Source organism: Lederbergia graminis (assembly GCF_042655485.1).
Taxonomy (GTDB): domain Bacteria; phylum Bacillota; class Bacilli; order Bacillales; family Bacillaceae_C; genus Lederbergia; species Lederbergia graminis.
Genome location: NZ_JBHSMC010000029.1, coordinates 115,344 through 173,014 on the forward strand (window position 1 = coordinate 115,344; position 57,671 = coordinate 173,014).

Sequence of the window (57,671 nt, forward strand, 5' to 3'; positions counted from 1 at the left end):
ACATTTTAAAAATCCACTATCAGCTTGTTCTATTTCCGGTTCTATACCTGTTAATGCAATGATTGCATTAACACTACCGAAGGCAACAGCTGATGCACCTGCACAAACGATGTCCTGTCCTTTATCTGCAAAATTAGCATGTCCATCCATCGTGAATGAAGTAATCTTTCCATCAGGACGTTTGTTAATTTCAATTTGAATCATTGTCAATCCGCCTTACGCGTTGATTTTTTCAACAACAACTTTAGTGTATGGTTGACGATGACCTTGTTTTTTGTGGTAGTTTTTCTTTGGCTTGTATTTGTAAACAACAATCTTCTTTTGACGACCTTGTTTTTCAACTTTAGCTGTGACAGTTGCACCTTCAACAAATGGGCTACCAACTTTCACATCTTCCCCACCAACGAAAAGAACTTTATCAAAAGTGAATGACTCACCTTCAGCTGCATTTAATTTCTCAACGTAGATAGTTTGGCCTTCTTCAACACGAATTTGTTTACCACCAGTTTCAATGATTGCGTACATATTATTGCACCTCCTTAATAGACTCAGACTCGCCATTGACAGGTGTTTGATATTCATCAAAACTTATGTACCTGGTATGTGCGGTTGTAGCACGGGTGCTACAGACTAACAAGAAAATACTATCATATATTAAACATGAATGTCAATGACTTTCGATAGAAAGCAAAAGGCAACTTGGACTGGGCATGTAAAAACAAAAAAGACGACGATGTCAACATATCCATTGTCGTCCATTTATTAATCATCGTAAACAAGATCCTTTAAGCGGGCATCTACTCTTTTTTCTGTAAAATAAGCATACAGAAGTTCATTTTCATCTAGTTTCCCTTGATGAGTTGGTCCAGCAACATATATTAAATGCTTACAGCCTCTTTTAAATTTCGTAAATACTTCATGCAAATATTCATCGCCTTTTGCATTTATTGTTTGTAATTGTGACACATATTCATGTTTACCATAATGTCTCTCCATTAAAAACCTCATAAAAGAGAATCTTAATTGTTTCCATGCAGTCCATAGGGATACGCTCAAATAAATCAATACTAACCAAACATTAATATTCCATGGAGAATATATGAAAATAAATAGATGTAACATACCTAATACAACTGCGGATACTACTAATGAGAGGCGATTCGCTTCTAAATACGTATTCCTAGTTGCAAAAAATAATTGAACTAATTTACCTCCATCAAGTGGCCAGATAGGTAGAAGATTAAAGATTAATATCATTACATTAAATTGTAAAATGACTTTTGCATAATCTGCTGTAACGACAGAAGCCATTACTAAGATTGGCAACAAAATCGCAATAATTAAATGTTGAAATGGCCCAGCTAATATGACCATTAGCTCTTCTCGCATACTCCTATTCCCGTGTTCATCCACTTCACAATAACCACCAAAAGGCAATATTAATATGCGCTTTATTTTCCAATCATAGTAATGAGCCATAAAAGCATGTCCAAGTTCATGCAAGAAAACAATGCAAAACAGGGCTAGTAGCTCCCAAAAATACCCAGTCATAATCGCTAACCCTGTGACTGCCCAAAAGAGGGGGTGAATGTTAATCTTTTTTATAAGATCTATATATTTATTCAAATTTCATCACCTGTATAGGATCAATAAAGGTATCATTTTGCTTAATGGCAAAATAAAACTCACCTTTTTGATTTTCATCACTTGCTGCTACATTTCCAACAATTTCACCTTCTTTTACATTTTGGTGCGTCTTTACAGATATGCTATCTAGTCTGCCATACCATGATTCACTGTGATCAGCATGTTGAATAATAACTGTTTTACCAATATCTTCTTTCACTCCTGCAAAAATAACATTACCACCACTCATTGCTTTTACATCAGCATCTTGTCCAGTTTCAATAATAATTCCTCTTCCATCCCCTGAAAAATCCTCTAATACTTTTCCTGAAACTGGTTGTGAGTAGTCGTGCATTTTATCGGGATTTTCTGTTTCCTTTTCAAATGGAGGTAGAAGTGCAAGTGGTTTTCCAAATTGACTCTCATACCAATTAGCCACAGTAGCAAATTGGAATTCTGTTTCCATTGTTTTCTGGACACTAGCTCTAAATTTATCAAACGTCGTAGAAGGTGATTTAAATATGATAGCAACTACTAATACAAGGATAGCTGAAATTAATATTTTCATAAGGAACACATCACGATTCCAAAGTGGATGGAATGAATCTTTAGGGTCAGACTCATACACAGATGTTTCTATTTCATCCTCGCTAAAAGGTGATGGATTTACAGTAGGTTTTACCGTCCTTCTACGGTTCTCCATATAATTTTTTCGGCGTTTGCTAATTTGTCGGCGAATCTCGTCAGCCCTTCGGCTCATACTCCCCCATCCTCCTTTAACTATTTCTACTAACCTATGACTCGTCCGATTTAATTATTCTTTTTGAGGTGACAAACCTAAAAGAAAAAAAGGTGCTCTCCAATAAGCCACAAAAAATTGACTTGTTGGAAGCACCCTTCAATAATGTTACTATTTGACTGCGATATACAGGGAAGTACTCGTGCAGGTATTTACACAGAACGTGGCACATATTAGACTGTCAGTGCTCGTTTTTCGAATTGTTTTTATGTACCTAAAAAACACTCAAAAAAAGACGATAGACAAACTCTACTTTATCAAGTTTGTCTATCGCCCATAAAAACTTTCCTGGAAGTTAATCCGTTAGGCTTTCGCACTGAATAGTTTTTTTAGTTTTGCAAAGAGACCATTGTTGGTGTCTTCTAATGCTTGGAGTGGTACTGATTCACCTAGAATTCGTCTTGCAATATTACGATATGCAATTGAAGCAGTACTATTAGGATTTAACGCAATTGGTTCACCTTGATTCGATGATTTAATTACCTCAACATCGTCTTGTACGATTCCGATTAAATCGATGGATAGATGTTGAGCAATTTCGTCAATATCTAATACATCTCCATCTTTCATCATTTGTGGACGTATGCGATTAATAATCAATTTTGGTGGTTCGACACCTTCTTCTTTTTCAAGCAATCCAATTATACGATCTGCATCTCTAACGGCAGAAATTTCTGGTGTTGTTACTACAATTGCCTTATCAGCACCTGCAACAGCATTTTTGTATCCTTGTTCAATACCTGCCGGACAATCAATTAATATATAATCATAGTCTTGTTTCATTTCATCCACAAGCTGCTTCATTTGTGGTGGAGAAACTGCTGTTTTATCGCTCGTTTGTGCAGCTGGGAGCAAGAATAATTTATCATCAAATCGCTTATCTTTTACTAATGCTTGATGTGGTTTGCAACGTCCTTCGACAACATCTACAAGATCATATATGATTCTATTCTCTAAACCTAGGACAACATCAAGATTTCGAAGACCGATATCTGTATCAATCAGACATACCTTTTTCCCTTGAAGGGCAAGTGCTGTTCCAAGGTTAGCGGATGTAGTTGTCTTTCCGACTCCACCTTTACCTGATGTTATTACAATCGCCTCACCCATAGATTTGTCCCCCTTTTAATCTATTAATATTTGGTCTAATATGTTTTAAAACTTGTAATCGATCAATAACAATTTGTTGCTTATTGTCTATGTAAGCACATTCCATTTGGTGATGTTCTTCCTGATTATACGAGTCTGGTGCTCGACTAATACAGTCAGAAATCCGTAATTGCGATGGAGTCATAAAAGAAGCAACAATGACGGCTTCACTCCTACCCGTAACTCCAGCATGGGCTATACCTTTTAGAGCACCCATGATAAAGATATTTCCACCAGCCTTTACGGTACCTCCTGGATTTACATCACCAACAAGTAACAAATCACCTGGTACTTCTAAAACTTGTCCCGATCTGACAATTGTAGCAACAGACGTAACTTCTTGCTCTGTAATTAAACGCTCTGCTTCCTCTTTTAAGATAACGTTACTTTCAATTTCCTCTACATGCAAATTTTTCTTTTGCATAATCAACTTTTTCAATTCTTCTTGCTGCGTTTCCGTCAAATGTCTATTACCTGCCAATATTCGCACAGAAATTACCGGACTATCCATATCTACTCCATGCAAATCAGCTAGTTTATCTGATAACTCTTTCCGTAATTCATCATAGGAGCAGTGATCATTTAATTGCAGTGAAAGACCACTTTTCGTCCCTTTAATCATTACATTTTGTCTGTTTTTCATGTGATCCGGGCAAAGCGGAGATTAATAGATTACTATCTCTCCTAATTTTTTGCCCTTATGTCTCCTTTCAACAACTACATCAATTACTATCTATTTTAACTAATATTTATGGATACGTCATCTTTAGCTCAATTCGACAAAGTGAGTGTATTTTCCTTTAAAATCGCTTTATTTTTATTCATTTAGTTCTTCTTTTACACTTTTTTGAAGCATCCGTGAGAAAGGATAGTAAATGATTAATAAGAAGATTAGATTTAACACGAGTGTAGGCCATAATCGCACTAATACGTAATCTTCTGGTTGCAGATTTATTTGCATAATGAGAACGTTAAATATGTAGACGATAATTTCCACTAACGTCAAACAAATAGTACTTATTACAAGGGTTGTTAATATATTTGCCTGTAAAAACTTTGATGTTTTGGCAGACAAATAAACAGCTATTGGAAACAATGTGAAGTAAATTCCAATGATCTCGGTGAAATATATATCAAATATTAACCCAAAAATAGCTGCATAGATTAACGAGCGATTTCGAAAATAAAAAATCCCCATTAAAATTAACATGACAAGTAAAAAATGTGGTGTTAACACTTTATCGATACCAAAAGATCCTGGTGGAAGGAAATACACAAAAACACTACCACTATAAAAACAAAATGCTAAAAGGAGAGGAAGAAATAATTTTTTCATCATTATTATTCCTCCTCCATTTTAACATTTTCCGTTTTCACAACGATAACATGTTCAAAACCATAAAAATCAGCTGCTGGTTCTACATATGCAGTCTGCGTCAATCCATAACGGTCCAGCTCAATTTCTTTAATCTTTCCGATATCCAATAATTTTGGAAATACCCCACCATATCCCGAAGTAATTACATTTTGACCAACCTCTATTTCTTGATCAATTGGGATATCTTTCATTAACAACAAATTATTTACTTGGTCATAGCCATTTATAAACCCATAAACAGGGGTTTCTCCTTGTATTTGAGCGGATACCTTATTTCTTGTGTTCGTAGAAGACAACAGTTCTACCGTTGCAGTCATTTCGGACGTACTTACTACTTTACCTATTAACCCTTTTGCAGTAATGACAGCCATATCATTTTGGACACCGCTTTTTTGCCCCTTATTAATAATTAGTCTATCATACCAACGATCAGGAGAACGATTAATAACGGTTGCTTGAATTGGTTCATAGTCACGAATATTATCCGTTTTATTTAATATTTCTCTTAGTTCTTCATTGTCTAACTTTAAATCTGCAATTTCTTTTTCAAGCTTGGCTAGACCTTCCAGCCTTGATTTTAGTTTTTTATTTTCCGTATATGTATTTTTTATATCTTCTATATTCTCAAAAAAACCGGCAATCCCCTGTGCTGGTTTCATAATTAGATATTGACCAAAACCAACAACATCTTTCACGAATTGTTCTGGCTTTGAAATATTTTCTTTATCTCTTAAAGAAAAGCCAATTAATGAAACGAGTATGATGATGCTGATAAGCAGTATAATTAAACGTTTGTTGAGAAAAAAATTCGGCATCAAAATCACCCCAAATAGAACAGCATAAGCGCCTAGTATGCTAATAGAAGTAGGGTCACTTCGTCTACTTTTCCTCCATAAATTTGAAATAAAAAGAGGTACGAATGGACTAGCGAAAAGACGCAAAGCTAAACATAAAATTTTAAAAAAGTGCAAGCGCCAGTATGATACCGGCGCATGACTTTATCGAGAATCTTTAACTTTATTTTTAAATAGATGAATATGGTCAAGTGCTTTACCAGTTCCAATAGCAACACAATCTAGTGGCTCGTCTGCAATTAAGACAGGCATATCCGTTTCTTGGCTTAACACTTTATCCATATTGTGAAGCAGAGCACCGCCTCCAGTTAACACAATCCCACGATCCATAATATCAGCTGATAATTCAGGTGGCGTTCTTTCTAATGTGTTTTTCACTGCATCGATAATGGCATACACCGTGTCATGTAGTGCACCAGAAATCTCTGCTGCAGTGATTTCGATTGTTTTTGGTAGGCCTGTTAATAAATCACGTCCACGAATTTCCATTGGGCCAATACCCTCTGTATCACTAGCAGAACCAATTTCCATTTTAATCGACTCTGCAGTACGATCTCCAATTAATAGATTATACGTTTTTCTAATGTAGGCAATAATAGATTCGTCCATATTATCACCTGCAGTACGAATAGACATACTCGTTACAATTCCACCTAATGATATAACAGCAACTTCTGTTGTACCACCACCAATATCGACAACCATACTTCCTGTAGGTTCCCAAACAGGTAGGTTTGCTCCAATCGCTGCTGCAAATGGTTCTTCAATTGGAAATGCCTCACGTGCACCCGCTTCACGTGTTGCATCAAGCACCGCCCTTTGTTCCACTGCAGTTATGCCTGATGGTACACACACCATGACATAAGGCTTCCCTCCAAGCCCTTTACCTTTTAGAGCATGCTTAATATAATATTTCATCATAGATGCAGTTGTTTCGTAATCAGCGATTACACCATCTTTCATTGGTCGCAATGCTACAATATTACCTGGTGTACGTCCAATCATATTTTTTGCATCATTACCAACAGCAACTATTTTTTTTGTATCAGTTTGTAAAGCAACTACGGAAGGCTCACGTAACACAATTCCCTTCCCTTTCACAAAAACAAGTGTATTTGCTGTACCTAAATCAATACCTAAGTCCTTTGATCCAAATCCAAACATGGTATGTATCTCCCTCTCTCATTTATGCCAACAGCCGGACATTATAATGTAAGGCCTCTATTTACTATTAACTAATACTATCATTAGAAATCATCAGCTTGTCCATATTTACCGAATACAACTTCAGTAAAAATTCATAAATATAATTATATCCTAATCTTTTTTAAAATCATAGTATCAGCAATAACCTTTTTCCTTAAGACTTATATATTTTTTATCACCTATAATTAAATGATCAAGCACTTCTATCCCAACTATTTTTCCACATTCCACTAATCTTTTTGTTACTTCTATATCTTCTCTTGAAGGCTCGGGGTCGTAGGGTAGGAACCATGCGCCTTGCTTTGTTTCCAAAGTAGGTTTCACAGCTCCCCCCTCAGAACCGTACATACACCTTTCAGCGTATACGGCTCGCCAGTTGATTAATCGGAATTTGCTTCTCATGGTGGTCATGATGGCACCTGTAACAAAGAACGAGTGTTTTTCTATTCCGTTCAATCATTTTCTTGTCCAAATATGTTAGGTGTTTTTTGTTCTTCAAGTCTTTTAATTTACGGACATGATGAACTTCCATTTGACCTTCTGTTGTACCACACGCTTCACATTTATTTGCTAATAATCGTTGTTCTAATTCAGTTCTCCCAGAATATTTCAATGTATTAACTAATACATCTGTATTAGGGGAGTCTATTTTTATTGCACCTTTGTGCTTAGGTAAATCTTTTAGTTTCACGAATTGATGAAATTTTTCATTACCTTTAGTATCTTTCCTAACCAAGCATAGTACTCCTTGTTTATGAGTTCTCATACTGGTGGCTACTTTCATAGAGGTGCTTCTTCGTTTATTAGCGATTGTTTTTATGAAACTACTTTCAGCCAAGTAAAAGAGCCTATCCAAATGATGATAATTATTAGCTAACTTATAGTAGTTTGCAATTCCTCGCAGCTCAGCATTGTAGGTGTGTAGGATTTCTAGTTCCGAATTGTAAATTAACTTCGCCCTATGTGTAATTTTAAAGTCGTCTAAATTTCCATATCCATATTTTATTGCAAATTCTTTTATTTTCTTTTCTGGAATTTCTAACTTAATCGCACCTGATAGAGTTCTCTTTTTTAATGGATGTTTTTGGTTTTTATATGTGACTCGTTTAACCTTAACCTCGTTCCATCTGTGAAATTGATACCCAAGAAAGGGAATAGGATTTTCTAGATGGGTAACAAGTGTCTTTTCGTCACTTAGTTCAAGCTGAAGTTCCTTTTTAAGAAAACATTTAATCGTTTCCTTCATTTTCATGGCACTCTGTCTCGAGCCAGCAATTCCAATCACAAAATCATCGGCATAGCGGACATATTTCATCCTTTGATAATTTTTATCCATAGGGTCAATAGAAGTAACTTGTATTTGTTTTACTTTAAGTTCCTGAATATTGAGGACTAGCTCCTTCCTACCTTGCCAATCACTATGTCCATTTCTTTCATCAAGTCTTTTAATCTTCCGTGATAGGGTGCTGATCTTTGACCGAATCTTGATATAATCCTTATTTCTAGCTCTAACCTGACCTTTATCAAATGCTTTCATTTGTTTTTCCATAAAGAGGTCAAACTCATGAAGATAGATATTTGCTAAGATAGGAGAAATGATTCCTCCTTGTGGTGTACCACTGTAGGTTTTATGGTATTTCCAATTATCCATTACACCACTCGTTAGTGCATTATGAATTAATAGCAGGAAACGACGGTCATTTATTTTCTTCGAGATAAGTTTTAATAGTACAGTATGGTCAATATGATCTAAAAAGCTTTTAATATCTCCTTCAATGCACCATGTTAGTCCTTTCCATGTGTTTTTGATTTGAGAAAGTGCCGTATGACAGCTTCTTCCCTCTCTAAAACCATGTGAGTTTTCAGAGAATCTTGGCTCATAAACATTTTCTAATATCATTCTCATAACTTCCTGTACTATCTTATCTTTGAAATTAGGAACTCCAAGCGGTCTCTTTTTACCATTTGACTTAGGAATATAAGCCCTTCTTACGGGTGCAAAACGGAATGTTCCAGCTCTTAATTGCTCTATGATGTCGTCTATTTTTTGTAAACTGAAACCATCTATTGTTTCATTAGATGATCCCTTTGTTAGATTCCCTGCATTCAGATATAGTTTAGCGTATGCTTTAATCCACAACTCTTTGTTATACATAAGACGATAACAATCCGTAATGATATTTCCTTTTTGAGAAGCATTCCTTATAACGTCTAACTGTCGAAATGGATTGGTTGCCATATTCATGACTCCTTTCTAGTTAACGTTAACATCAACCTGTCTCCCTTCCCCCTGCTAAACTCATTACAAGCAAACGTTGGGTACTATGGAGACTCCGTTACCATATGCAATTTTCATAGACCTTTGTCTAATAGCCTGAGGCACTTGCACTTAGGTAATCCCTGCATTATGACATAATTTTAGATACGTGATGGTTAGGTATCCCTTTCGACGGTTTCCTCTAGTTGAGGATTGAAGGACAAACCTTACTATGGACAGGGCTCAGGCGATACCCAGCAGACACTCCGAGGATATGTCTCCCATTTTGTCCTCATTGCCTGTTAGCTATCGTAGACAACGGCGCACCCATCGCTCATTCGTCTAGGATTCAAGCAGTATAGCTTTTACCATACATCACTTGGTCTGAAGAACTGACTCAGGCGTAGATAGCTTGCCTGTCTTTTCTCCTTTTTACATCATGCTCTGTTCCCTCTATGGGTTTCCCCTCATGGTAAGATGCTGACCATAGAACAATGTAAGGAGTTCTAGATTTCTATAGAAATCGCTAAAATTACGCACCTTGCAGGCGCACGCCGGATGGGTGATTATGGAAACAAATGATAGACGCTGCTGAACGTCGAAATGCTTCTTTGAAAATCTCACGAGGATGTACGATGGAGGCATTTAAACTACCAATAAAGATAGTTTGACGGTGAATTACTTGGTTTTTTGTATTTAAGTAAGCGCATACAAAATGTTCTTGCTTTAAAAAACGCATATCATTCATCACATAATTCGCACCATCTTCCGGACTTCGAATTACATAACGATCGTTAAACGTTATGTTACTTATTCTTCTTCCTAATTCCACAGCAGCCGCAATTTGCACTGCTTTTGCTGTTCCAATTCCTTTAATTTCCATTATTTCTTCTAAAGCTGCATCTTTTAGCCAATGTAGTCCGTCAAATTGAGTTAAAAGACGATTGGCTAATTGAATAACAGATTCTGATTTCGTCCCTGTTCTTAAAATAATTGCTAGCAATTCTTGATTTGACAAGCTTTCTGGCCCTTTGTGAATTAATCGTTCTCTTGGACGTTCATCGATTGGGAAATCCCGAATCATGAGTGAAGATTTTTTATTCAACCTTCCTTCTCCTCCTATAATATTATAAGTTAAATTTCTCTCTTAAGACGCGGGACAAGCGGGCAATAGGTAGGCCAACAACAGAGTAATAATCCCCTCTAATAGATTTAACTAATAATGCTCCTAGTCCTTGAATTCCGTAGGCACCAGCTTTATCAAAAGATTCTCCACTTTCGATATATTGCTCTATTTCTTCATCTGATAATAGCCAGAACTCCACATCTGTTTTTTCAAAAAACAATTCTTGTTTGGCATCATGAATGATTGCTACCCCTGTATAAACAGAGTGTGTTCGACCTGATAGCTGTTTTAACATGTCGCGAGCTTCACTTTCATTTTTCGGTTTTCCAAGTATTTGATCATCACAAACTACAACTGTATCACAGCCAACTACAACAGCATTTTCTTCTAGGTCCTTTACTATATTTGCTTTTCTCAATGCTAGAGTCATCACAATATCCTCTGGTGATACATAAGTAGAAATTGATTCATCAACATTTGGTGAAAGCGCTTTAAATGGAATATTTAACTTTTGAAGTAACTCTCTCCTACGTGGGGAATTCGAAGCTAGAATTAGCTGAGGCATATTTGATAGCCATCCTTTCGACATGATGATATTGGAGATACATACCATTATACTACCAAAGTAGACAAAAATAGTAAATAGGGTGGGACTAGACGTAGCTAGTCACTCACCCTTATAAAATAAATTCATATAATCTAATAATCCTTGTTGGGCATTAATTAGATTTTTTTGTGAATCAGAACTTGAAAATTCAGTTAATCCCTGCAGTGCATATACTAGTTTTGAATGGATACTATTAGCAACTTCACTTTCGAATATATCCTCTTTCATTTCAATACTACCACTTATTTCTTTCATGTTGGCAGCATTAGTCTTCCCTGAAATAGTCGCAGTAACAGATTCATTTGCTAGCTTTTTAAAAGTACTTGCTTCTGTAACAAATTGCTCTCCTTTTGATTGAGAAGCAAACGTAATATCCTTCGCTGGAATGGATAACTCTTTAGCCCATACTTCTATACCATTATCCTTTAATTGGCTCTCCCAAGATTTTGCTGTAGCCAAATCACCTGCTACACCAATAAATACGTAATGTTTCCCGTCCATTTCTATGATCGTTGTAGCTAAATCTTCTTTGCGAAAAGAATTAGCAGCTGCATCAGCAGCTTCTTTCGACGAAAATTGTCCACCTTGAAGAACCCCAATGGTTAAAGCTGGAATCGTTATTTCAACCGGTCCAGTCGTGGTCCCACCATTTTTTTCATCATCCTTATTAACAGATCCTGGATTTTCAACTTCATTTATCGCCACAATATCATCTTCTGATGCCATCATTTTTAAAAATAAAGTACCTAATATAAGTCCGACTACAATAGCGAGTATAATTGAAAATACTAGCTTCGAAATATCAGGATACATTTGCCGTCTCCATTTTTTCCCTATATTGTTTCTAGGAGATGGGACCGTAGCATTAACAATTTTATACTCTGGTATTTCTTTCGTATCGATTTCCGGCAATATCCACTCAAATTCTTCTTCATCTGCAGTATCTTCTGAAGTTGCAGCTGTCTCTTCTCTTACGGTTGTTCGCCAATCATGTATCCGGGTTTCTTCGGAAAATGGCTTTTCAACTCCATTCAATTTAATTTTAATTTGTGATGTTTGCTTCTCCTTTCCATCTTCCATTCTTCTACCTCCCGCCCTTGCAATTGCTTACATGCTATCATACAAGCAAAAAAAAAAGACAAGACTTTTGTCGTCTTGTCATAAAATGATTTCGTCAATTTTTTCAACAGGTAAATCATATTACTTAAATGGATCAGTTTTACTTGCAGGTGTAGGTACTTCAATAGTTGGTACTTCATCTTGCAAGTCAAATAATGTTGGTAAATAATACGCAGATACACTTAAATCCATCATGATATTCGATTCAGCTTCTGATTTGATGGACAAATGGTCGATTTTTATAATTCTTTGTAATGCTTCCAATTCCATGATAAATTTTTCAACTGCAGCATAGGATTGGGCACTTATGGATAAGGTTGTTGTTAATAATTCGATTCCATTTGGTAAATCAATTGGAGTTCCTTCAGATTCTTGTGCCGTTTCCCCATCTGTAAAACTCATTCCTGAAATATTTATATTAGAAGTCATTGCTGCCATCTCAAATTGGAGAATCAGTTGCTCTTGTAATGGTAATACAGGTATTTTCTGCTGTAAGTAAGTTGTAGCTCCAGTTGGTTCGCTCGTTTCATTTTGTTTTTCCTCTAATAAATTTAATCGTTTTTGTTCCATTTGTATTTCATTTTCTAATATTGTCACATCTAGATTAATTGGCTTATACACTTGAAAATAAAGATACGTAAATAATACGAAAGCTATGATGAGAATGCCACTAATGAGTAAGGTCTTTTTTGAGATGATTTTTTCCATCATTATTCCCTACCTGCCAATTGATTATCAAGTGTAATGGAGTAATAAGCTATATAGTTCGTCTTATCTTCTGCACCAGCGCTACTTACCTGATTTATTGTTTGCAGTGTTGCAGTAGTTACCCAAGTTGTGCGATTTAGCTCTGCTAAATAATAAGCTGCATGGCGTTGATTCGTAAATTCTATCTCTAAGCTGATCTCATCATTCACATAATCTATTGATTGAATATATCCATCTTGTGGCAATATGCTCGTAAAATGGTGAAGAATTGGAATAACAGACATACTATCTTCTTCCATCATTTCGATAACAGATTGTAGTTTTTCAACGGAAGCAAGTGATTCATCTGTCGCAACATTTTGCTCTATTTGTTCGATTTCTTGACGAATTTGCTGCAATTCTTCTGTTAATCTTTCCTTCGTTTGTTTCTGATGTTGTAGAAAAAACAGGAATAAGGCAAGAATAACGACTAAAATCAATACCATTACATAAGCGTACGTATGTCTTTCTTTTTTCTCTGGCTGTTGTAATAAGTTGATGTCAATACGCATCACAATGGCACCTCTTTCAATCCGAGACCAAGTGCTGTCGTATATCGGGCTGCAACTTCTTGTCCTGAAAAATTATTGTTTATTTCGGCTAATAATACTTCAATATGAACTTGAAGTCGATTTTCCAAATACTTCTGTATTTCTTCTAGGTTAGGATGATCACCTGAAATGAAATATTTATTAACTCTTGCATTCCCTTGATGCAGTGAATACGTATAAAAGCTCATAACCTTTTCTACTTCACTATAAATATCCTCTAATATGTATGATTCATCCAAAGCGCTACTCTGATCCATCATAATCTGGAAGTCATCATCTTGTTGTAATTCAACAGGACGCATAAAAATAGGAATATCATCATGAAAAATCGAAAGCGTTAATAGTTGTTCATCTAAATTTAATAACATGACATGGTCATCATCTTGAATAAGCTCTCCTAACTTACAAAGACGATACAACGATAATGGTCCAATATCAGCAACTATAGGCTGTAATTTCACTTCCTCCAGTATTTCTCGATAAGATTGGACCACTTCTACTGGCGATGCTACTAATAAAACATTTTGTTTCGTTTCTGTTTTCCCTAGTAGTACCGAGTCATAAGTGGGCTCAGAAAACGGTAAATGAATGGTTGTACCCATTTCTAAAAATAAATAGTTATTTAATTCATCTTCTTTTACATCTAGCGGTACTTGAATTTGGCGAATAATAATATGGGGATCCGGAATGATAAAGCGAATCTTCTTGTTTTTAATCTTCCATTTTTTCACACATTGAAGGAGCACTTCCTGTAAAGCAGGATAATCATGAATTTTTCCAGCTTTAATAATTCCTTTAGGAAGCGCTTGTTCATCTGCTTGTACAATTTCAAATTTACTACCAATAGCTAGTTCTACAAAACGAATGACTTGATCTGTAAAAACAAAATTTATTGTTTTTTGCTGTCTTTTAAAGAGTGATATTGCCATTCTATTTCGTCTCCCTTAAAAATTCACAAGTGAAAGATACCATGTGAATATTTCTTTATGGAAAAAATACGCAATGATAGTACCTATCGCGATAAATGGACCAAAAGGGATAGGTTTTTTTCTTTCAATTTTTCCAATCGCCATCCCAATAATACCAATAATCGCACCGATTAAATTCGCAAAGAAAAATGAAACGAATACTAGTTTTACACCTAGGACTAGTCCAAGAACGGTAAATAATTTAATATCACCGCCACCCATACCACCTTTTGAAATAATGGCTATTGCTAGTAGCATAATAAATGCAACAGCTGCTCCAGCCAGTGAATCCCACCAAGGAGAGAGCGGTTCGATGATTAGCTCTATGATAAATATCCCCGTAAATACAAGTAATACCTTATCTGGTATCAACATATATGTTAGATCTGAAACTGTAATGATAACAAGTAAGGAGATAAGGGTTAATGCAATCACTAACTCAAAACTCCAACCAATTTTTATGTATGCTAAAGCGAAGAGGAGGCCGGTTGTAAGTTCCATAATAGGATATATTGGCGAAATTCGTTTCCCACAGTTCTTACATTTCCCTAACTGTATGACATAAGCAACAACAGGCATAAGTTCCAAAAATGACAATGTCCGACCACAACTCGGACAAGCAGAACGTGGTCGGATAATCGATTGCTTCTTTGGGACTCTTAGCCCAACGACATTATAAAACGAACCGAATAAGAGTCCGTAAAGGAAGAATAGAATAGTCATGGTAATTAAGGGAGTGTTACATCCTTACGTGAGATTTCAAATGGATCTTTGTCTGAAATATATGGTGTTACTCCACCGTTAGTAAGGGTAACTGTATAAGTATATTTTCCATCCGCACCTTTTGTTACTGTTACTAGACTCTTAGTTTCATCATACCCTGTCTCTGTTGAAGGGTCTTTAACACTTTCTAAAAATCCATCATCAACTAGGGCACCTAAAGTAATGGTAGTAACATTATCACTTTCTGTATATTCTCCTGAAGTAATTGCAAATTTTGCTTGATTCACCATCTGCTGCGCATTCGCAATATGCGCATCCTTTTTCGAGTTATTGATTAATCCACCGATGCTTGGAATAGCAATAGCAGAGATGATTCCGAGAATAACGACAACCGCTAGTAACTCAACTAATGTTAAGCCTTTTTCATTTTTTAAAGCTTGTCTAATCTTTTTTACCATCAAACTTCCTCCTCATACCTTTGTATTAGTCCAAAAGTAATATACACCTTTATTATAGGCGATAGTCGAAAAATAAGCGACAAATTTCTCACGAAAAAATTGTTAAGATTTAGTAACTTTGTATATTATTAAATATATCAAACATCGGCACCATAATAGCTGTGACAATCGTTCCTACTAGACCCGCTAATAGCACAATCATGATTGGTTCAATGAGTGATTTTAAGCGGTCTGTAGCTGCTTCGACTTCCGCTTCATAGAAATCCGCCACATTCTCTAACATGACATCCAGTGATCCTGTTTCTTCTCCAATTGCAATCATTTGGGAGACGAGCGGGGGAAATGCCCAATGTTTTTTCATCGGTTCTGTTAATGACTTCCCTTGTTCTAATGATTGTCTAGATTCCTTAATCACTCTTGCAATTACTTCATTCTCTACTAGTTTCTCCAGCATTGTCAATGCTTGGAGAATTGGGACGGAACTCGAAAACATCGAGCTAAATGTTAAGGTAAATCTAGCTAATACACTTTTTTGAAAAATAGAACCAAATATAGGCATTCTTAATATGATTAGGTCTAGATAATACTTTGTTTCTGGCTTTTTACGCATCGTAAAGATGGTAAACCAGATTAACACAGGGATAAGCATTAATAAGTACCAAAACTTTCGAACGAAATTACTACTATTTAGGACAAATTGAGTGATAGCTGGTAGCTCTCCACCTACATCTGCAAACAAAGATACAAATGTAGGCACAACTCCTATTAATAGAAAAATGACTACAGCTATCGCAATGATACCAACAAAAATTGGGTAAGAAAAAGCAGAAATTACTTTCTGTCTAGTACGATGTTGCTTTTCATAATGAATACTTAATCGATTAAGTGTCTCATCTAATGTTCCTGAAATTTCTCCTGCATGTACCATATTAATAATTAAAGACTCAAAAATTTCTTCATGCTTCGCTAATGCTTTCGATAATGGATTTCCCGCTCGTATCTCCACTTCAACCTTTTGTAAAGCTTTTGCCAATGGTTTACTGTCCGTCTGCTCTGCTAGAATTTTCGTTGCCTCTACTACTGACACTCCAGCTGACAGAAGAGTTGAAAATTGCTTTAGAAAAATAACGAGATGTTGAAGTTTTACTGGGTTGCCAATTACAATATCTTTCGTAAATATATTTTCAGGTACTTCCTCGATTTCAATTACTCGAACGCCATCATGTCGGAGCTTTTCCATCGCCTCTCTTTTGGAATCGGCGTGTAGTATCCCATTCTTCGTCCCTGTCCTTGTGCGCCCACTATACTTAAAACGTGCCATTATTCAAATACCTGCTTTAGGAATGGAAGAGCAACCTCTCGAGAGATTTTTCCCGCGTTTAACAGTTCTTTTGTGCTGTTTTCTAAAAGTTGCATTCCTTCCAGTCGTGATGTTTGCATGATATTTGGAATTTGGTGTGCTTTTTCTGATCGAATCAAGTTTCCAACAGCTGGGACATTAAGCAATACTTCAAAAGCTGCAATGCGCCCTTTTCCGTCGACAGTTGGAAATAATCTTTGTGATATTACTGCTTCTAATACGGAGGAGAGCTGATAACGGATTTGATGCTGTTGATCCCCATTAAACACATCAATAATACGATTAACCGTTGAAACCGCACCAGAAGTATGTAAAGTACCTAATACTAAATGACCTGTTTCTGCAGCCGTAATCGCGGTTTGGATCGTTTCTAAATCTCTCATCTCTCCTACTAGTATAACATCAGGGTCTTGACGAAGCGCACTACGTAGTCCATTTGCAAAATTTAGTGTATCTAACCCAACCTCTCGTTGGTCAATAACACATAGTTGATGCTTATGCATATATTCAATCGGATCCTCAAGAGTGATAATATGTTTTCGCATCGTTTTATTCATGTAGTCAATCATAGAAGCTAAGGTTGTGGATTTTCCGCTTCCAGTTGGTCCTGTTACGAGGACTAGTCCTTGCGGCTTCTCTGCGATTTTTCTTACGATTGGTGGCAAATTTAATTGTTCCATTGAGGGAATTTCGGTTGGCACTACGCGAATTGCAAGGGCGGAACTGGAGCGTTGTCGAAACACATTCACACGAAATCTTGACACTCCTTGCAAACCGTATGAAAAATCTAATTCACCTTTCTCAATATAAACATTCCATAAGTGTTCTGGAATCATTTCTTGAGCAATCGCTTCCGATTGATCTTGTGTTATTCGATTTTCTCCAAATTTCTTTAACACTCCATTTATGCGCATGATTGGTGGAACTCCAACCGTTATATGTAAATCCGAAGCTTGAAGTTCAAATGCTTTTTGCAGTAAATATTGAATACTATTTTCGTCCATGTTTTCACCTACTCTAAATATGCAACTCGCAAAACTTCTTCTGTAGTAGTTATTCCTGCTTGCACCTTCATTAATCCATCATCTAGTAAGAATACGGTTTTTTGTTGCTCTGCTTGTTTCTTAAGTTCTGATAGATCTTGTTTATTCATGATGATTTTCTTCATTTCGTCTGTCATTACAAGAACTTCATGGATAGCAACTCTTCCCTTATAGCCTGTCATATTGCATGAAACACAACCTTCTCCACGCATGACATGGTCAATACGTAGTCCTCGTTTTTTAAATATGTCCATTTCTCTAGTTGTTGGTATGTCTTTTTGCGCACAATCTCTACAAACTTTGCGGACAAGCCTTTGCGAAACAATACCATTTAAAGAGGCAGCTATTAGAAATGGCTCTACCCCCATATCCATCAATCTTGTTACGGTACTAATGGAGTCGTTTGTATGGATGGTTGATAATACTAAATGCCCCGTCAAGGAAGCTCTAATTGCTATTTCCACTGTTTCATTATCACGTATTTCACCGACCATGATAATATTAGGATCTTGACGTAATATAGATCGTAGCCCAGAGGCAAACGTCAAACCTACAGTGGGGTTAACTTGTATTTGATTTATTCCTTCCAGTTGGTACTCGACCGGATCTTCAACAGTTATAATATTTACTTCTTCCTTATTTAACCGGTTTAATGCAGCATATAATGTGGAGGATTTCCCAGAACCTGTTGGACCGCTAATAAGAATAATTCCAGTAGGTTGTTCAATTAATTGTTTAAATCGTTGTAAATTTAATTCATTAAAGCCAATTCTATTTATATCGTTTAAAACATTTCTTAAATCAAGAATCCGTAAAACGATTTTTTCCCCATAGACAGTAGGTAAAGTTGAAACTCTTAAATCTATTGGTCGCAAATCTATATTTGTTCTAATTCTACCATCTTGGGGTATTCGGTATTCGGTAATATCCATATTTGCCATGATTTTAACTCGTGAGATTAGCATGTTTTGCATATTCTTTGGAACTTTACGTTCTACACGAAGTAATCCATCTACACGGTAGCGAATAACAACCTTCGATTCCTGTGGATCGATATGTATATCACTTGCTCTTTGTACGAGTGCATTCGTTAAAATCTGATTCACTAATCGAACAATTGGTGAATCATTATCGGTAATATTTTCTTGACCAGCCTGTATATTTACCTGCTCGGATTCAAATTCATCGAAGTCATCTTCATTGTCGTAATATTTATGGATTGCACGTAAAATATCTGCTTTTGTAGCAATAACGGTTTCTATATGAAAGCCAGTAGCAAGTCTGAGGTCTTCAATTAAATAAAAGTCCATCGGATCAGCCATTGCTACATATAATTTATCATCCTCTTTTTTTAACGGGACAATTAAATTCCGTTTCGCAGCATCTTTTGGGATTAATGAAAATAATGTCTCATCAAACGGATAACGGTACAGACTTATATGAGGTATCCCTAACTGAAACTCCAATGCCTCAATTAACTGTCGCTCGGTAATATATCCGAATTGTACTAATGCATCCCCAAGTTTTTGGTTTTCACTTTTTTCTTGTAATGCTTTTTCAAGCTGATTCGAAGTTATTAGTCCCGAACTGACAAGTAAATCCCCGAGCCGTTTTCTCATTTTCAATCAAACCCATCCTCTCAGCCATATTAATCGGTTCATTTAGCTTATGAACTAACTTCCATGATAGTTTTTATGGTATCAGTTCATCCTCTTAACAAATAACCAGGACAAAAGTCTAGTTTTTTCTACAGCTTAATTCAAATATAGCCATTATAATCTGAAATAATCAATAAATAACTATCGACAACCACAAAATAAAAAAGAGTGCTTTTTTAATGGCACTCTTGATTACGAATTAGATTAACGATAAATGGTTTCATTTCCGAAATGAAATATAGAGAACTTACAATCGCAAGTACTTCATCTTTTTCAAGTGACTCTATTAGTTGTTTGATTAATAACTTACTATTTGGATCAGCAGTTACATTTGGGTTATTACTTATTTCCTTCAGTTCCTCAGCAGTAGCAGCTCGTGGGAAGTCAAATTCAGTTACAAATATTTGTGCTTTTAATGTATTTAAAAGGGCAAACATCTCTGTTAAATCCTTATCTTTTAACGCAGCAAATACAATTTTAATATTATTGTAACTGTATCTAGCTTCCATAACCGAAACAAATGAGCGCATTCCTTCCGGATTATGTGCCCCATCCATAATGATAGTTGGATTGACTTGTAATATTTCAAACCTTCCTGGCCAATACGCTTGTAATAGCCCTTCTCTTATGTGCTGTTCGTGAACTGTTACATGACCAGATTCTTGTAGATATAAAATACTAGCAATTGCAACTGCTGCATTTTCTGTTTGATGTTTTCCTAATAAGGAAATTTGTATATTTTCTAATAGGACATTATATGTTTTTAACGTAAACTGTTCTCTGTTTTGAAGGGATTGATAACTCGATACGAAAAAGTCTTTTCCAAGTTGGAACAAAGGAGCGTTTTTCTCTTTCGCAATTTTTTCTACTTGTTTTATTCCTTCATCGCTTTGAATACACGTAAAGACAGCTGTATTTTCTTTAATAATCCCTGCTTTTTCAAAGGCGATTTGTTCTATCGTGTCACCTAGAATTTGAGTATGATCCATTCCGACATTTGTGATAATGGACAATAAAGGCGTTATTACGTTGGTCGAATCAAATCTACCTCCAAGTCCCACCTCAAATATGACGAAGTCTACTGGATGTACTTCCGAAAAATAATAGATAGCCATTGCAGTAATTACTTCAAACTCGGTTGGTGGACCTAACGGTGTGTGTTCCAGCTCATCTGCAAGTGGTTTTATTATATTTACTAGTCTCGTAATGTCATTGTCAGCAATTGGAATTCCATTTACGCTAATTCTTTCGTTAAATTGTTCAATATATGGTGATGTGAAAGTTCCTACCTCATACCCAGCTGCTTGGAGCATAGAGCGCACATAAGTAACGGTTGACCCTTTTCCATTCGTTCCACCTATATGAATTGCTTGAAGTTTTTGTTCTGGATGGGATAGCCTTTCTAACATCCACTCCATCCTTTTTAAACCTGGCTTCATTCCTAAACGTAAACGGGCATGAATCCAGTTAAGGGCCTCATCATATGTAGAAAACAATGCGTACACCTCTATCCATGATAATGGAAGCGAATCCTAATAGAATTCGCTTCCTCTCACACAATTATGATTGTAATGCCTTAATACGTGCTTCCACTATCGCTTTCTTCTCTAAGTAGTCTTTTTCTTTTGCGCGTTCTTCCGCAACAACAGCTTCAGGTGCCTTACTGATAAATTTCTCATTTGCCAGTTTCTTCTGGACGCGTTCTACTTCTTTCGTCCATTTATCTAATTCTTTATTTAGGCGAGCAATTTCTTCTTCCATATTGATTAAGTCAGCTAATGGAATAAACAGTTCAACTCCTGTAACAACAGCCGTCATTGCTTTATCTGGTGACACGATATCAGGAGCAATTTGTAATTCTTCTGGATTACAGAACTTTTCAATGAAAGGTTTATTTTTTTCTAGTGCTGCCAATACAGTTCCATCTTTTGCCTTTAATAGTAATGTAATTTTCTTACTCATAGGTGTGTTTACTTCTGCACGGATATTACGAACAGAACGGATAATATCCATTAGCAATTTCATTTCTTGTACAGCATTTTCATCATTAAATTGCTCATTTACTGTTGGCCATACAGCAACTGTAATAGATTCACCTTCATGAGGTAAGTTCTGCCAAATTTCCTCGGTAATAAATGGCATAAATGGATGTAACAATCTCATTGTTTGATCGAGAACATATGCCAAAATAGAACGTGTTGTCTTTTTCGCTGCCTCATCTTCTCCATAAAGTGGAAGTTTCGCCATTTCGATATACCAGTCACAGAAATCATCCCATATAAAGTTGTAAAGTGCTCTACCTACTTCACCAAATTCATATTTGTCTGCAAGCTTTGTAACTGTTTCAATTGTGTCATTTAAGCGAGTTAAGATCCATTTATCGGCAACAGACTTTTCCCCGGTTAAATCAATTTCGTCATATGTTAATCCATCCATGTTCATTAGAGCAAAGCGAGATGCATTCCATATTTTATTAGCAAAATTCCAAACAGATTCGATTTTCTCCATGCTGAAACGTAAATCTTGGCCTGGAGAACTTCCTGTTGTTAAGAAATAACGGAGAGAATCGGCACCGTACTTATCAATAACATCCATTGGATCCACGCCGTTACCAAGCGATTTACTCATTTTCCGTCCTTCTGCATCTCGAACAAGTCCATGTATTAATAAGTCTTTAAAAGGACGTTTATCCGTAAACTTTAGACCTTGGAATATCATTCTCGATACCCAGAAAAAGATAATATCATAACCTGTTACTAGGCAATCAGTTGGGTAATAACGTTTGAAATCTGCCGCATCTTCATCTGGCCATCCCATTGTTGAGAACGGCCATAATGCAGAACTAAACCACGTATCTAATACATCAGTGTCTTGTTCCCAATTTTCCTCATCTTGTGGTGCCTCATGACCTACATATATTTCTCCTGTTTCTTTATGATACCAAGCAGGAATACGATGTCCCCACCATAATTGACGTGAAATACACCAATCATGAATATTTTCCATCCAGTGCATATATGTCTTTTCAAAACGATCTGGAACAAAGTTAACTTTTTCATCACTTTTTTGTAGTTCAATTGCTTTTTCTGCAAGTGGCTTCATTTTAACAAACCACTGTGTAGATAAGTATGGCTCTACTACTGCTCCACTTCGTTCAGAATGGCCAACAGAATGGAGATGCTCTTCAATTTCAAATAGAATACCTGCCTCCTGCAAGTCTTTTACAATTTGTTTACGACATGCAAAGCGATCCATTCCATTATACTGTCCTGCATTCTCATTCATTGTGCCATCTTCGTTCATCACAAGGATACGTTGAAGATTGTGACGGTTACCAATTTCAAAGTCATTAGGATCATGTGCCGGTGTAATTTTCACCGCTCCTGATCCAAACTCCATATCCACATAATCATCCGCAACAATCGGAATTTCTCTACCAACAATAGGTAATATTACAGTTTTCCCAATTAAATGTTTGTAGCGCTCATCTTCTGGATGGACAGCTACACCAGTGTCACCAAGCATTGTTTCTGGACGAGTAGTTGCTACTTCTATGGAGCCAGAACCATCAGCTAGTGGGTAATTCATATGATAAAATGCACCTTGTACATCTTTATGAATAACTTCAATATCAGACAATGCTGTTTTTGTTGCAGGATCCCAGTTAATAATGTATTCGCCACGATAGATTAAACCTTCATTGTAAAGAGTCACGAATACCTCACGAACAGCTTGTGAAAGACCTTCATCTAACGTGAATCGTTCTCTAGAGTAATCAAGTCCCAACCCAAGCTTCGCCCATTGCTCGCGGATAAAAGTCGCATATTCCTCTTTCCATTTCCACGTTTCTTCTAGGAACTTTTCTCTGCCAAGATCGTAACGAGATTTTCCTTCTTCCCGAAGTTTTTCTTCGACTTTCGCTTGTGTTGCAATACCTGCATGATCCATTCCAGGTAGCCATAACACATCATATCCTTGCATTCGCTTCATTCTTGTCAATATATCTTGCAAAGCAGTATCCCATGCATGACCTAAATGTAGCTTTCCTGTTACATTTGGAGGCGGAATAACAATCGTGTATGGTTCTTTATCAGGATTATTTTCTGCTTCAAAGTACTTTCCAGACAACCACCATTCATACCTACCTTGTTCAATGTTTTGAGGTTCATATTTAGTTGGCATGCTAATTTCTTTCTTTTCCATATTCATCCTCCTACTTCATTCTCCAAATACAAAAAGCCCCCTCCGTCAAAAGGACGAAGGGAGCAGATTCGCGGTACCACCTTTTTTCATGGATTTATCAAGACACAATAAATCCAGCACTTACATACATAACGGCTCTCCACCGGTTTCTACTACTTGATTTTCCGTTCATAGAAACTGCTCAAGGGCGACCTTCCATTAGTGTCACTTAGAAAATCTCACAGCTTTGATTTTCCTCTCTGAAAGCAACCAACTAACGTACTCTTCCCTGTCAATGCATTTTTATCATTATTCATTTATAGTATAGAATTTCCTTGCAGATTGTCAATGATTTCAATAAAATTTCTAACTTTATTCAAGATTACTCACATCATAGCCAATTTTACATATTTTATACTAGGCGAATTCATTAGGAGGTTAATCGGATGAAAAAGAAATTTAATCAGTATACTTTTTATTCTTGGAAGTTGCATTTCAAGGCAATGTGCAGACAACTCATCGTTCCATTTACTGTATTTCAAGCGATTAGAACATTAATTTTCCCTACTGTTTTAGATATATTAATTTTAGCTACTTTTATTGCCACCATTATTGCATTTCACAACGAGTGGATATAAAAATACCCCTTCGATCCACTTTTTTATTCCGAAGGGGTAGATTGTTCTTTTTTTCTTTTTTCTATTTCTTCTAATTGCATCACTAAATATTCAATATTTTTCATACGCCAATACTGGCGCTGTAACTGAGTAACAAATTTCATTTCACTTTTCTCTTTCCCAGTAGAAAAGTATTTCTCTACAACTCGGAAAATGGGACCAGGATTTGCTAAATAACTTAGAAACAAAAGCATTTCTTCTTCGTTAAATGGAAAATATCGAAAATAAGCATCTAACCATTTCAAACTTTCATCAAACCGTTTTGGATGTGTGCTTAATGTACGATCCAAAAAGGGGAGAAGATCATGTAATGGAGATGAAATTGCTGCATGCTCAAAATTCGAAAAAAATCCGTGACCACTCTTATCATATAAATAGTGTTCATTGGATAATTTCCCATGTATGATTACACTTCGAGCTTTTGTTTCTTCTTTTGTTTTTTCAAACCAATCTTTTAGTTTTGCTAAAGCATACCGTTGTCCACCGTATATTTCGCTGTAAAAGGTACTAAATAGCAGCTGAAAAGGAGACATATATGTTTGTCTCTCACACCGTTCAATGAAGAGTAATAAAGCTTCTTGTTCACTTTCCCAGCGACTACTAGTACGGTCATAATGTTCTTGACGTTCCTCTTTCGTAATTGGTACTTCGCGTACAGATAATGTGTGCATTCTGGCAAGCTCACGAAACAGGTCAACATTCTTCCCTATCTCTCCATCTCTCTCCTTGTTTTCAAGCCAGGGCATTAAATAATATAAGGAATCCCCTTCTAAAATTGCATACCTTCCATCCTGACAAGGGTAAATAGGAACGATACGATTATATCCACGCTGATAAAGCGTCTGTACATAATATAGAAAATCTATTCCGTTCTTTGCATTCATTCTCTTCAATGCAAACTCGCCTTTATCCGTATATAACTTAAATACTCGCCCATGTTTTTCTACATAACTAATTTCCAATCCGTAGTGCCTAATTACTTTCTCTAGTTCACTATGATACTGATTCTCCATCTAATCACCTGTTTCCACCTTAAAACTTAACTTTCTTTTCCTTGTATAACCGAAGACAATAAAATGTAGATAGAAATAAAAGCCAAACTATTGCTTGAATTTTTTCAAGATAGTTCAGCTTTTTCCTGCAAAAAGCGCTTCCTGTAGAATCTTTAAAAAACAGATTTTACAGGACAGAACAGATTGAAATACGATTGTAGGGTAATTTTTTAACTTTGATCTAAAAAACGAACACACTCCTGGGGTCAGGAAAGCGTTGCGAAGTACATGGACGTACTAGTGCAGGCGAAGCGACAGGACGTCGCTGTTTGAGCCTGCCAACAGGATGTTGCGAAATTAGCCTTCCTTCAAGCCCCAAGCGCTTTTCGCTTTTCTTTGTCTAGCTGCAGGCGCTATCGGCTCGAGGGCAAATAACCTGAGACACGAAAGGCAAAGAACGCCTTTCTTTGTCTCAGAACATTTGCTTGTCGCCGATAAGCAAGCGCCTTTCGCTTTTCTTTGTCTAGCTGCAGGCGCTATCGGCTCGAGGGCAAATAACCTGAGACATGAAAGGCAAAGAACGCCTTTCTTTGTCTCAGAACATTTGCTTGTCGCCGATAAGCAAGCGCCTTTCGCTTTTCTAGATCCCCGGGAGCGTAGTGTATTTCCGTTGCGGTATTGTACACTAGTATTGCCTATATTTAGATCTAGTTAATAACCCACCCTCTTTCAATTTCTAGTAATGTTTCTTTAAAATCGGAACACTTTTCGATGGAATATAAAGCACTTGACCTTCATATACTTCATGATTTGCGTCTAACTTATTTTCTCTTAAAATTTGCTGAACACTAACATCATACTTATCAGCTATTTGTTCTAATGAATCACCATGCTGCACTAAGCAAACTCGTAATTTAGCTGATTCTTCCTCTTCCTTTCTAGCGAAGAAATCAGCAAATGACATTGTTTTATACTTATCTTTCTTTTTCTTCACTTTATTAGTAGGTTCCTGATGGTCACTACTTGACTCAGCGTCTTGAGGGGATTCATCCTCCATGTAATCATCTATAACATATGAAGAAGATTCTATATTTCTCACCTCTGCCAGGTCATGTTCTTCAATAGAATGAAGAGCAATTTCCGGTAATGATTGAACCTTATGTTGCTTAAAATTTTCTTGTTCAGCATTATCTTTCTTAACGCTTTCAGGTACTACCGTTGCTTCTGTACGGAACGGAGTAAATAATTCCTCATCCTCATCCATTAACTGTTGAGATGACTCATATGAAGACTCGATAGAAGTGGAATCTTGTTGTATAATCTCAGGCTGTGATTGTTGTTCCAATACCTCCACTTCCACAATCTCTTCCTCATCCACTTCAGAACGCACAGATTCTAATTCTAACTCTGATGCAATTGAATCCTCTTCTACCTGAGCTGAAACATCTTCTTCCTCCACTATCTCATTATCAGAATAAACTCCATGTACATAGATATCTGCTATTAATTTCAGCCTTTCACCATCTAGTAGGTCATAATCAATCGATTCTACTTCAATTTCCAAATCTTCTAAATTGGTCACTCTTGATCTCGGAATTGTTATATCTACTGGGAAATGGTGTGAAAACTCACTATTTCCGTCATTTCTAATTTCTGTCGTTTGCATATATGTTCTTCCTGGAACAGAAAAAGACTCGACATCACTATTGCTATACGCATGTCTATATTCACCACTCAGTTCAAGCGAGCCTTTCAGAACTATAAATTCCACCTCATCTAAAACCGTTATATAAGGATCTAATGATAACGAAATTAGTTCATCTACTTCCTGTCCTTTTTCAAACCAAACAGACTCCTCGAGCGGGAACCTTAGGGATGTTTGTTGACGATCAGGCAAGCTTCATTCCTCCTTTCAAATCCACTACAAATAATATTAGGTCACTAACAGCCTATGTAAGTAGAAAGGTTTTAAGAACAAAAAAATAACGGTATGGTACTATGACCATGCCGTTATGTTGTGATTATTTACTTATTTTTTCAAATGCTCTCTCAGCAGCTGCAATAGTAGCAGCAATATCACCATCGGTATGTGCTGTAGATAAAAATAAACCTTCAAATTGGGAAGGAGGCAAAAATACTCCTTCGTAAGCCATTTCGCGATAATATTTAGAGAATAGTTCTAAATCAGATGTTTTCGCTTGCTCATAATTGTATACATCTTCATTTGTGAAGAAAATACCAATCATAGATCCAGCACGATTAATCGTATGAGGAATATTATACTTATTTGCTGCAGCTCTCAACCCAGCTTCTAATTCGTCTGCTTTTCTAATAAAATCGTCATACGATTCCGGGGTTAATTGACTAAGTGTTTCATAACCCGCTGTCATTGCTAATGGATTTCCTGATAATGTACCTGCTTGATAGATTGGTCCGCTTGGAGCAATCTTTTCCATAATTTCTGCCTTACCACCGTATGCACCAACTGGTAGTCCCCCACCTATTACTTTGCCTAAACAAGTAATATCAGGTGTTATTCCAAAATAACCTTGTGCACAATTGTAACCAACACGGAACCCTGTCATTACTTCATCAAAAATGAGTAATGATCCATATTCGTTCGTAATGTCTCGTAAACCTTGCAAAAATCCAGGGCGTGGAGGTACTACTCCCATATTACCTGCAACTGGCTCTACAATAATTCCAGCAATATCATCACCATATTGCTCAAAAGCATAACGAACACTTTCCAAATCGTTATATGGAACGGTGATTGTATTTTTTGCAATGCCTTCTGGAACACCTGGACTATCAGGTAAACCTAACGTTGCAACACCGGAACCAGCTTTTATTAAGAGAGAATCTCCATGTCCATGGTAACAGCCTTCAAATTTCATAATTTTATTACGACCAGTGTAACCACGTGCTAATCTAAGTGCACTCATTGTAGCTTCTGTTCCAGATGAAACCATCCTAACTATTTCAATGGAAGGGACACGTTCAATAACTAGATTCGCTAGTTTATTTTCCAATAATGTTGGCGCCCCAAAGCTTGTACCATCTTCAGCTACTTTTTTAATAGCTTCTACGACACGGTCATTTGCATGTCCTAAAATAAGCGGACCCCATGAGAGTACATAATCAATATATTCATTTCCATCAATATCGAAAATGCGGGAGCCTTTTCCTCTCTCCATAAAAATCGGGTCCATATCTACTGATTTAAAGGCACGTACTGGACTATTAACACCACCAGGCATTAACTTTACAGCTTCTTGAAATGCTTGTTGAGACTTTTCATATGATCTCAATTTCATTCCTCCGTTCCACTATTATTGTTTAGTATCTTGTAACCATCCTGCTACATCTTTTGCAAAATACGTAATAATAAGATCAGCACCTGCACGTTTCATGCTTGTTAACATTTCTAATATGATGGATCGTTCGTCAATCCATCCATTGGCAGCAGCGGCCTTAATCATCGCATATTCACCACTAACATTATAAGCAACAATAGGTGCATTAAAATGATTCTTTACATCACGAATAATATCCATATAGGATAGAGCTGGTTTTACAATTAAGAAATCTGCTCCTTCTTCTATATCGGACTCAGCTTCACGCAGTGCTTCCATGCGATTTGCAGGATCCATTTGGTATGTTTTACGATCTCCAAATTGTGGTGCACTATTTGCTGCGTCACGGAATGGACCATAAAAAGCAGAAGAATATTTAACTGCATAGGACATAATTGGAATATCAATAAAACCGGCTTCATCCAGTCCCTTTCTAATCGCTACAACGAATCCATCCATCATATTGGAAGGTGCGATGATATCAGCACCTGCCTCTGCTTGACTCACTGCTGTTTTGACGAGTAATTCTAGACTTTCATCATTTAACACTGTTCCATTTTCTACGATGCCACAATGACCGTGATCTGTATACTCACATAAACATGTGTCAGCAACAACTAACAATTCAGGATAGTGTTTCTTTACTTCTTTCGTTGCTAATTGAACAATACCATGATCATGGAAGGCCCCTGTACCACACTCATCCTTATCGCTTTCATTAGGAACTCCAAAAAGAATAACAGCTTTGATACCTAATGCTACTATTTCATCCAGTTCAGATTTTAACAAATCTAACGAAATTTGGAATACTCCAGGCATCGAAGGGACTTCATTTTTTTGATTTTCTCCCTCCACGATAAAAATAGGATAAATAAAATCTTCTGTATGCAAATGCGTTTCACGAACCATAGAGCGAATTGCTGCAGTTTTTCGTAAACGTCGATGTCTCTTAAATTCTAATGTATTCAAAAAGTATCTTCCTTTCGTTCAAAATACGAACATATGGCGGCAAACATTTCATCAATCGTAAAAGTATCTGGACATATATGAACTTTAATACCTGCCTGTTCAATTCTTTGTTTTGTAACAGTTCCAATTGCTGCTACAATTAAAGTTTCTAAAGCATACGAGAGATGGTGCTGCTGAACAATTTTCAAAAAGTGATTGAATGTGGATGGGCTTGTAAAAGCAGCAACATTAATCAGTTCATTTTTTAATAGTTGAGTTAATTTCCCAACATTTGCAGTTGGATAAAATGTCTCATATATAATCCATTCATCTGCACGAATTCCTTGTGTTCGAAATCGTTCCGCTATTACAGTACTAGCTAAATTCCCTTTGGCAATTAATACCTTTTTAGGTTGCTCGTCAAGAGGATCAAATTCATTAGCAAATGCCTCTGCAGTATAAACATTAGGCATAAAATGTGATGCAATATGGTATCGTTCTAGCGCTTCCTTCGTCTTTTCTCCCACTACCGCAAACTTAATTTTACCTTCATTAAATAGTTGTTCATTAGGATTTTCTTTAAAATGCTGAAAAAAATGATGCACACCGTTTTTACTAGTAAAAATAATCCAATCATATTGGCTAATATTACTCTTATAGTACGACTCATTTACATCTTTGTACGCTCGGAAATCAATTAGAGGAACCATGTGCGGAATACCACCAGCATTGGCAACATCCATACAAAATTTCTCTCCTTGCTCACCACCACGTGTTATTAAAACATGTTGACCTTTTAGGGGTTTGTGCCTTACGGTCATTTTTCTAACTCTTCTTTCACCTTGTCTATTAGGTTTTTTGCGCCTTGTTTACTTAATATCTCGGCTGCTTCCTCTCCAACTAACCTTGGCTCAGAGCCTGTAACTGTTTCTTTATACACAATTTTACCGTCAGGAGATGCAACAAGTGCAGTTAACTGTATTTCATCATCTGTAGTTATCGTTCCGTAGCCAGCAATAGGTACTTGGCAGCTACCTTCCATTTTTTCAAGAAATACTCGTTCAGCATCAACCGCACGTGCAGTTACATTAGAAGTAAGTAATGCTAATTGTTCCAATAATTCTTTATCGTTCTCACGACACTCAATCCCTAATGCTCCTTGACCTATAGCAGGTAGGCAATCTTCCGGTTCTAAGTATTCTGTTACAATATCTTTACTCCATCCCATTCTTGCAAGTCCTGCTGCCGCCAAAATAATAGCATCATAATCTTCTGTCTCTAATTTAGATAAACGCGTTTCTATATTTCCACGAATCCACTTAATTTCTAAATCTGGACGTACTGCTAGTATTTGTGCACTTCTACGTAAACTACTTGTACCAACTATTGCACCTTTTGGTAAATCTTTTAACTTTATATTTCCTTTAGAAATCAATACGTCGCGTACATCTTCTCTTTCTGGAATACAACCAATTGTTAAACCATCAGGTAAAACTGCAGGCATATCCTTCATACTATGTACAGCCATATCAATTTCTCCATCTAAAAGTGCCTGTTCAATCTCTTTAACAAACAATCCTTTACCCCCAACTTTTGAGAGGGTGACATCAAGAATTCGATCCCCTTTAGTAACAATCTCCTTAATTTCAAACTCAAAAGGTGCACCTAGTTTTTCAAGTTGTTCACGCACCCAATTTGTTTGAGTCAATGCAAGCTTACTTCTTCGGGAACCTATAATAATTTTTCTCACCATACATCCTCCTTCGCGACCATTTTTTACTGATACCATATGTGAAATGTTGATAATCTACTAACTAAGAAAAAATTAACTAAAACAATTAAAAATGCAGCGATATTCCACGTTGCTAAATTTCTACCATATAGTGATTTCTTAATGCGAAGATACAAAACGATTCCATAAATGATTAAAAGAATAAAGGAACCAATGATTTTCAAATCGTACCACGGTACTATTGGTAGTTTTATAAAAGCCCATATTAAGCCAAGAATTAAACTTAACAATAATATTGGGACACCAATCGCATTAAATAAATAGGAAATGTTTTCTAATTTCGTTAAATCTCCTAAACGCCATATACGTTGCTTCCACTTCTTTTCTTTCAACAGTTTATATTGTAATAAATAAAGAATAGAAAAGACAAAGGATAAAGAAAATGCACCATATGAAACAATCGCCATTGTAACATGTATGAAAAGTAATTCTGAAATAAGTTGTTCCGCCATTGCTGGTACTTGACTAGGAACAAATGCATGAATAGCCATAATGGTAAAGCCAAGTAGATTCGTGAAAAATAGTGTGAACTCCATTTGGACTATACGATGAATAGCAAGGGATAAAGTAATTAATACCCATGAATAAAAATAAAGTCCTTCAAATAAGGTTAACACCGGGAATCTGCCTGTCTTGTACATATACAAAAACAAAAAAATTGTTTGAAGTATCCAAACAATTGAAAGTAGCCAGAAGGCAATTTTGTTTGCCTTCTGATTATGTTCAATGAAATCGAAAAAATATAATAAAGTGGAAAAGGCATAAATGATTAAGACTATTTCAGGTAACCTAACCATTATTACATCTATCATATGTCACGTCCTCTTACGACTGGAAAGATGGAAGTGAAGTAGATAACTTCTTCTTTGCTTTATCTATTTTTGTAGTTGATGCTGGTTCAATCTTTCCATCTCTCGTTTCTTCAAGATCAAATATTTGTTTAAAAAGCTCAATTTTCTCTTGTGCATCTTCATGAGATGAGAATTCCTTTACTTGCAGTATTGGATGTTTGAGAAGTTGATTCACGATACTTTTTGTGTGCTTACTAACCACTTTTCGCTCGCGTTCTGATAAATTAGGTAGTTTCCGTTCAATACTTTTCATTGTTTCTGCTTGAATCGACAATGCCTTCTCTCGTAAAGAGGCAATTACAGGAACAACACCTAAAGTATTAATCCACTCTTGGAACTCAAACGTTTCACTTTCAATCATATCCATAATTTTCGCAGCAGCGATTTGACGTTCCTTCATATTAGCTTCTACAACATTCTCTAAATCATCAATATCATATAGGAAGGCATTTTCTAATTCGCCAATAGCTGGATCCAAATCTCTTGGAACTGCTATATCCATCAAAAAGAGTGGACGTCCTTTACGCATTTTTTCCATACTAGCAATCATTTCTTTTTTCACAATATAACCATTAGCCCCTGTTGAACTAATGACAATATCTGCTTCTATTAATGCACACTGTAACTCATTCAGTGGCTTTGCTGTTCCTGAGAATTGTCCTGCTAATGAATGAGCTTTTTCATATGTTCGATTCACAACAGTAACCTTTGTTGCACCATTTGCATACAGGTTCTTAATTGCTAGCTCACCCATTTTTCCAGCACCAATGACAAGTACGTGTTTGTCCTGTAAACTTCCAAACACTTTTTTCGCCAATTCTACTGCAGCATAACTGACAGAAACTGCATTTGCACCAATATCTGTTTCAGCGTGTGCTCTTTTTGCTAACGTAATAGCTTGTTTCATTAAATGATTGAAAATAGTACCTGTCGCACCTTTTTCTTGTGCAAGCAAGAAACTATTTCTAACTTGTCCTAAAATTTGCGTTTCCCCTAGGACCATCGAATTCAATCCACAAGTCACTTTGAATAGATGATGGGCTGCATCTTCTTGTTCATAAATAAATAAGTATGGAGAAAATTCTTCTTTCTCTATTTTAAACCATTCTGATAAAAACTCTTTAATATAATAGCGGCCTGTATGAATCTGATCCACTACAGCGTAAACCTCTGTACGGTTACATGTAGAGACGATTACATTTTCCAAAATGCTTTTTTTCTGTTGCAACGCGTGCATAGCATCATGTAATTCTGTTTCTGAGAATGCGAGCTGTTCTCTTATTTCAACAGGAGCCGTTTTATAATTTAATCCTACCACAATGATGTGCATGTAAAAATGGCACCTCCAGTATTAATGCTCGTAGGTATATTATATCATGCCAAGTTATAATAATTCTAAAAAAGATGTGAACAGATAATGAATCCTAAAGCACGAATATGATATATTTAAAAGGAATAATTTCTATTAAATCAACCTACTGTAACATAACAAATTAAGATTAGAAATACAAGTGGAGCGAAACGAGGAGAAATAATGAAGAAAAAATCATACTTAACCGGGTGTATCTTTTTATCCTTTGGAATTTACTTTTTACTCCAGCACTATCATATTTCCCTATTTCAGGGCTTTTACACGTGGCCAACATTACTTATCATCATTGGTCTCGGATTTCTAGTAAATGGTTATGTTGGAAAGGATTATGATTCGATACTACCTGGTGTTATTTTAACAGGAATCGGTATTCACTTTCATATTACCAATAATCTACCTGTTTGGCCTGAACACTCCGGTATCTTTCTTCTTCTGATAGCTCTTGGGTTATTATTAAGGTATGTCAAAACAGGCTCTGGATTATTTTCGGGGATCCTCTTCCTTACCGCTGCAATCTTACTATTATTCTTTGATAAAATTGTCACATGGGCAAATAATTTTGGATATAACTTAAGTTTCTTACATAACATCATGCCACTTATATTTATTGGCATCGGGATTTATTTAATCTATAGTAAAAAGAAATAATATTGTGATAAAGGAAAAAAGATAAAATTAAAACCGAACTATCGTTAACTCTAGATAGTTCGGTTTTATTCTTTCTGCGATATAGTTCTTTCAGGATGGAACTATCCCTTATATTAGTTTAAAGTTATCAGCGTAATGTATTTCCATAGCGGTTTTATTAATCTAACATTGTCCGAATTACATTCCAGTTCAAATGGTTTTACGCCATCCTCACTTTATCTTCCCCAATTATTTAAGATTCCCCAAACTTTATCTTTACCTTCACCTGTTTCGGATGAAAACACGATAATTTCATCACCTTTTACAAGGTCCAGTGTATCCTTAACAACTTTTTTATGTTTATCCCACTTACCACGTGGAATTTTATCTGCTTTTGTAGCAATGACTAAACAAGGAATTTCATAATGTTTTAAGAAATCATACATCATCACATCATCTTTTGTAGGTGGGTGCCTCAAATCGATAATGAGAAGAACACCATTCAGTTGTTCACGTGATGTAATATATGTCTCAATCATTTGCCCCCATGCTTCGCGCTCACGTTTAGATACTCTGGCAAATCCATATCCAGGTACATCTACAAAGTAGAGCGCTTCTTCAATCTTATAAAAATTTAACGTTTGTGTTTTCCCTGGTTTGGAAGATGTTCTAGCCATGCTTTTGCGATTAATCATTTTATTAATAAAGGATGACTTACCTACATTCGATCTTCCAGCGAGTGCAAATTCCGGAAGACCTTCATCAGGATATTGTTCCGGCTTTACGGCACTTATTACTAATTCAACATTATTTACTTTCATTTAATCCACCTACTAGAGCAGTTCCCAATACTTCGTCCATATGAGAAACTGGAACAAAAGTTAAGTCTTCTCTCACACTTTCTGGAATATCATCTATATCCTTTTCATTATCTTTTGGAATAATAATGGTAGTTAGTCCGGCACGATGAGCACTCAAAGACTTCTCTTTAAGTCCACCGATTGGTAATACTCTTCCACGCAAAGTAATTTCGCCTGTCATACCTACTTCTTTTTTAATCGGTTTCTTCAACAGTGCAGAAACTAATGCAGTAGATATTGTAATCCCAGCAGATGGTCCATCTTTTGGAACCGCTCCTTCTGGAACATGTATATGGATATCTGTTTTCTCATGAAAATCTTTTTCAAGCTGAAGTTCATCCGCCTTGGAGCGAACATAACTAAAGGCTGCTTGAGCTGACTCCTTCATGACATCTCCCAATTTACCTGTCAAGACAAGCTTTCCACTTCCAGGAGACAAAGATACTTCTATTTGTAACGTATCTCCTCCAACTGCTGTATATGCAAGTCCTGTAGCTACTCCAATTTGATCTTCGCTTTCTGCTTGACCGTAACTATATTTTTTCTTACCGAGCATTTCTTCCAGTAATGCTTCCGTTACAATGACACGTTTCTTTTCACCAGAAACAATAATCTTAGCGACTTTCCGGCATATTGCAGCTAACTGACGATCTAGTTCCCTGACACCAGCTTCACGTGTATAATAACGGACTAAACTTTTAATCGCCTCTGACCGCATTTGTAACTGACTTTTTGTTAAACCATGTTCCTGGATTTGTCGTGGAAGAAGATGATCCTTAGCAATATGAATCTTTTCTAGCTCTGTATATCCAGCAATCGTAATAATTTCCATACGATCACGAAGCGGTCCAGGAATAGAAGCCAAATCATTAGCTGTAGCTAGAAACATTACTTTTGACAAGTCATATGTCTCTTCAATGAAATGATCACTAAATGATTTATTTTGAGCAGGATCCAAAACTTCTAACATTGCTGAAGAAGGATCACCACGAAAATCATTCGACATTTTATCTATTTCATCTAGTAAAAAAACAGGATTAATCGTTTTTGCTTTTTTCATACCTTGAATAATCCTACCTGGCATTGCACCTACATACGTTCTCCTATGACCACGAATTTCGGATTCATCTCGTACTCCACCTAATGAAATACGAACAAAATTACGTCCCATAGATTCAGCAATCGACCTAGCAAGGCTGGTTTTACCTACACCAGGTGGACCTACTAGACAAAGAATCGGACTACGAAGTGATTTCGTTAACTTTTGGACAGCTAAATATTCTAATACGCGCACTTTTACTTTGTCTAGACCATAATGATCACGATCTAATATTTTCTCTGCTTTATGTATATCGATATCATCTACTGTTGCGGCAGTCCATGGAAGAGAAACGAGCCAGTCTAAGTAATTTCGAATTACTGCACTTTCTGCTGATGTTGCAGGTACCTTTTCATAACGGTCCAATTCTTTATAAGCAGCCTTTTCCACGTGTTCAGGCATATTTGCTTTTTTAATCTTTTCCGTTAAGTCTGCAATTTCTCCAGTCTTACCTTCTTTATCTCCGAGCTCTTTCTGGATGGCTTTCATCTGTTCGCGTAAGTAATATTCTTTTTGCGTTCTTTCCATAGATTGTTTTACACGCTGTCCGATTTTCTTTTCTAAATTTAGGACTTCATGTTCATTGTGAATAATCTTAATTACGCTACTTAAACGAACTTTTACATCTACCATTTCCAAAATCTTTTGCTTATCATGTATTTTCAATGGTAAGTGGGACGTAATGATATCAGCCATTCTGCCAGCTTCTTCAATATCAGCAACGGTTGCTAACGTTTCTGCAGAAATTTTCTTGGATACTTTAATGTATTGTTCGAAATATTCTAGCATTGTACGCATTAACGCTTGAACTTCTACATCTTGCTCTCTTTTATCTTCATACAACTCTAAATCAACGGATTGATATGAACCTTGATTAGTAAGAGAAGTCACTTTTGCCCTTGTCAATCCCTCTACTAATACACGAATAGTTCCATTCGGTAACTTCAGCATTTGCTTTACTTTTGTCAATGTGCCCATTTCATATATATCATCTAATCCAGGTTCATCAACGGCAATATCCTTTTGCGTTGATAAGAACACAATACTATCATTAAGCATAGCTTGTTCTAACGCTTGGACAGATTGATCACGCCCTACATCTAAATGTAAAACCATTGTTGGGAATACAAGCATTCCTCTAAGTGGCAACAGAGGCACCTCTGTGCGAATTTCCAAACCTAACACCTCCATATAAAAGCGCAAGCGACTTTTTTTATCAGTTACTGCTTGCGCTATCGGATACATCCATTACTAAAAAGCTTTAGGGAATCTTTTTCAATTCTAGCTTATTCAGTATCTCCTGTCGAGAAATGGGCTCTCAAAAACTCAAACACTTTTCTTCGTTTTCTGCATTAACCCTGGAGATATCATATCCTGATTATTATTTTTGAGTAACGCTTCTTCCAACACACTCTCAATACGCGTTACAGGTATTATTTCTATACCCTCAATTTCTTGTAAACTTGCTTGATTATTTTCATTAGGGATAAATACAGTATTTGCTCCCGCTTGTTTCGCAGCTTTTACCTTTGCATATACTCCACCAACGGGTTTAACGTCACCATGGATTCCTATCTCACCAGTCATTGCTACAGTGTTTTTTACAGGAATCTTATAAATTGCTGAGTAGATAGCTACTGTCATTGCTACCCCAGCTGATGGTCCATCTGTCGGTATACCCCCTGGAAAATTAATATGGATATCATATTGATCTGCCGGGACACCCATTGTCCTCAATACAGTAATAACATTCTCCACAGATCCCTTGGCCATACTTTTCCTTCTTATGGATTTACCTTGTCCGTTAATACTTTCTTCTTCTACTATCCCTGTAATATTAATCGTTCCTTTATCCGCAGGAATTACAATTACTTCTATTTCAAGTAGCATTCCACTATTAGGCCCTGTGACAGCCAATCCATTCACTATTCCTACTTTTGGTTTCTCAGAAATAGATTTCTCATAGCGAGGACTTAATTGACTAGAGCGTATAACCCATTCCACATCTTCATCCTTTATATAATCCCTATCCTCTGTAATGGCGAGACCAGCAGCTGTTTGCATCATATTAACTGCTTCACGGCCATTCCGAGCATATGAGGAAAAAAGCTTCATACCACGTTCACTTATTTTCAATTTTATTTTTTCTGCTGCATTTTTTATTACCATTTCAATTTCTGGTTGTTCTAACTCATTAAAGAAAATCTCCATACAACGAGAACGGATTGCTGGAGGAATCTCATCAGGTGTTCTTGTCGTAGCACCGATCAATCGGAAATCTGCAGGTAATCCGCGTTTAAAAATATCATGGATATGAGCTGGAATTTGCATATTTTCTTCACTGTAATAAGCACTTTCTAGAAACACTTTACGATCTTCTAAAACCTTTAATAATTTATTCATTTGAATCGGATGTAATTCCCCAATTTCATCTATAAATAGAACACCACCATGAGCGTTTGAAACAGCTCCTTGTTTTGGTTGTGGTATTCCCGCTTGCCCCATCGCGCCAGCACCTTGGTAAATAGGATCATGGACAGAACCAATTAGAGGGTCAGCAATTCCTCTTTCATCGAACCTGGCAGTAGTTGCATCTAATTCAACGAATACAGAATCCGGACGAAATGGAGATCGTTGATTTCTTTTCGCTTCTTCTAACACTAAGCGCGCAGCAGCTGTTTTTCCGACTCCAGGTGGACCGTATATAATGACATGCTGTGGATTTGGTCCACATAACGCTGCCTTTAATGCTTTAATTCCATCGCTCTGTCCCACTATATCTGCAAAAGTAGCTGGTCTAACTCTTTCAGATAATGGCTCAGTAAGTTTTATTCCACGCATTTTCCGTAAATGTTCCATTTCTTTCTTTGATTCTTTATCAATCGTAACTTTTTGCGCACGTTGATTTTTAAGTAGATTAAAAAAGTACAAACCAATAATGATTCCGAAGAATAGTTGAATCATTAAAATTATCATTGTCCAATCCATCTATTTCCCTCCTAGACACAATATCACATATGTGCTAGTATCTCCGGCTAGGATTGGGAATAAACAGTATTTTTCATCTACATTACATATTTCTATATAAAAGGCTCTCTTAAAGTTCATTGTTGTTAACAACTTAGTTGATTGTAGCGGATGTACACGAGACTCCTGCGGGAACAGCACGAGCCGAAGATCCACTTGGCAAAGCGGTTTTCTTTGCCATTTCTTTGCCAAGTTAGCTGAGGCCGTGCCCGCGGAAAGCGAGTGTACAGGAGCGAAAATCAACAACAGAATTTAACAGAGATATAAAAAAAGCCAAACTACCTACCTTGAATAATTCAAGCAGTAGTTTGGCTTTTTAATTTCATCCATATTATTTTAAGCGGATGTTTTTTGAATAACTGTTCCGTCTTTCAATACAAGTTTCGGTGGCTTGTTATCGAGGACGCAATCTTTTGTAATGATACATTTTGCTATATCATCACGAGATGGTAGGTCAAACATTACATCCAACATTAGTGCTTCAATGATGGAACGAAGACCACGTGCACCTGTTTTTCTTTCAATTGCTTTTTTCGAAATCTCTTGTAGAGCTTCTTGTTCAAATTCTAACTCAACATTATCTAGCTCTAACATTTTTTGATATTGTTTTACAAGCGCATTTTTCGGCGTTGTTAAGATTTCAATTAATGCATCTTCATCAAGTTGTTCGAGACTTGCAATTACTGGCAAACGACCAATAAATTCAGGGATTAATCCAAAACGAAGTAGATCCTCTGGAAGGATTTTCGTTAATAAACCTTTTGCGTCTGCTTCATCAACTTGTGTATTCGAACCGAAGCCAATTACTTTTTGGCCGAGGCGACGTTTAATAATTTGTTCCACACCATCAAATGCTCCACCACAAATAAACAAAATGTTTGTTGTATCAATTTGAATAAATTCTTGATGTGGATGCTTTCTACCGCCTTGTGGAGGTACACTTGCTACTGTTCCTTCTAGAATTTTCAATAGTGCTTGTTGTACACCTTCACCAGAAACATCTCTTGTGATAGAAGGATTTTCTGATTTTCTTGCAACTTTATCAATCTCATCGATATAGATAATTCCTCTTTCTGCCTTCTCAACATCGTAATCAGCAGATTGAATTAATTTCAATAAGATATTTTCAACGTCTTCTCCAACATATCCAGCTTCAGTTAAAGAAGTTGCATCTGCAATTGCAAATGGCACATTCAGAATACGCGCTAATGTTTGCGCAAGTAATGTTTTACCACTACCTGTAGGACCAATTAAACAAATATTGCTTTTAGCAAGTTCGACATCATCGATCTTACTATTAGAATTAATACGTTTATAGTGATTATAAACAGCAACAGCTAGTGCCTTCTTCGCTTGGTCTTGACCAATTACGTATTCATCCAGGATGTCACGAATTTCAAGTGGTTTTGGAACATCTTTAAATTCAATTTCTTCTTCTGATCCTAGTTCCTCTTCCACTATTTCTGTACATAGTTCTATACATTCATCACATATATATACACCCGGGCCAGCAACTAATTTGCGGACCTGTTCTTGTGTTTTTCCGCAAAAGGAACATTTTAATTGCCCCTTCTCATCATTAAATTTGAACATTCCAACTCACCCCTTTAGAAAGCTACAACCATTGCGTCATATTTAATCGGAAATATAGTAATTTCCCACTTCTATGAAGCAGATAGTTATGTATTGAATTGTATCATATTTATTAAAACAAACTCCATTACTACATCTTGACCCAAATTGCTGGTTAATTCGAATTAAAATATGTATTGATTTGGTAAAACAAGGCACGAGTAAAACGTGCCTTGTTTTAAGTTAGTCTTATATCTTATGTGTATGTTCTATATTATTATGCACCAATCTTGCTGTTTTCAACAAGAAATTCAACTGCTTTTTGAACTTTTAAGTCAGCTTTTAAGCTATCTAGATTATCACCTAGTGCTCTCTTAATATCTTCCACTTGCATATTGTACATTTCAGCCATTCTGTCTAGTTCTTTGTTGACAGTTTCTTCATCAGCTTCTAAGTTTTCAGCTTTTGCAATAGCTTCAAGTGTTAAGTTCATGCTCACACGTTTTTCAGCATCAGAAGTCATTTGGCTACGTAATGCTTCTTGATCTTGACCTGAGAATTGGAAATAAAGCTCCAAATTCATGCCTTGCATTTGTAGACGTTGTTCAAACTCTTGCATCATACGATCAACTTCATTGTTAATTAAGATTTCTGGTACTTCAAATTCAGCATTTGCAGTAGCCATATCTACTAGTTGATCACGTAACTTCGTTTCAGCTTCCTCTTTTTTGCTTGTTTCAAGACGAGTTCTAATTTTAGCTTTTAACTCATCTAAAGTTTCAGCACTTTCATCTACGTCTTTTGCAAATTCATCATCAAGCTCAGGAAGTTCTTTTGTTTTAATTTCATGAAGTTTCACTTTAAATACAGCAGGCTTACCAGCTAATTCAGCAGCATGGTATTCTTCTGGGAAAGAAACCTCTACGTCTTTTTCTTCTCCAGATTTTAAACCAACTAACTGCTCTTCGAAACCAGGAATAAAGGAACCTGATCCAATTTCAAGAGAATAATTATCTGCTTGTCCACCTTCAAATGCTTCTCCATCAACAAAACCTTCAAAATCAATTACTACAGTATCGCCTTCAACAACTTCGCCTTCTTCTTTAACAACTAATTCAGCTTGGCGCTCTTGCATCGATTTCAATTCTTCCGCAACATCTTCATCTGTTACTTCCGTATCCATCTTTTCCACTTCTAGACCTTTGTAATCTCCAAGTTTAACTTCAGGCTTAACCTCAACTGTTGCTTTAAAGATTAGTTCTTTACCTTTTTCCATTTGCTCGACATCAATTTCAGGACGATCAATTGGTTCGATTCCTGTTTCTTCAATAGCTGCCATATATGCTTCTGGAAGAATAAAATCTAAAGCATCTTGATACAAACTTTCCACTCCGAAACGCTTTTCAAACATAGAACGTGGAATTTTCCCTTTACGGAACCCAGGAATATTTACTTGTTTAGAAACTTTCTTGAATGCTTCATCAAGGCCTTGATTTACCTTCTCCACTTCGACCTCAACAGTTAAAACTCCTTTGTTCCCCTCTAATTTTTCCCATTTAGCTGACATATAAATACCTCCAACAAATATATAATGCATTACTTTCATATACGACCTAGCAGATATAAAACCTGCTTATGTAATGTCCAAATGGAACTTAATCCCGGCATAACCATTACATTATAACATAGCTTATAAAGCTTTCAACAATTCGACTTAAACTATTGGAGAAGAAATTTTTTCTAATTCTAATAAGTAAGTGTATGCTTCTGTTAATTTCTCCACATTTAATCCATTTTGTTGTGCAAGCTCTTCTAAACTCCATTCCTCACCATATAATTCTAAACCCATACCTTTATACGCAACAACCCATAAGGTTGTATTTGGATGTGAATATTCAAATGGGTACAGAATAAATGCATGTCGTTGCATCATGTCCTGTAATTGTAGTAATAATACTGGATTTTCATTTTCTAATTGTACCGTTAACTCCTTATTTACTTCTTTAAATAATGGAGTTTCATGTAAGTCAGGTACTTGCGTAGGGTTAAACACATCTTCCATATCAAGCTTATTCACTTGTACATGTTGATCAATTTTATGTTCCCTTAGGACATTGAAAACAATTGTTTTTAAAAAAGGATGCACGCTTTGATCATTCAGCACTTGTAACAATGTTGGTAAATAAGGATGTATATTTTTGTCCGCAAGACTGCCAAGTTGAATTGCTAATTCAGGTAGTTTATCTATATTTGAAAAGTCCAAATCTAACGATATTGGCTGATTTACTTCTATATTAGAGTTATCACTTACTTTTTTGCTCAATTGAAGTAATGTTAATAATTGCTCTTCCTTATCTGGAGGAACAACCTTTTCATCCATGAGTGCTTCGATCGTTTTTACAACTGTTTCGTGGTCTTTCAGTTGAATTAAGACAGTCAAGTATATTTCAAGCACTTCATAATAATCACCAATTCCTTGTTGCAAAAGTTGTTCTGCTAATAGTTTAGCTGATGTATAGCTTCTATTTTGATATTGTGCAACAAGATATGTAACAGCAATTCGCGAATCTTCCTTATCTAATTCATAAGCTTGGTGTAAGAACTCTACGGCATCTTCAAAATCCTGGGCTTCCATACTTGCAATTCCTTTTTCAAAATAGCGTTCTTTCAAATTTGGAAAAGGAATTACTTTACTATCATGTTGATTGTGCTGCTTTCTTTTCATGGTAGAACCGCCCATCATAAATATTGAAAATAGTGTAGCAAATACAAGAAAATAAAACAAGAAAAAACAAAAAAAGCTCTAGTTTATACTAGAACTGTGGTTTTTTCACTTATAAAAATTAATATTATGCTCCTCTACTTCGTCTTAAAGGAGTAACCGATAAGATATTGGCTATTTTAAATATCCTAAATTGCCGTTTATGATAACAGTATGCTTTTATGGATGTCTCAGTTACTGCAAGTACTTTAATAATACGATGTGTAATTTGATTATCTTTATTTATATATATTAATTCGAGCTTTTGGTTTGTACCTAGTGCACGTATGAAAATCCCTCTCACGCAACCACCCCGAACAAATGTTTTTATATATTATATACAAACATTTGTTCTATATGCAAGTATCGGTAAAAAATATTTAATTTATTAATAAAAAAAATCTTCCTTTTGATATTCTTCAAAATCAAACGAGTCATCGATATCATCTTCATCTTCAATTAATTCATCCACATGTTCTTCGTAAAATGGAGGTATTTCGTTCTCATGTCTTGGTACTTTAAATAAATTTAAGAGTTTACCAAACAACTAAATCACCTCTTCTTTTTTTATACAAATTAATTGTAACTTTTTATTGTTAATAGATTGTAAGAAACATGTAAAATTTAGATTAGGAAACAGTATTATTCTGTTATAAAAACACAAAGCCACACTATTTAACTAGTTGGGATTATCCATCAAGCGTGCGAAATCATAAATAACCGTTTCATTTAACATTTGCCCTTGACAACCTGTTACTTGCAATCTTATGCCAGCAGAGGTGTTCTAGCATGTAATCTTATACATAAAATGGTTGGGACAAAGGAATATGGTTGCAAATAAAAACCGAACTATCATTTGATTTCAAAACAAGATAGTCCGGTCAGTTTATCAATTATAAAATTTATAGTAGCAAGGGGAGGAAATACACGAAGACTCCTGTGGGATGTACGGTAACCGGGAGACCCCACAGGCGTGTTCAACGCCGAGGAGGCTCCCGAACCGCCCGCGGAAAGCGAAGTGTATTTCTGAAGCGGTATACATTGTTCGGAATTACATCCAGATCAAATCATTTTGTCTCAACATCATTCTTTTCATTTCAGTTTATTCAATATTTCTTCTGGTACAAGTTTTTGCAAATGATAAGTATCTGTATTCTTTAACGTAACAGCGAGTGCATAGAATGTTGCAAACTGCTTTTCTATTTCTTCTTCATCACTAATCGTAAATTCATCAAGATAAAGCTTAGTTAGATCTACGGCTACATCAAATTCATTTCTTTGGGAAACTCGTTCAACTTTTATGTCTTCAGCCATTTCCACACCTCCCTTGAACTACTAATTCGACAAAAGGTGCTAATTCCCTTTGAACAGTTATCAAAAAGCAACTGTATTAAGGTAATGTAAGATAGTTATTCAACACCAGATACCAAGTTGTAAAAATCAATCCAACCCCAATCCAACCCCAAGAGATAAATTATTCATTCTTGTTTCGTTGTAATGAATAATTGAAGACAAAAACGCCAAACTCTTAATTTAAAAAGAGTTTGGCGTATTAATTATTATGTAAATGGCGTCCCAGGAGAGATTCGAACTCCCGACCCACAGCTTAGAAGGCTGTTGCTCTATCCTGCTGAGCTACTGGGACATTTCTTTTGAAGACATTTTTTATTATAGACATGGATACATTGAAAGTCAATAGTTTTTCGTAAAATATTTTAAAAAGGGTGCTTAGTGCAGTTTGCAACTAAGCACCCTTCTATTTCTATTATTCAAATTCTCTCGGATGACGTTTCATTAATTCTGGTACTGCATGGCCTCTACCTGTTTGTTCAAGCCATTTAATATAGCGTGGTAAATTCCCCTTCGCATGATATGGGCCACCTTCTTTCATGACAGTCCATAACGGGTCTACATCAAACGGCATAGTCGCCATCATCTCATCATGCCATTCATTTAAATAATAGACTGCTTCACGACAAAGGTCTGAACGTTCCGCTGCTAAATCAAACTGCTCATTTGGATCCTCTTTTATATTAAAGAGCATTTCTTTATTAAATAAATGATAGCCATCGTGATAAGTGCGAATATATAACCAATCACCAAATCTTACACTTCGCTGACAAACGTGAGCACATTGAGAAATGACTAAATAATCTCTACCAACTGATTCACCATTTTGTAATACTGGTGCATAACTTTCACCATCCCAAGATGGATGTGTTTCTTTCCCACAAATTTCAGCAATAGTAGGTAAAATATCTAGATGGTAATGTAAGTCATCGTTTACATGGCCCTGCTTCATTCCAGGCCATCTTATAATCATCGGAATATTACATGTCCCTTGATCTGCAGTACCATGTTCACCATATATGCCTAACTGTCCCATATTTTCACCATGGTCTGCTGTAATAATGATGATCACTTCATCCATAATACCTTGTTTCTCTAATTGTTCAAATACAATACCAATATGGTCATCCATATGTCTTATACCACAGTCATAACCATCAATCATCTTACGCAAATCTTCCCGATTCTTTATTTCACCAGGGTGACGTGGAAATTCAGGATTTGTTCTATTATCATACATATTTATTTCGCTTGCACTGTGTGGTCCGATTTTTTCACGGTGTTTTGCTAACACCTCATCTGTAATCCATTCTGGAAGTGGTTCATCTGCAAACGGGTTCCCAAACTCTTCTGGCGCGCGGTATGGTGTGTGTGGATCCCAATAATTAACATATAAGAACCAATCATCTTTTTGCGCATTATTTTCTAGCCAATTTACGACAGTTGGTGTAACTTCCTCTGCTGATTCCATACCTGATTTACCTGTATTATACATTTCATTGAATCCTGCATAAAACGTGTATGCGGAGTGTCTTTCTGCAAATGGACTAATTAAAGCAGTTTTCATTCCTAAAGAACGAAATAGTGAAGGAAAGCTAGCTGTTTCTAATCGAGATTTAAATTCACGATGGATCCCTTCATTACGAACATCCCCAGCTGTTCCTCCGTGTCCAACGACACCATTATGTATTCCGAATTGCCCTGTCATTAATGCAGTTCTCGAAGGAAAACATGGTGCATCTGACGTATAGTAATTTGTAAACCTCACACCTTGGTCCGCTATTTTATCGATATTCGGAGAAGTATTTCGATGATAACCGTAACAACTTAAATGTTTTGGGCTTGTTGAATCTAGATCTAGTAATAATACCTTCAATTTTTCCATCTCCCTTTTAATCCTGATAAAAATGAAAAGTTTGCCGCAATGTTTCTATTTCTATATATTGTTCATTGTAAAAATAAGCAGTAATAGCAATATCTGTTTTCTCTATGATTGCATATGTTCGTGGATTTCCACCACGAGGGTAACTAATACTTCCTGGATTTAAGTACAACATTCCATCTATTATTTCGGCACCAAGTAAATGAGTATGTCCGAAAAACACAAAATCAGCAGCATTTTCTTTGGCACGGTAAGATAAATTTAATAGGGAAGAATTCACTTGATGTAAATGGCCGTGGGCTACAAATACTGTAGATCCACTTACTTTTTGAACTACTTCCTCTTGAAAAGCATTATCTACATCACAATTCCCCTTCACTACCGTATACCCTTTCAGAACGGGGTCAACCGCATGTAGCTCTGAATCTCCACAATGTATCATTGCATCTACTTCACTTACATATCTATCATGTAATTTTTTCAGAATGCTTCTTTCCCCATGACTATCACTTACTACAAGTAATTTCATCTCACTCTCACCTCTTTGCGAAAATCCTCTCGATTAGAGGCTGCAAATTTTTAAGTGCATTTGCTCTATGACTAATGCTATTTTTTTGTTCGGAACTTAGTTCTGCCATAGTTTGCTCTAAGGAAGGAACATAAAAAACTGGATCATAACCAAACCCATTTGTTCCACGACGTTCATTCATGATAAGCCCTTCACATTTTCCAGCAACAACTAACGTTTCTTCCTCAGGTATGGCAACTGCTAGAGCACAGTAAAAACGCGCTGTCCTCTCTTCTTGCTGAACATCTTTTAATTCACTTAATAACTTATTAATATTAGCTTCATCATTTTTCTCTTCACCAGCATATCTAGCGGAATATATGCCCGGCCTTCCATCTAGTGCGTCCACGACTAGCCCAGAATCATCCGCTACTACAATGGACCTAGTAAATCGACTAATTGCTTCGGCTTTTAAAACAGCATTCTCCTCAAATGTAGCTCCAGTTTCTTCTACATCTGGTGCATTTTCAATATCTAAAAGTGTTAACACTTCCAAATTGAACTTTGAAAATAATGCTTCAAATTCTTTTGCTTTGCCTTTATTTTTAGTAGCAATAATTACTTTTCTACCCATCGTTATTCTCCACTTTTTTGCTCGATTTGATTAGTAATATCGGCACCAAGCACTTCTTTTTGAATGTTCATCAATTCTTTTAGTCCGTCATTTGCTAGAGCAAGCATTTCTTGAAGCTGTGTAGCGCTAAACGTTGATTCTTCACCAGTTCCTTGTAATTCAACAAACTCCCCTACTCCAGTCATGACAACATTCATATCAACTAATGCAGAACTATCTTCTACATAATTCAAATCCAATATGACCCCTACTTCTTCTAATATCCCTACACTTGTAGCAGCTAAGAAGTCTCTTACTGGATATGCTTTTAATTTTTTCTCGATATAGAGCTGATGTAATGCCATCGACATAGCTACGAATGCACCTGTAATCGAAGCAGTACGAGTGCCTCCATCTGCTTGGATAACATCACAATCAATCCAAACTGTTCGTTCTCCTATGACTTCTAAATCAACAACTGCACGCAATGCTCTACCAATTAATCTTTGAATTTCCATCGTGCGACCAGAAACTTTTCCTTTGGACGATTCTCGAATATTTCGAGTTTCTGTAGCGCGAGGAAGCATGGAATATTCAGCTGTTATCCATCCCTTGCCTTCACCACGCATGAATGGAGGGACACGATCCTCAATACTAGCTGTACAAATAACCTTCGTGTCACCAACTGAAATTAACACAGACCCTTCTGGATGTTTTAAATAATTTGTTTCAATTTGTACATTTCTTAACTCATGTGAGTCTCTACCATCAAATCGCATAGACTTCCTCCCTCTACTGAAAAACGGAAAAGAGGCGGCAATGGCCAACCTCTTCTCTTTGTATTATAGTATATCAAATTTTCACAATTAAAAACTACCTGTGTTCACTTTTTCAGGACGGGTAACTGGTTCTGTCAGTTCTTCCCCATCTTCGTTCACAAGTCCTCCATCTCCATTAACCATGACAGCGACACTTTCAATTCCAGCCTGTTCCGTTAAAGAAAGGACGAGTGATTGTAATGTTTCAGTAGAAATCTCTTTTGTCTCACTGTTTCCGAGAATTTCCTCATTAAAGTTAAGTGTAACAACTCCGTCCTTAATCGTCGGGTCGTCTAACAACAATGCATCACCATCTAATACAGTCATTAATGAAGCTTCTATCGTAGGACCTTCAACTAACTGGTCAATTACAGCTTTGATATTATCTTCTTCTAAGTTTGATACACGAGTTGTAACTGGTACATAGTAATAATTATCAAGGCCTTGTGCTAAATAGTAGACAGTAAGTGGACGCGTATTCGTTACATCCACTACATCAGCAAATCCTGTATTGATACCATCTGCACGTGTTAATCCATCCTCGCTAATTGGCGTTCCTCCAACAGGCATTTCCGTTAGAGGGTATCCATTCACCCTTAATTCAACAGAATCAACTGTATCAAATTGAGTTAACGTCCATGTTACAGCTTGGAGAATTTTTTGTTCATCACTTGCTTGGTAGTTTTTAAATTCCTCCGAAAAGTCTACAATTGCTTTACCATCTTGAATATCAACATCAACATTTGTACCTGCAGGTAATACAGTACGGAAACCATTAGGTAAAATATCAGATATCTTTCCATCTGCCACTAAATACTCCAAAGCCTGCTTTGCAACACTATTCGTTTTTGGTAACGGTAATGATTGACCTACTACTAGCCCATTCTTATCAATTAAGTAAAGATCTGTCATGACTGCTTCTACTTGTTCTTCTCCAGATGTTTCCGTATCTGTTAAAGAATCGAGGTCTTCATTTTCATCCAAATGTGATACATTTTGTTTTGGCGGTGGATCCAAAGCCTCTTTATCTTTACCGAATAAACCACAGCCTGATAAAAACACACTCGTTGCAAGTACAGCTGCTGTAGTAATAGCGATCCTAGTATATTTTGACATTTCGTACCCCTCCTAAGACAGTTTGTACTAAATGTATACGAGCTATCGATTCGGAATAGACCGGAAAGAAGAAAGTTTTGTAAATTTCTTATCTATAAATAAAATAAAAATAGCCTCCAGAAGGAGAGCTATTTTTCAAATTCTTTATCTAAGCTTGCTAAATGAGCTATATCTACTTGAATATCTTTTATATTCAACCAATCATACGCAATTTGCTTAAAAAGCTTCGGAGAACCGGTCGTATAAAAAATATGTTTTGGTGAAGTTGTAGTGGTATTTAACATATTTTGGAATTGTAATATAGCACTAACCTCTTGTGCGGTTTCTTCACCAGAACTAATAACTTTCACATTAGGTCCCATTACATTTTCGATGAGAGGTCCTAATAGAGGATAATGAGTACATCCTAATACAAGTGTATCAATACCGCTACCGACAATTGGTTGTAGAGTTTCTTCTACTACCCTTTTGGCTATAGCACTTTGATATTCAAAACTTTCAACAATCGAAACAAATTTAGGACATGCTAATTGTATTACTTCAACTTGGTGATTAATAAGTGTTAGCTCACGTACATATGCCTTACTATTAATGGTTCCAATTGTACCTAAAATACCTATTTTTCCATTTTCTGTTGCTTTTAGTGCTGCTCTTGACCCAGGAGAAATAACACCGATAACGGGTATTGGAAGAAATGATTTCAATTCTTCTAGTACAACTGCAGTTGCTGTATTACATGCAACAACAAGCATTTTAATATTACGATTCATTAAAAAGCCTGCCATTTGTAAGGTGAATTTTCGCACTTCATGTTTTGGTCTAGGACCATATGGACAACGAGCTGTATCACCTACATAATAGATTATTTCATTGGGCATTTGCCTCATTATTTCTTTCGCAACTGTTAGCCCGCCTACTCCTGAGTCAATAACACCGATTGCCTGTTCTAACATTTCCGCCTCATTCTTTCCGCATTTGTTGATGGAGCTTAGATAAATTATCTTTCAACAAAATTACTTCATCTGCTGAATAATCTCCTAAAATATCTTGTAAATATTTTTGGCGTTTTTTGATAACTTCATCTATTATTTTTTCACCTTTTTCTAACAATTGAATTCTGACTACGCGACGATCATTCGGATCTTTCATACGTGTGACAAGTTCTTTTTTCTCCATCCGATCAATCAAATCAGTTGTCGTACTAAAGGCAAGATACATCTTTTGAGACAAGTCCCCTATCGTCATATTTCCTTCTTCAAATAACCATTGTAGAGCTACAAATTGTGGAGGTGTAATCGTATAATCTGCCAACAACTCGCGACCCTTCTGCTTAATAATAGCAGCTATGTATCGGAGGTCTTTTTCTAATTCCGCTACTACTATATCATCATGCTGAAGGAGCTTTTCATCTAATATCATCTAAAGCAACTCCCTATCCTTTTATAGCATTTTCTCCTTTTTCCTGTAAAATTTCAAGAAATTTAAGCATAAAGGAATAAATTTGCCATATTTCTTGAAAAAGAAAGCTGAAATTCCGCATGTTTTTTTGACATCATAAAACATCCAACATGTTAAGTAAAAAGAAACTGGGACAAAAGAAAATAGTCGAATTAAAAACCCGAACTATCATTTGATAAAACTCAAGATAGTTCGGGTTATTATTCTAACTGCGTTCACATCGGATATGAATTTTCACTTTTCTAAGCCCGTGGAAAGCGTAGTGTATTTCCGAAGCGGTATAGTTAAAATACCATTATTCGGATTCACATACAGATTTATTTTCCAGTTGGTTTATAATCTGCTGCTTGATAAATCATTTCAGTTAGCTTCACTACTTGCTTGGCAAATTCACCAGGAACTAGTACTTCATGCTTCCCTACTATAGCATCTATGAAACTTTTATCTTGATTTGTCGTTTGTTTTGGAAGTTTTGGAGTATATGGTTCCTCTCCTATTAGTCGAACAGTAATATTACCATTATCGAAGAAGATACCACCTTTTTCGCCACAGAACACATATGTTTCATGCCAGCACGGAGCATTACCTACAATATTTACACCAGCAATCACATCATTTTCAAATCTTATCGATGTGAAGGAATCCAATTCCACAGCAGCATTATGTTTTTGTATTTGAGCGCTTACTTCAACAGGCTTTAATCCAGTCGTCCAAAGGAGAACATCTAAAATATGGCTACCGGAATCCATCAACATTCCTCCACCTGAAAGTGCAGGATTTTGTCTCCATGAACCTGTTGTTAGGTAACCCCAATCTTGATATAAGGAAGCAGTTACGGATGTTAAATTACCAATTAATCCATCTGCAATCGCATCACGGATAAACAGAAAATCAGGTTGAAAATGACGTTGATATGAAACTTGCAATACTTTCCCTAAATGTTTAGCAGTATTGATCATTTGTTGAGCTTCATATTCTGAACATGCCATTGGTTTTTCAATTAAGACATGACAGCCATTATTTAATGAATCAATTGCCTGTTGAAAATGCAATGTATGTGGAGAACATATTACTACTGCATCTAATTGAACATGTTGAAACATATCCTGATAATCAGAAAATTGCTTTACATTGGCTAAACCTATATCAGCGACTATTTTATCTTTACTTTGTTGGTTAGGATCAGCAATTGCAATAATCTCCACATTATCCAACTCTTTTAATTGTCTAGCATGCCAATGGGATATGCCTCCGGTTCCTATCATTCCAATCCGAATTTTTTCACTCATAACAACCAACCTCTCCAGATGAATATTAATTAAATTCTATCATTAATATTCGACAATACTTCAATATATTCCTTTATTACTATAAATTTAACTATCATTCTCCGGAAGGAACTGGTATATCATTTGCTAATCCTATAGGTCTACCAAAATTAGGCGTTCCATCTTCATTCCAAGAAAACGCCTGTATTCTCAAACTACGTTCCGGGTTATTTTCCCCACCATTTGTGAACGCATGATACACAATCCAATCTTCCGTTCGATCCGGGGATGTTGTAAAACTATTATGTCCAGGACCATACACACCTTGCTCCACATTCTTACTAAAAACAGGTTTTGGTGATTTAGACCAAGCATTAACATCTAACACATCGTCATCCTCATTTATTGTTAGCATCCCAAGGCTATAATCATCGGACCATGTTGTGCTTGCAGAATATACAAGAAACAATTTTTCGTTGCGTTTCAAGATAACAGGGCCTTCATTAATTGCCATCCCTCCTTGTTTCTCCCAGTCATATTCCGGTTTTGTCAAAAGTACTTCTTCTCCTTTTAATGTCCAAGGATTCTCCATTGCAGCAATATAAATAGCTGAACCATAATCCGGAAAGTGCCCATAGCCTGCATAAAGGAAATATAATTGTTCTTTATGATAAAATACAGAACCATCTAATCCTGGTCGCTCTGTATTAATTACACCTTTTAATTCCCAGTCCCCAACATATGGATCTTCATTACTATTTTCAATCACTAGTACTCTTCTAGTGTCATCTCCGCCACCATCATTAGCAGTAAAATATACATACCATTTATTTTCGATATAATGTAGTTCTGGTGCCCAAAAATTCGCTTTAAAATAATCTGTCTCACTAGGTAACCAAATTGTTTTTTCTTCTCCTTGCGCTACTTTACTGAGAGCTGTATTTCGCTGTAAAACTAATTTATTTCTTTTCGTTACCATCAAATAATACATACCATCCGTATGATGATAAATCCATGGATCTGGCCCTGGGTTTAATAATGGATTTTGAAATACTTTTGTTGACACGATAAAACCTCCTAAATTGATTAATGGAAAGGAAAACTGCTTGGTTTAATTTCTGTTTTCCAAGCAGTTTCTTTTAAAAGAGTTATTGTAAATTAATTTTCTTGATTTTCTCTAAATCAATTTTTGGCTTTCTATCTTCTGTAAGTAGTCCATTTACTTCTTGCTGTACATCGGTTATTTGCGTATAGCAGAAACCTGATATATATTTCATATCCTTAATTGCTTGTGTAATTGATTCATAGCGGTGAAGGAATTCTTCTTCATTTTTCACCTGATTGCCGTAACCCCATCCTTCTTCACTATTGAATGCGATACCTCCATATTCACTAACAATAACAGGCTGACCTTTATATTCGTAACCTTGAGCCATCGCATGTTTTCCCTTATTAAATGCAATGGAGTTATTAAGAACTGTTTCCTTATCTTGATAACGTTCTGTAAATTCATCTCCATACTCCACATAATCATGAAGAGTAATGATATCAGAGATAGTATGTTCCCAACCATCATTTACAATAACAGGACGCATGCTATCAAACGCCTTTGTTAAATAGTAAATAGCTTCTGTGAACTTTTGTTGTTTTACGTCTGTATAAATATTTTTAACACCCCAAGATTCATTGAATGGAGTCCACGTAATGATAGATGGGTGATTATATTGTTGTTTTACTACTTCCATCCATTCTTCGGTGAAGTTTTGAACTGCTTCATCTGAGAATTCATACGTTGCTGCCATTTCTGACCAAACTAATAGTCCCTTCTTATCAGCCCAATATAGGAAACGTTGGTCTTCTACCTTCATATGCTTCCGAACACCGTTAAAGCCCATTTCTAGTGTTCTATCAATATCTTCTAAAATTGCATCCTCTGAAGGAGGAGTTAAATGACTTTCCTTCCAATATCCTTGATCCAATAAAAGTCTTTGATAGATTGGAGTATTATTTAATAACACATTTCCATTTTCAATAGACACTTTTCTCATTCCAAAATAAGACTGAACTTCATCTACTGCCTTTCCATCTTTATATAACGTGAATTTCACATCATATAAATTAGGGTGATGCGGTGACCATTGCATTATTTTCCAATGGAAGTATTCGCTAGCAATATCTGTTTTCACTGTATGGAGAGTGCGATTTATTCCCACCTCAAATTCTTTTACGATACGATTTTCAAAGGAAATTTCTGTTTTTAGCACAAGATTTGGTTGTAATACATCTTCAGAAAACTCTAAATTGAATTCTACGGATTCAGTATCAATATCTGGCGTAATTTTTACAGACTCTAAATTTGCTTCATTAAGAAATTCTAACCAAACAGTTTGCCAAATACCTGTTGTCTGCACATACCAGCAACCGAAATTTTCAGGAAGCCATCTTTGTTTTCCGCGTGGTTGTGCACAACTGAAACTGTCTTCATTCTTAACTACTATGTTTAATTTTCTGTCTGCTGAAAGATATTTTGTAATATCAAAAGAAAATGCAATTTGGCCACCTTTGTGTTTACCAACATATTGGCCATTAACCCATAATTTTGTAATGTAGTCCGCTGCTTGAAAATGAAGAATAATACGCTTATTTTCAAATTCAGTAGGTACTGTTACTTCCTTTTGGTACCAAATATTAGCACAAAATTCTTCTTCTCCAATTCCACTAGCTTCTGTTTCATACGTAAAAGGAACGATAATTTTTTGATTTAGTTTATCCTTATTGAACCATTTTTCTTTTTCTCCAATGTTATCTTTATCAAAGGCAAATTCCCATTCACCATTTAGATTCACCCAGTCTTGACGTTCAAATTGTGGTCTTGGATATTCTTTTCTTGGAATTGTGTTGTTTGTCATTTTGTAATTCTCCCTTATACTATTTTTTATATAAATGTTGATTGTTGGTTCTACTGTAGGTACCCCCTGCTAGCGAAATCCATAAAAGTTGCTTACCCTCAGTTCCAATCAACATATTGCCAACATTAAGAATAAGTATTGATTTACAACTATTTTAATGTCCGAATAAGAAGGTTTTTGAAGTTCACTTCTGAATATTCGGATCGTACACCTACTTTTCCAACCATGAATGCATTTGGGTCTTCATATGAAATAATTGGATTCTTTTCACCGTTTAAGAAGACATCGATCTTATTTTTGACTACTTTAACTCGTAAACGCTGTTCTTTTCCAAATTCTATATCAGCCGATTCCGATGTTAAAATGGTTGTATCATAATTTAATTTCTTTAATGTTATATTTCTTCCATTAACAGAAACATAGTAACCCATTAACGAATCCTGTACTTGATGTGGATGAGTTGATTCATTTGTAACTCTAAAAAGTAATCCCGCTTCCGACATAAGATTATTTGTAATTTCAAAAGTTAGCTCTACATCCATATCTGACCAACTAGTGTCGCCGGTGTACAATTTCATATCTTCCCCACTATTAGATATCAAAATCCCGTCAGAACCAGTCCAATTACCGTGAATATCCTCTACTTTAATATTTTTCAATCCATTTTTAATTTCTTCTTCTTCCTCTGTTACTTTATAAAATTCCAATTGTTCAAACTCTATTTCTCCACCATCAAGTAAGAATTTAAATACATGAAATCCTTCTTTTAAATCGATTGTGCCCAAACTTACCTTCATTAAAGTAGATTCCTCAACTAGATCAGCTTTTGAAACTTTTGCTTTTACTGGTTTTTCATCGTCTATGGACATTTCAATTTTTGCATTCTTTTTAAAAGATTTCGGATTAATTATTGCTGAGACACCGTATAATCCTGATTCTTTTACATTCACTTTATATTTAAGCCAATCACCTTTATTATGAAGCGATACAGAATATGCCCCGCTATCGAGTAATTGAATCGGAACTTTACTACGATAGACGTTTTTTTCCGTCTGTTCTTTTACATAAAACCCGCGCTTTTCTTCCTCTAAGTAGTGTACTGCCTCAATAGTACCTGGAATCGGCTTATATACTTCAAAGTCGCTTGAACTATCGACATGATTAGAAAATGCTGTATAGCCAATGTTCACTTCAACATTCTCTATTACATAACCAATTTCTCCATTTCCAAAGCCACTTTCTGATACAACAACCTTTTTCATTCCATCCAAAAATATTACCGTCTCAGTTTCTTTATTTTCCACTCTTACTGTATGAAGTTTTGTAAAATCAAACTCCTCAGGAAAAGAATTTGAATCCATTAACTGTTCTATTCCTTCACTAACTTGAAAAACTTCTATTTCCTTCTCTTTCTGATTTATGGAGGCGTATCCATAATTAGATTCATCTTCATATGAAAATAGTATTTTGAATCTTGCATTTTCTATTGGATTTATTAAAGAAAAGTTAAACTCCGCTGTAAAATAAGTTTCTGTACTAGAACCACTCAGGAACAATGCTTCTTCTGAATTAGATAGTTTATTAAAAGTCGGTTGATGTTCATTTGTCCACCTTTGTTCATAATCCGGTCTTTCTGGATTTGGAACTGCATAATTAGTAGGACCTAATACATCCATCTTCTTTCCATTAAATACGAATCTATCAATGTTCATTTGTCGAACTGGAGGACCTTCCGCCGAACTACCAACAAGATTATGATAGACAACATAATATGAATCTAAATTTGGCCCCATAACAATTGAATTGTGACCTAGACCTACGAAATCATCTGTTGTATTAATAATAATCGGATTATGATCAGGAATTTCATACCCTGACAAAGGATTTTTCTCAGAAACAGCATAATTAATCCGATAACCTTTACTGAAAACATGATTCCCTGTATATGTCATATAATATCTATCATTCTTTTTAATTATCATTGATCCTTCAGTCCAATGACCT

General features: G+C 36.0%; 52 protein-coding genes, 1 tRNA gene, 2 pseudogenes and 2 other annotated features (2 of these 57 cut by a window edge). Of the genes and pseudogenes, 2 read left to right on the plus strand and 53 right to left on the minus strand.

What is annotated here, in order from left to right; genetic code table 11:
* From ACFPM4_RS18620 to ACFPM4_RS18735, 24 genes and pseudogenes are all read right to left on the minus strand, one after another.
* Positions 1-204, minus strand: partial view of a ribosomal-processing cysteine protease Prp gene (locus tag ACFPM4_RS18620; protein ID WP_382355127.1) — the 5' portion only. The gene continues 129 nt to the left of window position 1, outside the view; the window shows 204 of its 333 coding nt (coding positions 1-204); the start codon lies at positions 202-204; its stop codon lies off the left edge, out of view.
* 12 nt (positions 205-216) lie between these two features.
* Positions 217-525, minus strand: coding sequence for a 50S ribosomal protein L21 (gene rplU / locus ACFPM4_RS18625; RefSeq protein ID WP_144921342.1), 309 nt, complete (start codon positions 523-525; stop codon positions 217-219).
* Positions 526-540: 15 nt separating this feature from the next.
* Positions 541-621: a sequence feature (ribosomal protein L21 leader region), on the minus strand.
* A gap of 141 nt (positions 622-762) precedes the next feature.
* Entirely contained in the window at positions 763-1,626 is an 864-nt protein-coding gene (locus ACFPM4_RS18630; protein WP_382355131.1) for a M50 family metallopeptidase, read from the minus strand.
* The gene (locus tag ACFPM4_RS18635) at positions 1,619-2,386 is read right to left on the minus strand and encodes a peptidoglycan DD-metalloendopeptidase family protein (RefSeq protein WP_382355134.1); all 768 of its coding nucleotides are present in this window, start codon (positions 2,384-2,386) and stop codon (positions 1,619-1,621) included. Before ACFPM4_RS18635 ends, ACFPM4_RS18630 begins: the two co-directional genes overlap by 8 nt.
* A gap of 342 nt (positions 2,387-2,728) precedes the next feature.
* Entirely contained in the window at positions 2,729-3,535 is an 807-nt protein-coding gene (minD, locus tag ACFPM4_RS18640; protein ID WP_144921336.1) for a septum site-determining protein MinD, read from the minus strand.
* Positions 3,528-4,217, minus strand: a complete 690-nt coding sequence (gene minC, locus ACFPM4_RS18645) for a septum site-determining protein MinC (RefSeq protein WP_144921335.1) — start codon at positions 4,215-4,217, stop codon at positions 3,528-3,530. Before minC ends, minD begins: the two co-directional genes overlap by 8 nt.
* Positions 4,218-4,391: 174 nt before the next feature.
* Positions 4,392-4,913 (minus strand): rod shape-determining protein MreD, encoded by a 522-nt coding sequence (gene mreD / locus ACFPM4_RS18650; RefSeq protein WP_144921333.1) that lies wholly within the window; start codon positions 4,911-4,913, stop codon positions 4,392-4,394.
* A gap of 2 nt (positions 4,914-4,915) precedes the next feature.
* Positions 4,916-5,767 (minus strand): rod shape-determining protein MreC, encoded by an 852-nt coding sequence (gene mreC / locus ACFPM4_RS18655; protein WP_144921330.1) that lies wholly within the window; start codon positions 5,765-5,767, stop codon positions 4,916-4,918.
* A gap of 183 nt (positions 5,768-5,950) precedes the next feature.
* Positions 5,951-6,970 (minus strand): rod shape-determining protein, encoded by a 1,020-nt coding sequence (locus ACFPM4_RS18660; RefSeq protein ID WP_144921328.1) that lies wholly within the window; start codon positions 6,968-6,970, stop codon positions 5,951-5,953.
* A gap of 177 nt (positions 6,971-7,147) precedes the next feature.
* Positions 7,148-7,288: pseudogene (locus ACFPM4_RS18665) on the minus strand (JAB domain-containing protein); the annotation flags it as partial.
* Between the two features lie 79 nt (positions 7,289-7,367).
* A complete protein-coding gene (locus ACFPM4_RS18670) occupies positions 7,368-9,251 on the minus strand; it encodes a reverse transcriptase/maturase family protein (protein ID WP_382355141.1) in 1,884 nt (627 codons plus the stop codon).
* A 571-nt stretch (positions 9,252-9,822) separates the two neighbouring features.
* Positions 9,823-10,353: pseudogene (gene radC / locus ACFPM4_RS18675) on the minus strand (RadC family protein); the annotation flags it as partial.
* Between the two features lie 43 nt (positions 10,354-10,396).
* Positions 10,397-10,960, minus strand: a complete 564-nt coding sequence (locus tag ACFPM4_RS18680) for a Maf family protein (RefSeq protein ID WP_382355332.1) — start codon at positions 10,958-10,960, stop codon at positions 10,397-10,399.
* 102 nt (positions 10,961-11,062) lie between these two features.
* Positions 11,063-12,082 (minus strand): SPOR domain-containing protein, encoded by a 1,020-nt coding sequence (locus tag ACFPM4_RS18685; protein WP_382355144.1) that lies wholly within the window; start codon positions 12,080-12,082, stop codon positions 11,063-11,065.
* A 120-nt stretch (positions 12,083-12,202) separates the two neighbouring features.
* The gene (locus tag ACFPM4_RS18690) at positions 12,203-12,829 is read right to left on the minus strand and encodes a hypothetical protein (protein WP_382355147.1); all 627 of its coding nucleotides are present in this window, start codon (positions 12,827-12,829) and stop codon (positions 12,203-12,205) included.
* A 2-nt stretch (positions 12,830-12,831) separates the two neighbouring features.
* The gene (locus ACFPM4_RS18695) at positions 12,832-13,380 is read right to left on the minus strand and encodes a PilN domain-containing protein (RefSeq protein ID WP_382355150.1); all 549 of its coding nucleotides are present in this window, start codon (positions 13,378-13,380) and stop codon (positions 12,832-12,834) included.
* Positions 13,380-14,348 carry a type IV pilus biogenesis protein PilM gene (gene pilM / locus ACFPM4_RS18700; protein WP_382355153.1) on the minus strand — a complete coding sequence of 323 codons (969 nt, stop codon included), beginning with the start codon at positions 14,346-14,348 and terminating at the stop codon, positions 13,380-13,382. Before pilM ends, ACFPM4_RS18695 begins: the two co-directional genes overlap by 1 nt.
* 15 nt (positions 14,349-14,363) lie before the next feature.
* The gene (locus tag ACFPM4_RS18705; protein WP_382355156.1) at positions 14,364-15,110 is read right to left on the minus strand and encodes a prepilin peptidase; all 747 of its coding nucleotides are present in this window, start codon (positions 15,108-15,110) and stop codon (positions 14,364-14,366) included.
* 5 nt (positions 15,111-15,115) lie between these two features.
* Positions 15,116-15,568, minus strand: coding sequence for a type II secretion system protein (locus tag ACFPM4_RS18710; protein WP_382355159.1), 453 nt, complete (start codon positions 15,566-15,568; stop codon positions 15,116-15,118).
* A 109-nt stretch (positions 15,569-15,677) separates the two neighbouring features.
* Positions 15,678-16,889, minus strand: coding sequence for a type II secretion system F family protein (locus tag ACFPM4_RS18715; RefSeq protein WP_382355162.1), 1,212 nt, complete (start codon positions 16,887-16,889; stop codon positions 15,678-15,680).
* Positions 16,889-17,932, minus strand: a complete 1,044-nt coding sequence (locus ACFPM4_RS18720) for a type IV pilus twitching motility protein PilT (protein ID WP_382355165.1) — start codon at positions 17,930-17,932, stop codon at positions 16,889-16,891. The genes ACFPM4_RS18715 and ACFPM4_RS18720 overlap by 1 nt, the downstream gene beginning before the upstream one ends.
* An 8-nt stretch (positions 17,933-17,940) precedes the next feature.
* Positions 17,941-19,590 (minus strand): GspE/PulE family protein, encoded by a 1,650-nt coding sequence (locus tag ACFPM4_RS18725; protein WP_382355335.1) that lies wholly within the window; start codon positions 19,588-19,590, stop codon positions 17,941-17,943.
* Between the two features lie 215 nt (positions 19,591-19,805).
* Positions 19,806-21,125 carry a bifunctional folylpolyglutamate synthase/dihydrofolate synthase gene (locus tag ACFPM4_RS18730; protein ID WP_382355168.1) on the minus strand — a complete coding sequence of 440 codons (1,320 nt, stop codon included), beginning with the start codon at positions 21,123-21,125 and terminating at the stop codon, positions 19,806-19,808.
* Between the two features lie 64 nt (positions 21,126-21,189).
* The gene (locus ACFPM4_RS18735; RefSeq protein WP_382355171.1) at positions 21,190-23,832 is read right to left on the minus strand and encodes a valine--tRNA ligase; all 2,643 of its coding nucleotides are present in this window, start codon (positions 23,830-23,832) and stop codon (positions 21,190-21,192) included.
* Between the two features lie 46 nt (positions 23,833-23,878).
* Positions 23,879-24,116 (minus strand) — a binding site (T-box leader).
* A 141-nt stretch (positions 24,117-24,257) separates the two neighbouring features.
* On the opposite strand from ACFPM4_RS18735, the gene ACFPM4_RS18740 reads away from it, so the two are divergent.
* Positions 24,258-24,449: a hypothetical protein gene (locus tag ACFPM4_RS18740; protein ID WP_382355174.1), complete on the plus strand. Its 192-nt coding sequence runs from the start codon at positions 24,258-24,260 to the stop codon at positions 24,447-24,449.
* A 23-nt stretch (positions 24,450-24,472) separates the two neighbouring features.
* On the opposite strand, the gene ysxE is transcribed toward ACFPM4_RS18740, so the two are convergent.
* The 8 genes from ysxE to hemA all read right to left on the minus strand — a co-directional run bounded on the left by ysxE (position 24,473) and on the right by hemA (position 33,757).
* Entirely contained in the window at positions 24,473-25,501 is a 1,029-nt protein-coding gene (gene ysxE / locus ACFPM4_RS18745) for a spore coat protein YsxE (protein ID WP_382355176.1), read from the minus strand.
* A gap of 715 nt (positions 25,502-26,216) precedes the next feature.
* The gene (gene spoVID, locus ACFPM4_RS18750; RefSeq protein ID WP_382355179.1) at positions 26,217-27,377 is read right to left on the minus strand and encodes a stage VI sporulation protein D; all 1,161 of its coding nucleotides are present in this window, start codon (positions 27,375-27,377) and stop codon (positions 26,217-26,219) included.
* Positions 27,378-27,501: 124 nt separating this feature from the next.
* The gene (hemL, locus tag ACFPM4_RS18755; protein WP_382355182.1) at positions 27,502-28,791 is read right to left on the minus strand and encodes a glutamate-1-semialdehyde 2,1-aminomutase; all 1,290 of its coding nucleotides are present in this window, start codon (positions 28,789-28,791) and stop codon (positions 27,502-27,504) included.
* Positions 28,792-28,812: 21 nt separating this feature from the next.
* Complete coding sequence (hemB, locus tag ACFPM4_RS18760) at positions 28,813-29,805, minus strand: porphobilinogen synthase (protein WP_382355185.1); 993 nt, start codon at positions 29,803-29,805, stop codon at positions 28,813-28,815.
* Positions 29,802-30,527 (minus strand): uroporphyrinogen-III synthase, encoded by a 726-nt coding sequence (locus ACFPM4_RS18765; protein WP_382355188.1) that lies wholly within the window; start codon positions 30,525-30,527, stop codon positions 29,802-29,804. The genes hemB and ACFPM4_RS18765 overlap by 4 nt, the downstream gene beginning before the upstream one ends.
* A gap of 74 nt (positions 30,528-30,601) precedes the next feature.
* Positions 30,602-31,534, minus strand: coding sequence for a hydroxymethylbilane synthase (hemC, locus tag ACFPM4_RS18770; RefSeq protein WP_382355191.1), 933 nt, complete (start codon positions 31,532-31,534; stop codon positions 30,602-30,604).
* Between the two features lie 26 nt (positions 31,535-31,560).
* A complete protein-coding gene (locus tag ACFPM4_RS18775; RefSeq protein WP_144921289.1) occupies positions 31,561-32,388 on the minus strand; it encodes a cytochrome c biogenesis protein in 828 nt (275 codons plus the stop codon).
* 13 nt (positions 32,389-32,401) lie between these two features.
* Entirely contained in the window at positions 32,402-33,757 is a 1,356-nt protein-coding gene (hemA, locus tag ACFPM4_RS18780; protein WP_382355194.1) for a glutamyl-tRNA reductase, read from the minus strand.
* A gap of 204 nt (positions 33,758-33,961) precedes the next feature.
* On the opposite strand from hemA, the gene ACFPM4_RS18785 reads away from it, so the two are divergent.
* Positions 33,962-34,447: a LiaI-LiaF-like domain-containing protein gene (locus ACFPM4_RS18785; protein WP_144921285.1), complete on the plus strand. Its 486-nt coding sequence runs from the start codon at positions 33,962-33,964 to the stop codon at positions 34,445-34,447.
* A 215-nt stretch (positions 34,448-34,662) separates the two neighbouring features.
* Here ACFPM4_RS18785 and yihA read toward each other — a convergent pair whose 3' ends face one another.
* From yihA to ACFPM4_RS18890, 21 genes are all read right to left on the minus strand, one after another.
* Positions 34,663-35,247, minus strand: coding sequence for a ribosome biogenesis GTP-binding protein YihA/YsxC (yihA, locus tag ACFPM4_RS18790; RefSeq protein ID WP_382355198.1), 585 nt, complete (start codon positions 35,245-35,247; stop codon positions 34,663-34,665).
* The gene (lon, locus tag ACFPM4_RS18795) at positions 35,234-37,519 is read right to left on the minus strand and encodes an endopeptidase La (protein ID WP_382355338.1); all 2,286 of its coding nucleotides are present in this window, start codon (positions 37,517-37,519) and stop codon (positions 35,234-35,236) included. The genes yihA and lon overlap by 14 nt, the downstream gene beginning before the upstream one ends.
* A gap of 192 nt (positions 37,520-37,711) precedes the next feature.
* Entirely contained in the window at positions 37,712-39,373 is a 1,662-nt protein-coding gene (gene lonB / locus ACFPM4_RS18800; RefSeq protein ID WP_144921279.1) for an ATP-dependent protease LonB, read from the minus strand.
* 375 nt (positions 39,374-39,748) lie between these two features.
* The gene (gene clpX, locus ACFPM4_RS18805) at positions 39,749-41,005 is read right to left on the minus strand and encodes an ATP-dependent protease ATP-binding subunit ClpX (RefSeq protein WP_144921276.1); all 1,257 of its coding nucleotides are present in this window, start codon (positions 41,003-41,005) and stop codon (positions 39,749-39,751) included.
* A 256-nt stretch (positions 41,006-41,261) separates the two neighbouring features.
* Positions 41,262-42,551: a trigger factor gene (gene tig / locus ACFPM4_RS18810; RefSeq protein WP_382355203.1), complete on the minus strand. Its 1,290-nt coding sequence runs from the start codon at positions 42,549-42,551 to the stop codon at positions 41,262-41,264.
* Positions 42,552-42,698: 147 nt separating this feature from the next.
* Complete coding sequence (locus ACFPM4_RS18815; RefSeq protein ID WP_382355206.1) at positions 42,699-43,709, minus strand: tetratricopeptide repeat protein; 1,011 nt, start codon at positions 43,707-43,709, stop codon at positions 42,699-42,701.
* 124 nt (positions 43,710-43,833) lie between these two features.
* On the minus strand, positions 43,834-44,049 hold the full coding sequence (locus ACFPM4_RS18820; RefSeq protein WP_382355209.1) for a hypothetical protein: 216 nt from the start codon (positions 44,047-44,049) through the stop codon (positions 43,834-43,836).
* 84 nt (positions 44,050-44,133) lie between these two features.
* A complete protein-coding gene (locus ACFPM4_RS18825) occupies positions 44,134-44,292 on the minus strand; it encodes a hypothetical protein (RefSeq protein WP_382355212.1) in 159 nt (52 codons plus the stop codon).
* Between the two features lie 545 nt (positions 44,293-44,837).
* Entirely contained in the window at positions 44,838-45,059 is a 222-nt protein-coding gene (locus tag ACFPM4_RS18830) for a hypothetical protein (RefSeq protein ID WP_144921268.1), read from the minus strand.
* Positions 45,060-45,313: 254 nt separating this feature from the next.
* Positions 45,314-45,390: transfer RNA gene (locus ACFPM4_RS18835), tRNA-Arg, on the minus strand.
* A 120-nt stretch (positions 45,391-45,510) separates the two neighbouring features.
* Complete coding sequence (locus tag ACFPM4_RS18840) at positions 45,511-46,971, minus strand: sulfatase family protein (RefSeq protein ID WP_382355215.1); 1,461 nt, start codon at positions 46,969-46,971, stop codon at positions 45,511-45,513.
* Positions 46,972-46,987: 16 nt separating this feature from the next.
* Positions 46,988-47,506, minus strand: a complete 519-nt coding sequence (locus ACFPM4_RS18845) for a metallophosphoesterase (RefSeq protein ID WP_382355218.1) — start codon at positions 47,504-47,506, stop codon at positions 46,988-46,990.
* A 7-nt stretch (positions 47,507-47,513) separates the two neighbouring features.
* Positions 47,514-48,119: an XTP/dITP diphosphatase gene (locus tag ACFPM4_RS18850; protein ID WP_382355221.1), complete on the minus strand. Its 606-nt coding sequence runs from the start codon at positions 48,117-48,119 to the stop codon at positions 47,514-47,516.
* A 2-nt stretch (positions 48,120-48,121) separates the two neighbouring features.
* Positions 48,122-48,877 (minus strand): ribonuclease PH, encoded by a 756-nt coding sequence (gene rph / locus ACFPM4_RS18855; protein WP_382355224.1) that lies wholly within the window; start codon positions 48,875-48,877, stop codon positions 48,122-48,124.
* An 87-nt stretch (positions 48,878-48,964) separates the two neighbouring features.
* A complete protein-coding gene (locus tag ACFPM4_RS18860; protein WP_382355226.1) occupies positions 48,965-50,032 on the minus strand; it encodes a GerMN domain-containing protein in 1,068 nt (355 codons plus the stop codon).
* Positions 50,033-50,160: 128 nt separating this feature from the next.
* On the minus strand, positions 50,161-50,985 hold the full coding sequence (gene racE / locus ACFPM4_RS18865; RefSeq protein ID WP_382355229.1) for a glutamate racemase: 825 nt from the start codon (positions 50,983-50,985) through the stop codon (positions 50,161-50,163).
* Positions 50,986-50,992: 7 nt separating this feature from the next.
* Entirely contained in the window at positions 50,993-51,451 is a 459-nt protein-coding gene (locus tag ACFPM4_RS18870) for a MarR family winged helix-turn-helix transcriptional regulator (protein ID WP_382355232.1), read from the minus strand.
* A gap of 356 nt (positions 51,452-51,807) precedes the next feature.
* Complete coding sequence (locus ACFPM4_RS18875) at positions 51,808-52,779, minus strand: Gfo/Idh/MocA family protein (RefSeq protein WP_144921253.1); 972 nt, start codon at positions 52,777-52,779, stop codon at positions 51,808-51,810.
* A 94-nt stretch (positions 52,780-52,873) separates the two neighbouring features.
* Positions 52,874-53,824: a glycoside hydrolase family 43 protein gene (locus tag ACFPM4_RS18880; RefSeq protein ID WP_382355236.1), complete on the minus strand. Its 951-nt coding sequence runs from the start codon at positions 53,822-53,824 to the stop codon at positions 52,874-52,876.
* 82 nt (positions 53,825-53,906) lie between these two features.
* Positions 53,907-55,667: a glycoside hydrolase family 2 protein gene (locus ACFPM4_RS18885; protein WP_144921249.1), complete on the minus strand. Its 1,761-nt coding sequence runs from the start codon at positions 55,665-55,667 to the stop codon at positions 53,907-53,909.
* A gap of 149 nt (positions 55,668-55,816) precedes the next feature.
* Positions 55,817-57,671: the 3' portion of a family 43 glycosylhydrolase gene (locus ACFPM4_RS18890; RefSeq protein ID WP_382355241.1), read on the minus strand. Its footprint extends 497 nt past the window's final position; 1,855 of the gene's 2,352 nt are visible here — the last part of the coding sequence; its start codon lies off the right edge, out of view; it ends in the stop codon at positions 55,817-55,819.

Bases quoted from the DNA above. Each gene is read 5' to 3' on its own strand.
- rplU (WP_144921342.1), bottom strand. From the start codon at position 525: ATGTACGCAATCATTGAAACTGGTGGTAAACAAATTCGTGTTGAAGAA.
- ACFPM4_RS18635 (WP_382355134.1), bottom strand. From the start codon at position 2,386: ATGAGCCGAAGGGCTGACGAGATTCGCCGACAAATTAGCAAACGCCGA.
- minD (WP_144921336.1), bottom strand. From the start codon at position 3,535: ATGGGTGAGGCGATTGTAATAACATCAGGTAAAGGTGGAGTCGGAAAG.
- minC (WP_144921335.1), bottom strand. From the start codon at position 4,217: ATGAAAAACAGACAAAATGTAATGATTAAAGGGACGAAAAGTGGTCTT.
- mreD (WP_144921333.1), bottom strand. From the start codon at position 4,913: ATGATGAAAAAATTATTTCTTCCTCTCCTTTTAGCATTTTGTTTTTAT.
- mreC (WP_144921330.1), bottom strand. From the start codon at position 5,767: ATGCCGAATTTTTTTCTCAACAAACGTTTAATTATACTGCTTATCAGC.
- ACFPM4_RS18660 (WP_144921328.1), bottom strand. From the start codon at position 6,970: ATGTTTGGATTTGGATCAAAGGACTTAGGTATTGATTTAGGTACAGCA.
- ACFPM4_RS18670 (WP_382355141.1), bottom strand. From the start codon at position 9,251: ATGGCAACCAATCCATTTCGACAGTTAGACGTTATAAGGAATGCTTCT.
- ACFPM4_RS18680 (WP_382355332.1), bottom strand. From the start codon at position 10,960: ATGCCTCAGCTAATTCTAGCTTCGAATTCCCCACGTAGGAGAGAGTTA.
- ACFPM4_RS18685 (WP_382355144.1), bottom strand. From the start codon at position 12,082: ATGGAAGATGGAAAGGAGAAGCAAACATCACAAATTAAAATTAAATTG.
- ACFPM4_RS18690 (WP_382355147.1), bottom strand. From the start codon at position 12,829: ATGGAAAAAATCATCTCAAAAAAGACCTTACTCATTAGTGGCATTCTC.
- ACFPM4_RS18695 (WP_382355150.1), bottom strand. From the start codon at position 13,380: ATGCGTATTGACATCAACTTATTACAACAGCCAGAGAAAAAAGAAAGA.
- pilM (WP_382355153.1), bottom strand. From the start codon at position 14,348: ATGGCAATATCACTCTTTAAAAGACAGCAAAAAACAATAAATTTTGTT.
- ACFPM4_RS18705 (WP_382355156.1), bottom strand. From the start codon at position 15,110: ATGACTATTCTATTCTTCCTTTACGGACTCTTATTCGGTTCGTTTTAT.
- ACFPM4_RS18710 (WP_382355159.1), bottom strand. From the start codon at position 15,568: ATGGTAAAAAAGATTAGACAAGCTTTAAAAAATGAAAAAGGCTTAACA.
- ACFPM4_RS18715 (WP_382355162.1), bottom strand. From the start codon at position 16,889: ATGGCACGTTTTAAGTATAGTGGGCGCACAAGGACAGGGACGAAGAAT.
- ACFPM4_RS18720 (WP_382355165.1), bottom strand. From the start codon at position 17,932: ATGGACGAAAATAGTATTCAATATTTACTGCAAAAAGCATTTGAACTT.
- ACFPM4_RS18725 (WP_382355335.1), bottom strand. From the start codon at position 19,590: ATGAGAAAACGGCTCGGGGATTTACTTGTCAGTTCGGGACTAATAACT.
- ACFPM4_RS18735 (WP_382355171.1), bottom strand. From the start codon at position 23,832: ATGGAAAAGAAAGAAATTAGCATGCCAACTAAATATGAACCTCAAAAC.
- ACFPM4_RS18740 (WP_382355174.1), top strand. From the start codon at position 24,258: ATGAAAAAGAAATTTAATCAGTATACTTTTTATTCTTGGAAGTTGCAT.
- ysxE (WP_382355176.1), bottom strand. From the start codon at position 25,501: ATGGAGAATCAGTATCATAGTGAACTAGAGAAAGTAATTAGGCACTAC.
- ACFPM4_RS18765 (WP_382355188.1), bottom strand. From the start codon at position 30,527: ATGGATGTTGCCAATGCTGGTGGTATTCCGCACATGGTTCCTCTAATT.
- ACFPM4_RS18775 (WP_144921289.1), bottom strand. From the start codon at position 32,388: ATGATAGATGTAATAATGGTTAGGTTACCTGAAATAGTCTTAATCATT.
- hemA (WP_382355194.1), bottom strand. From the start codon at position 33,757: ATGCACATCATTGTGGTAGGATTAAATTATAAAACGGCTCCTGTTGAA.
- ACFPM4_RS18785 (WP_144921285.1), top strand. From the start codon at position 33,962: ATGAAGAAAAAATCATACTTAACCGGGTGTATCTTTTTATCCTTTGGA.
- yihA (WP_382355198.1), bottom strand. From the start codon at position 35,247: ATGAAAGTAAATAATGTTGAATTAGTAATAAGTGCCGTAAAGCCGGAA.
- lon (WP_382355338.1), bottom strand. From the start codon at position 37,519: ATGCTTGTATTCCCAACAATGGTTTTACATTTAGATGTAGGGCGTGAT.
- lonB (WP_144921279.1), bottom strand. From the start codon at position 39,373: ATGGATTGGACAATGATAATTTTAATGATTCAACTATTCTTCGGAATC.
- clpX (WP_144921276.1), bottom strand. From the start codon at position 41,005: ATGTTCAAATTTAATGATGAGAAGGGGCAATTAAAATGTTCCTTTTGC.
- tig (WP_382355203.1), bottom strand. From the start codon at position 42,551: ATGTCAGCTAAATGGGAAAAATTAGAGGGGAACAAAGGAGTTTTAACT.
- ACFPM4_RS18815 (WP_382355206.1), bottom strand. From the start codon at position 43,709: ATGAAAAGAAAGCAGCACAATCAACATGATAGTAAAGTAATTCCTTTT.
- ACFPM4_RS18830 (WP_144921268.1), bottom strand. From the start codon at position 45,059: ATGGCTGAAGACATAAAAGTTGAACGAGTTTCCCAAAGAAATGAATTT.
- ACFPM4_RS18845 (WP_382355218.1), bottom strand. From the start codon at position 47,506: ATGAAATTACTTGTAGTAAGTGATAGTCATGGGGAAAGAAGCATTCTG.
- ACFPM4_RS18850 (WP_382355221.1), bottom strand. From the start codon at position 48,119: ATGGGTAGAAAAGTAATTATTGCTACTAAAAATAAAGGCAAAGCAAAA.
- rph (WP_382355224.1), bottom strand. From the start codon at position 48,877: ATGCGATTTGATGGTAGAGACTCACATGAGTTAAGAAATGTACAAATT.
- ACFPM4_RS18860 (WP_382355226.1), bottom strand. From the start codon at position 50,032: ATGTCAAAATATACTAGGATCGCTATTACTACAGCAGCTGTACTTGCA.
- racE (WP_382355229.1), bottom strand. From the start codon at position 50,985: ATGTTAGAACAGGCAATCGGTGTTATTGACTCAGGAGTAGGCGGGCTA.
- ACFPM4_RS18870 (WP_382355232.1), bottom strand. From the start codon at position 51,451: ATGATATTAGATGAAAAGCTCCTTCAGCATGATGATATAGTAGTAGCG.
- ACFPM4_RS18875 (WP_144921253.1), bottom strand. From the start codon at position 52,779: ATGAGTGAAAAAATTCGGATTGGAATGATAGGAACCGGAGGCATATCC.
- ACFPM4_RS18885 (WP_144921249.1), bottom strand. From the start codon at position 55,667: ATGACAAACAACACAATTCCAAGAAAAGAATATCCAAGACCACAATTT.